Below are 57,671 nucleotides of genomic sequence, written 5' to 3'. Positions count from 1 at the left end.
CTCACGTCGTCTCGCTCCTCATTTGAAGTTGTATAGTGACGCCTTATTGTAGGCAAGAGACGCGAATAAACGCGCATTGCTGCCTAGTCCGAATTTTCCACCATCCCTATCAGGAGTATTCCATGTCCGGTATCCGCCGTATTGCCAGCCCACTGCCACTGCCCTTCTCGCGTGCCACCATGGCTGGCGGCTTTCTGTTCTTGTCCGGCCAGATTCCTTACGACGCCCAAGGTGAAGTGGTACGCGGTTCCATCCAGGACCAGACCCACGCTGTATTTGATCGCCTGATCGAAGGCCTGGCTCTGGCTGACGCCACTCTGGCCGATGTAGTCAAAGCCACTGTCTGGTTGTCCGACATGGCCTTGTTTGCCGACTTCAACAAAGTCTACGCCGAGCGCTTTGGCGACACCCTGCCTACCCGCTCACTGGTTGAAGCCAAGCTGGCCAAAAACGTAGACGTAGAAATCGAAGTGCAGGCCTGGCTGGGCGATCGCGCCTAAGCAGCCTTAAGGCCGACGGGCCGTCACACAAATTAACGCTGCCTGGCCCTGGCTATGGCACACTGAATTCCCCTAGTCCAAGGAGAATCCTGATGCGTTTTTTTGCTTCGGCCCGTCACATTTTGCTGGCTTGTTCTGCCTTAGGTCTTGGCGCCAGCAACCTCGCCTATGCCGCCAACACGGGCAAAACCGCAGAACCGACTGCGATCAAACGCTATCTGGGCGACTCGGACATGCCTTTTTCCCGCGCCGTGCAGGCCGGGGACTTTCTATTCCTGTCGGGACAAATCCCGCTGAATGAAAAAGGCGAAATCATACGCGGCAGCATTGAAGATCAAACCAATGCCACGCTGGACCGGATTGAAGAGACCCTGAAGCTGGCAGGTGCCGACTTCAGCCATGTCGTCAAAGCCACGGTCTATTTATCCGATATTGCCTTGTACGAGCAATTCAACAAAATCTATAAAGAACGCCTGGGCAGCAACTTCCCGGCCCGCTCTCTGGTACAAGCCAAACTGGCGGGTGGTGTGGATGTGGAAATCGAGGTTCAGGCCTGGATGGGTGCGCAAAACAGCCCCGCCAAGCATTGATGCAGGCCACTTACTATAGGTAATTCGATATAAGCAGCCCGCTTACAGCCTGGCTATCTTGTATGGCACACTAACACCCTTAGCCAGACCCTTTACCCACGCCAGGCTTGCCGCCTGGCGTTTTCGTGCCTTTACGGAAACTCTCATGATCTACGCGATTACTGCCCTTTTCGCCTTTCAGCTATTAGGCGAGATCCTGGTGCAGACCTTGTCCTTGCCATTGCCAGGCCCTTTGGCCGGCATGCTGCTTCTGACTGCCGCCTTGCTGATTCGAGGCGGCGTGCCCAGCTCTTTGGAGAGCACGGCCAGTGTCATGCTGCAGAACCTGATGCTGCTGTTCATCCCCGCTGTCACTGGCGTGATGTTGTATTTTGATCGGGTGGCCGAGGAATGGCAGCCCTTTTTGATCGCCACCCTGGGTGGCACCGTCATCACCATGGTGGTCACAGCCCTGGTGCTCAATCGTCTGCTTAAGAATCGTCAGGAAGAAGAATAATGACGGACGGACTTTTTCAAATCTGGGTCTTTTTATCCAGCTCGCCCCTGCTGTGGCTGACCTTGACCTGCTCGGTCTACGCAGGCTCGGTCTGGATGTACCGCCAGTCGGGCAGTAGCCCCTTTTTGTTGCCGATTCTGGTCTCGGTCGTTGTGATTGTGGCCCTGCTCTTGCTGACCCGCACGCCTTACCCCGTTTACTTTGAAGGGGCCAAGTTCATTCACTTCCTGATTGGACCGGCAACCGTCGCCCTGGCTGTACCGCTCTACAGTCAACTGCGTCAGCTGCGCAAGATCTGGAAGCCGCTGACCATTGCCCTGATCATTGGCTCGGTTACCGCTATTTTCAGCACGGTCCTGATTGCCTGGGCTTTGGGCGGATCAATTGAAACCATCATGTCGGTTGCCCCACGCTCGGCCACCATGCCGATTGCCATGGCCTTGGCAGAACAATTTGACGGTCAGCCTTCCTTGGCTGCTGTGGCGGTTGCCATTACCGGGATTGCGGGCACGATCATGGCGCGCCCGCTGTTGAACTTGCTGCGTATTGATCGCCCGGAGGCTCGGGGCTTTGCGGTGGGTGTAACGGCACATGCCATTGGTACGGCACGTGCCTTGCAGGTTCACGAAACGATTGGGGCATTTTCCGCCATTGGCCTGAGCCTGAACGGGATCATGACCGCCGTGCTGGTTCCTTTTGTTCCTATAGTCCTGCGCTGGTTAGGCGTGGCCTGACCCGGCAAGACAGGCTGGCTCTAGCGCCACTCGTCTCGATAGACGAAGCGGGGCATCTGCCAATTGCGGTGCAGAGCCAGCATACGGAAACTCAAGCCGATAATCATGGGACCCAGCAGGGTCACATACGGGTGCCAGTCCAGATGCTGGGCACCCAGATACAAAGCGCCGGTCAGCATGGATACGCTGGCATACATCTCCTTGCGTAGCAGCAAGGGGATGTCATTACACAAGATGTCGCGCAAGACGCCACCGGCACAACCGGTAATCATGCCGCTTAGCAGCACCACCGTAATGGGCAGCTTCATTTCCAGCGCGATCTGACAGCCAATCACGGTAAAGACCACCAGTCCCATGGCATCGAGCAGCAGGAACAGGCTGTGCAAACGCCGCATGATCGGAGCGATCAAAGCCGTAAGAATGGCCGCCCCTGCCGTGATCCAGAGGTACTCAGGATGCTGAACCCAGGTCAGCGGGTAATGCCCTAAAAGCACGTCCCGCACCGAGCCACCGCCCAGAGCGGTGACACAGGCGATGGTACAGACCCCCACCCAATCCATGTCACGACGGCCCGCGGCCAGCGCTGCGGTCATGGCCTCTGCGGTGATGGCGATAATGTAGAGAACAAGTAAGAGCATGATATTTTTTACGCATCAAGCTGTTGAATAAGACCCCGATAACAACGCAGCATCAGCAAGCCAGGCACAGCAATAAAGACGGTACAAATAAAAAAGCCTGGCCAACCCAGGGATTCGACCAGCACAGGCGTCAGAGGCCCGGCCAGATAGGTACGCCCCACTGCCGACAGGGCCGACAGCAGCGCAAATTGAGTGGCGGAATAGGTCCGATTACACAAAGCCATCAGCAAAGCAACAAAAGCCGCTGTGCCCAGGCCACCACACAGGTTTTCCAATCCGACCACAATCCCCATCAGCCACATGGATGGCGCGGTTTCAATCGCGATCAGCCAATAGCCCAGGTTGGAGACGGCCTGCAAGATACCAAAAATCATCAAGGCCCGGTATAGCCCCAGACGGGCCATGATCGCCCCACCCATCAAGGCTCCGACCACGGTAGCAGCCAAGCCAAACACCTTGTTGATGGTGCCGACCTCGGACAAGGTAAAGCCGGCTGCACGAATCAGAAAAGTGGTGGACAAGGCACCTGCAAAAGCATCACCCAGCTTGTAGAGCACAATCAGCGCCAGAACGCTCCAGGCACCTGGACGCGAGAAGAAATCTGCCAAAGGCGCGATCACAGCTTCTGACAAACTGCGCGGTGGACGGCTTTGTTCCTGTGGGTCGGGTGAAATCAGGGTCACCAGCGCGCACAGCGCCATGAAGGCACCCATCAGAAAATACGTGTTGGACCAGCCCAGCCAGCGGTCCGCCAGAATCAGGGCCAGGCCGCCGGACACAATCATGGCAATGCGATAGCCCATGACTTTGACCGCCGCCCCCGCCGCTCGCTCATGTGCTTGCAGCACGTCCGTGCAATAAGCATCGAAGGCTATGTCCTGCGTGGCCGACAAGAAGGCCACCCACACGGCCAACAAGGCCAGTGCGGTCAAATTCACCGAGGGAGAAAACAGGCCCATGGCCGCAATGGAGGCGGCCAGCAGCAGTTGAGTGACCAGGATCCAGCCGCGCCTGCGCCCCATGAACGGCGGCGCATAGCGATCAATCAGGGGAGCCCAGAGAAACTTCAGCGTGTAGGCCGAGCCGACCAGGGTCAGAAAACCAATCTCGGTCAGTGAAACATTTTCAACTGTTGCCCAGGCCTGCAAGGTGCCTGAAACCAGGGCCAGAGGCAGGCCGCTGGCAAACCCCAGAATCAGCAAAGGCAAGACTCGGGGACTGGTATAGACACGTGACACGTCAGGCCTTATTAGCGCTAAGCAGCAAGAAAATGGGGGGACTCGAAACGATACATGGCCAGGGTACTGCGCCAGCCCGGCAAGAAACGCACCGTGTCGCGACCATTGAAGGCAGCACGATCAAGAATACGTACGCCCACCGCCTGGGCCAGATCCTGAAAGTCTTTCATGGTGCACAAATGGATGTTGGGCGTGTTGTACCACTGGTAAGGCATTTCGCCCGTGACTGGCATGCGCCCGCGCAAAATGCTCCAGCCATGCGGCCAATAACCGAAGTTAGGAAACGAGACGATACCATACCGCGCCACCCGCGCCATCTCGCGCAGGATGTGCTCGGTATGGTGCATGGATTGCAGTGTCTTGGACAGGACAACGGTATCGAACTGCTGGTCGCTGAACAGCGCCAGGCCTTTTTCCAAGTCCTGCTGAATGACATTGACGCCACGGCGTACCGAAGCAATCACAAACTGGTCGTTCAGCTCCACCCCCGTTCCGACAACCTGGCGCGTGTCACGCAGATGCGCCAACAAGGTGCCATCGTTACAGCCCAGATCCAGCACACGCGAACCTGGCTCAATCCACTGCGCAATGCGCAGCAAGTCCGGTCTTAACATGGCGGCATCCACCTGAGTTTGCGGCTTAGTCATTCTGCCAGCACCCCTGTAGTACGGGTGCGCGCAGGCAAGCCCAAATTAGCGGCAATCTGGTCATAGTATCCCTGCACAACGGCATGATAACGAGGGTCCTCAAGCAGGAAAGCATCGTGTCCGTGCGGAGCATCAATTTCGGCGTAAGTGACCTCACGCTGGTTGCGCAACAAAGCCTGCACGATTTCGCGCGAGCGCTCGGGCGAGAAACGCCAATCCGTGGTGAAAGACACCAGCAGGAATTTGGCCTGCACCTTTTCAAGCGCCTTGACCAGGTCCCCCTGGTGCTGGCGCGAAGGATCAAAGTAATCCAGCGCACGGGTGATGATCAGATAGGTATTGGCGTCAAAGTAACGCGAGAACTTCTCGCCCTGATAACGCAGATAGGACTCGACCTCGAATTCCACGCCGTAGTTGTAGTGGTACTCACCGCCCTGGGCTGGGGCACGCTGGTTGCGGCCAAACTTCTCGGCCATGACGGTGTCGGACAGGTAGGTGATGTGGCCTACCATGCGAGCAACACCCAGGCCAGCCTTGGGCACCACCCCATGTTCGTAGTAATTACCACCGTGAAACTGCGGGTCGGACAAAATGGCGCTGCGGGCCACTTCGTTAAAAGCGATGTTCTGGGCCGACAGGCGCGGGGTACTGGCAATGACCACGCAATTTTCCACGCGCTCCGGGCAGCTGATGGCCCAGCTCAGGGCCTGCATGCCACCCAGGGAGCCACCCATAACGGCCGCAAACTTGCGAATGCCAAAGTAGTCGGCCAGACGGGCTTGGGCACGCACCCAGTCTTCTACCGTCAAAACGGGAAACTCGGAGCCCCAAGGTTTGCCAGTGGCCGGATTGATGCTGGACGGGCCGGTAGAGCCAAAGCAGGAGCCGATATTGTTGACCCCGATGACAAAAAAACGATCCGTATCAACGGCTTTGCCGGGGCCGACCATATTGTCCCACCAGCCAGTGCTTTTAGGATCGTCGTCGTAATAACCGGCAACGTGATGCGAGGCATTGAGTGCATGACACACCAATACCGCATTGTTGCGTTCTTCGTTCAGGGTACCGTAGGTTTCGACCGCCAGCTCGTAGCTGGGCAGCACTTGCCCGCTGCGCAGATGCAGGGGTTCGTCAAAGGCAATTAGTTCGGCATGTACAGGGCCCACAGAACCTTCGGGGATCAAACCGCAGGATGGGCTAAGGGCGCCAGTGTCGGCGCTAGGGACGGAATCAGTGGCCATCAGGACCTCTTTAGCTGGATTTATGGAGCGCCCGCAAGCGGATCAGGCAAATCGGCGCAAAACGTATAAGACAAAATTCTAGCATCGCTGCGGCGCGGCGTCCAAATCGACCAGCCAGGATCGATTCAGAACTCTGGGCAACGGTAACGTCATAGAAAAGACAATGCTTTGATTTACATCATTATTTTCATGCACATTTGTCTGCCGGCTAAGCTAAATTTGAGTACATTGGCCCGACGTCTACCACGAATGCATGAGGAATGGCTTTACCGTGACGCACTTAACTTCACGCGAGCAGTCCTGCCTGAACTGGGCTGCCCATGGCAAGACCAGCTGGGAAATCAGCATCATCCTGGGCATTACTGAACGCACGATCAACTTCCACTTCCAGAACGCCTACGCCAAGCTTGGAGTCTATAGCCGCCAAGCTGCCATTACCCTGGCCTTGCAGCAGCACCTGATCAGCGGCGACCCGGCTAGCGAGCTAAGCCGTCAAAGAAAACCTTTGCCTGAGCCGCGTCCGGGGCCTTCCCGGAATCCGTCATAACAAAGCCCTGCACCAGCCAGCCCGGCTCCATGCGTATCATCGCTTCCAGGCGCAAGGCCACACCGCCCACATCGCGCGTCATGAAGAAAATCTGTCCGGGTGGTGGCAACTGTATCTGGTTTTTCTCGCTGACTTGCCCATCGGGTATGAATTTCTCGCGCAGGGAATCGTGCAGTGCCTCGTACAAGCGTTGGCGAGCGGCCTGGTCCTGCTGCAGTTCCTTGGGCAAAATCACATGGCCCACGGTGTAGCTTTGCCCGCCCGCCGTGGCGGTAGTCAGGTAAAAATCCAGTTGATGCTGCTCGAAATCCAACAGTCGGTGACTGGTCGTGGGCTTGCCGGGCAGCATGGCCGACAGGCCCGTTTGTTCAAGCTGAACCTTGCGCCAGTTAAACTCTGGGCTGCAGGCTGCCAACATCAAGAAAGCCGCCAGTACCGCGGTAATGCGCCTGATCATCATGGTGCTAATCCCATATCCCGTTTCATGCTTTTCATCGGCTGGCTAAACAGCCGTCTTATACTCGCCCTGCCCGATACGCCTTTTGGCGCAACTTAACAAAGCAAGTCTGGTCGGACTACTATTTATAGACGGGGCCAGGCCCCCTTGAACAGTCCCGTATCTTGCACCCGATTTCGAAAGTGGGAAACACCACCATGAACACCAGCCACGAACGCCGCCTTGCCCTGCAACAGAATCCCGAGATTTTGACGGGAATCTTGCGCGGCATCGAAAAAGAAGGACTGCGCGTCGATGCGCTGGGCCAATTGGCAAACACCCCCCACCCGCAAGCCATTGGGTCGGCCCTGACCAACGGCCATATCACGACCGACTACGCCGAGGCCCTGCTGGAGCTGATTACCGAGCCGCAAGCCCGGGTCGAGGACGTGCTGCAGGAGCTGACCGACATCCACACCTTTGTGGCCGGCAAGCTGGACCAGGAGATTATCTGGAACCAGTCCATGCCCGCATTGCTGCCCGCCGAAAAAGACATTGCCATTGCCTGGTACGGCAAGTCCAACACGGGCATGCTCAAGCATGTATACCGCCGTGGCCTGGCCGAACGTTATGGCAAGCCCATGCAATGCATAGCCGGCGTGCATTACAACTTTTCCCTGCCTGATGGCATCTGGCCCTTGTTGAATGTCTGTGGCGACAATCTGCAAGATCAGCGCTCCAATGGGTATTTGGCGTTGATCCGCAACTTCACGCGCTATTCCTGGCTACTGATGTACTTGTTTGGTGCCTCGCCCGTGCTGGATGCGAACTTCCTGCAAGGTCGCCGCAACAATCTGGACAAGATCGACGAGGACACCTTGACCATGCCCTGGGCAACCAGCTTGCGCATGAGCGATCTGGGCTATCACAACAAGGAAGCCCAGGCCGAGCTCCAGCTTTGCTACAACGACCTGGACACCTTTGTGATGCGCATGTATCACGCTGCCGTAACTCCTTGGCCGGATTACGAAAAACTGGGTACCCACCGCGATGGCGAGTGGATTCAGCTCAACACCCATATTCTGCAGATTGAAAACGAGTACTACTCCAGCATTCGTCCCAAGCGCACCACCCAGCGCAGCGAGCGCCCGGCTACAGCCCTGGCCCAGCGCGGTGTGGAATACATCGAAGTTCGTTGTCTGGATATAGACCCTGAATCGCCTACTGGAATTTCCGAGCAAACCTGCCGCTTCCTGGATACGTTCCTGCTGTTCTGTGCCGTGCAAGACAGCCCCTTCTTCCCGGACGGCGGCTACTGTCAGGACAGCAAGAACAATTTTGCAACCGTCGTGCGCGAAGGCCGTCGCCCCGGCTTGATGCTGACCAATCAGCAAAAAGAGAGCGTCAGCCTGCAAGACTGGGGCCACGAAATTCTGGAATCGCTGCTGCCTTACGCGCAAATGCTGGATCAGGCCCTGGATACCCAAGGTCACACCGAAGCCGTGCAAGCCCAAATCCGCAAGCTGGAGAATCCGGAGCTGACTCCGTCGGCTCAACTGCTGAGCCGTTTGCGCGAAACCGGTTTGAGCTTTCACGACTACGCCTTGCAACGCAGCCGCGAGCATCACCAGACCTTGCTGGCCCATCCATTACCTGCCGACAAGCAAGCCGCTTTCGAGCAACAGGCCAAAGAGTCTCTGCAAGCCCAGATTGATATCGAAGCACAGGATCAGGAGTCCTTTGAGGACTACGTCCATCGCTACGAACGCAATCTGATTCCGCCTGAACTGGAAAACAGCTAACGTAGCTTAAGCAACCCGCTGTTCTGAGCCTCCCCAAACATCTGGATAAAATCCGGATTTTTGGGGCTTGTTCATTGGGCCTTTGTTATTTATGGATCCTGGCTTGGCATCCTGTACCAACACACAAGAACAGCCTGTTTGATCTGAACACCCCATTCCTGCCTCTGCTCTGTTGGGCTGTTACTGCTTTACTCTCTTGAGTTCCCGCTCAATCTCGATCAAACGCTGTTTACGCCACAGTCCGCCCCCATAGCCGGTCAAGGAACCATCAGCGCCGATCACACGATGGCACGGAATCATCAAGGCAATCTGATTCGCCCCATTCGCCCGCGCCACCGCACGCACAGCACTTGGCCGCCCTATCTGGCGAGCAATATCGGAATAGCTGCGTGTTTCTCCAGCCGGGATGCTTTGCAATATGCGCCAGACCTCTTGCGTAAAGGCACTGCCACTGGTCAAAGCCAGGGGCGTCTTAAAGCAATCCGATCGTGCGGCAAAATAATCCGCCAACTCGGCAGCCGCCTGCTCTGAAGGCGGCATCACGCCAATACCAATGCCATCCTTGATCGAAGCCTGCAAACGTTTGAGTTCAACGGGCAAGCCTTTTCGATCTACGAACTCCAGCAGATGCAAATGGCTTTGGCTACTGACCACAACCATGTCTCCCAAAGGCGTGGGTATCCAGCTAGCCCGAAGCAAGCCACCCGTCCGCAAGGCAGCAGGCGCACAGCCGAGCAAGCGGGCAAAGGCAGCCCGAAACGCACTGGCAGACTCAAAGCTGGCTTGATGCTGCGCGGCAATCACATTGCCACCCGTAGCCAAAGTCTCGAAACCCTCGCGCAGACGACGCTGCCTGGCCATTTCCAGAAAGGTCATGCCAAAGTGCCGTTTGAAGCTGCGGCGCACCGTAGACAGGTCATAACCCATACGCTCCAGATGTCCTTCCGACCATCTCAGGCCCGGCTTGGCGTCCAGCTCTCGCAGCAAAGCGGTGATTGTGGGGTCTTCCAAAGCCGCAGCTTGCAGCGGATGGCATCGCTTGCAAGGTCGAAAACCGGCCTGGATGCATTCGCCAATAGTGGCATGAAAGATGCAATTTTCGGCCTTGGGCTTTCTGGCCGGACAAGTCAGACGACAAAACACCCCCGTGGAAGACACGCAGACGAAGGCTTGACCGTCATAGCGTTCATCTCGGGTCAGCAAGGCTGTGTACAGGGTCTGGAAGTCGGGAAGATCAAATAGCATGTCGGTTTTTTACTCCGAAACACCAAAACAGACAGACGATTTTCAGGCGTCTATTTCAAGATTCTCAATTTTTTGATGGGCAGGCCGCTGTGCCAGCGTGGTCAAGACCCCTGGAGCTGACATAGTTTTTTTACTAAACCAGAAAATTATTGTTATGTTATAACATCTCGAAAATTAACAAACCGGAAGATGAGATGCGTTTCCAACCCCGCCCCCTGCCACTAGCCCTGGCGCTGCTTTTGTGCGCCTCTGCCCAAGCCAATGAAATTGAAGAAGCTGTCCCTGAACTGGCCCCTATCCGAATCTCTGCCAGCCCCCTGGCCTTGCGACAAACCGAGCTGGCCACCGCCAGCACGGTCCTGCAAGGCCCCAAACTGGATTTGCGCCGCAGCAGCACCTTGGGTGAATTGCTGGACGGTGAAGTCGGCATCCATGTAGACAGCTTTGGTAGCGGTGCCAGCCGCCCCGTCATTCGCGGCCAAACTGCACCCCGCGTCAAAGTTCTGAGCGATGGCGCAGAGGTCATGGACGCGTCGGCCATCTCGCCCGACCACACCATCACGGTCGATACCTGGCAAGCGGACCGCATCGAGGTGCTGCGCGGCCCATCGGCCCTGCTTTACGGAGGCGGTGCTATTGGTGGCGTGGTCAACGTGCTGGATCGCAAAATCCCCACAGCCATCCCCGAAAAAGGTTTTGAAGGCTCGGTACGTGCCCAGGGCTCCACGGCTGATCGTGGCAGAATCGGCGCAGTCGAGATGACAGCCGGCGAAGGCAATATCGCCTTGCACGTAGAAGGTGCCTCGCACCGTAGCCGCGACTATCGCGTCCCCAACTGGACCGATGGACGCGTCAAGGACTCCGACTCCAGCACGGACACAGGCAGCGTTGGCCTCTCCTTTATTGGGGACCGTGGCTATATAGGCGCGGCCTACTCCTACCGTGAAGGCAGCTACGGTCTGCCCGGTCACAGCCACGAATACGAGGACTGCCACCCGCACGGTGCCACTCTGCATTGCGGCGGCCACAGTCACGATCACGGCCATGACCACGATCATGGCCACAGCCACGAACATGATCACGAACACTCGGCCACCGCTCACCTGCGTACTCAGCGTTTCGATATCCGTGGCGAACTGCGTGACCCTCTGCCCGGCTTCAAACGGGCTCGCCTGCGCGCTGGTGCGACCAACTACCAGCACGTTGAAAAAGATGGCGATATTGATGGCACCCGCTTCACCAATCGCGGTTACGACACGCGCCTGGAGCTGGAACACAACCCTTGGGGGCCGTTTGAAGGGGTCATCGGCCTGCAAACCAGCCAGTCTGATTTTGCGTCCCGCGACGGTGCTGAAAACTTCATTCCGCCCACCCGTACTCGCAGCCAGGGCCTGTTCCTTCTGGAAAGCGTGAACTGGGACGACTGGCGTCTGGAACTGGGCGCACGTCAGGAATGGCAAACCGTCACGCCCGACTCGCAAACGCTGGAACGCCGCAAAGGCACGGCGACCTCCTTCTCTTTAGGTACGGTCTGGGACTTCGCACCCGAATACGCCGCCAGCCTGTCCGTGTCCCGCTCTCAGCGTCTGCCCACGGCTCAGGAACTGTTTGCCAAAGGCGTGCACTTTGCCACGCTGAGCTATGAGCGTGGCGATCCGAACCTGGATCGTGAGACCAGCCATACGGTGGACCTGGGGCTACAAAAACACCTGGGCGATCTGCGCTTTGATCTACGTACCTTCTACACCCGTAGCTCGAACTACATTTATGGCCGCAGCCTGGACCGTCACGAAGACTTTCAGCTGATCCAATACAGCCAGGACAAGGCTCAATTCTGGGGCCTGGAAGCAGAAGCCTCTTACCCCGTCACATCCTGGGCCTCGGTCAGCGTGTACGGCGATCTGGTGCGCGGTAAACTGCAAGATCCTGGCCGCAACCTGCCCCGCATGCCCGCTGCCCGCCTGGGTATTCGCACGGATCTGAACTGGCAGAACTGGTCCGGCTTTGTCGGCTACACCCACACCTTTGCCCAGGACCGACTGGCTGAACATGAAGAGCGTTCGCCGTCTTACGGTTTGCTCAGCATGGGTTTAAGCTACCGCCTGCATATGGATCAGAACACCTACACCCTGTACCTGAGAGGAAATAACTTGCTGAACAAGTTGGCTTACCGCCATACCTCCTTTATTGCCCGTCAGGCCCCGCTGATGGGACGCAACATCCTGGCCGGGATACAGGTGGAATTTTGAGCAAGACCGCCATACACACGGGTAGCCGCCTCTACCAGATCGTGGCCGACATGCAGGGCGAGCGCCCTTGGGGCAACTTTCTGGATGCGGGCACCGGCAAGGGTTCGCTGCGCTGGTTGCTGACGCTGGACACAGAACGCTGGACGGCCATTACCGCCTCTCCCAGCATGGCTGAACAAGTCACCCGTGAGCTGGGCGATCAAAAACGCCCCGAGGACCGTCTGCTGGTGGGCAACTGGAGTGACCCTGAATTTTTGCAGGGCGAGCGCTTTGATACGGTTCTGGCGGACTATCTACTAGGTGCCATAGACGGCTTTGCCCCCTACACCCAGGACCAGTTGTTCAGCCGCCTGCGGCCGCTTACCGGCCAGCGTCTCTACATTATTGGTCTGGAGCCCTACGTGCCCTATAGCAGCACGGACCCGGCGGGCAAATTGATTGTGGAAATAGGCCGTTTGCGCGATGCCTGCCTGCTGCTGGCAGGCGAGCGCCCGTATCGCGAGTACCCGATGGACTGGGTCCTGCGCCACCTGCGACAGTCCGGCTATCGCTGTGTGGATGCGCAGCGCTTTGGCATTCGTTACGGCGACAGCTTTATCCACGGTCAACTGGATATGTGTGACGGGCGCTTGCGCCGTCTGAAGGACCGCAACCTGGCCATGGCCTTGTCCGAGCATGTCCAAGCCTTGCGCAAGCAAGCTCTGGCCTTGAGCCAGACCTTGGGTGGTCTGCGTCATGGCCACGACTATGTGATTTGTGCCGAAGCTATTTAAAAACCAGAAAGCTGCTCAGGAAAAAGCAAAAGGGGCTTCGGCCCCTTTTGTCTTGCATAGACTGCGATGGCAGCACATCTGGTTGTAGCGACGGCCACAAGTTCAAGACTCCAGGCACTGCCTGTCCAGACATCGCCTATACGCCTGATCGTCGTCCCGACCAAACTCCCAAGCGCAAGCTCGCCTGTCAACGCAGGCAAATACGCAATTTCGTCCCAGGCCAAATGATCAGGATCAATAATTAGCCCACTTCACCTGAGCCGCGCATGAGGCCGTGTTTTGACAAACAACAGACACAAAAAAAGCAGCCTTTGGCTGCTTGCATCGCGACACTTTATAACTGGAAATTCAAACCAGATCTTGAAAAGCAGCCCTAAAGAGCCGTATAAACAAGAAGTTCTGGCGCGTCCGACAGGAATCGAACCTGTATCGAGGGCTTCGGAAACCCTAATTCTATCCATTGAACTACGGACGCCAAGCTCGCTATTGTAGCGCGAGTTTGGAGTTTTTTTCAGCATCTATCCGGCAATTATGAGTGCGCTAAATCAAGAGTCAGATACAAGAGCGACACACTCCGCTATAATCCATGGTTGCGCGATCTGGGTCGGTGGCTTGGTAGACACGTCCTTGCGCACACCCATTAGGTAGGCGCAAGCCTTTATTGGTGGCCTTTAAAGGCCCTCCCGTCATTTCTTGTACGAACTCGCAGGATCCGATAATGAGCAACACGGAACAAAAACCCGAAGAACACAACGAGGGTCACTCAGCCATGATCAAAACCCCTAAACAATTGCTTGTGACCGTGGCTCTGGCTTTCTTGGTGCCCATCGCGATTATTGTCATGCTGGTCAGCCTGGTTACCTCCACCATGGGTGCAGGTGCTGGCTCCGCCGCCCTTTCCCCTGAAGCCATTGCAGCCCGCATTCAGCCTGTTGCCGGTTTCAAACTGGTTGACGCCAATGCCGTCAAAGAGCTGAAGACTGGTCAGCAAGTTTACGAAACCACCTGTACCGCCTGTCACGGCGCCGGTGTAGCCGGTGCGCCTAAATTTGGTGACAAGGGCGCTTGGGGCGAGCTGATCAAGCTGGGTCAGGACGAGTTGGTCAAGAACGCTATTCACGGTATCCGCGCCATGCCTGCCAAGGGTGGTAACCCTTCGCTGGATGACATCGAAGTGGCTCGTGCCGTTGCTTACATGGCTAACGCCGCTGGCGCTGACTTCAAGGAACCCGACGCTCCCGCACCAGAAGGTGAAGAAGCTGACGCCAAGCCTGAAGCCACTGCGGCTGCCGATACCAAGCCTGCTGAAGAGGCTCCTGCTGCAGAAGCTCCCAAAGCAAGCCAAACCGCTGCTGCGGATGACAACAAGGTCGACCCGGCCGGTATCAAGCTGTACGACACCATCTGTTTTGCCTGTCACGCAGCCGGTGTTGCTGGCGCGCCCAAGTTTGGCGATCAAGCGGCCTGGAAGCCATATATCGAATCCGGTATGGACACTATGGTTCAAAAAGCCATTCACGGTGTAGGCGCCATGCCTCCACGCGGTGGCTCTCAAGCCTCCGACGACGAAATCCGTGCTGCCATCCAGCACATGGTTAACGCCGCCAAGTAAGACTGCGACAAGGCTCTGGCACCGTACAGAGCCTGCGAATACAAAAAGCCCGATGAATATTCATCGGGCTTTTTTATTGCCTGAAGCGGTTTGCTGATGACTGATGCAGAAGCTGCCCCCTACAATCTAGCCCTCGGATCACTGCACCCTGCAGCTATCAAACAGCTGCGGATACTTACCATGACACGTATTACTTCCGCTGCCCGTCTGACCTTTACGGGCATCCTGTCGGCCCTGGCTGTTTTGATCTTGCCTTCGGCCCAGGCCTTCGCCAATGAGTCGACAACGGCAGCCACACAGAGCACAGCGCAGGCTACCAGCATCCTGAATCGAGATAGCCTGGAGCAGGCTATGTACACGCTGCTGCAAGCCACCATGGCCAGAGACCTGGAAACAATTCTGCAATTTCAGTCGCCGCGCAAGATTCAGAAAATTTCAAAGGCAATGGGCAAGGACCATGCAGAGACCGTTGCCGAACTGATCCGGGTCGGCCGCTCTATGGATAAGCATCAGCCCGTACAGATTCTGTCTGGCCACTACGACGTGGATACTGCACAGTTCGGCAAAACCAGCACAGGCCGCGACTACGCCGTGCTGATCTACAACCGTACTTTCAAGAAAGACGGCAAGACCTTTGAGCTTAGCTATCCCACATTGGCCAGCGTAGATGGCAAGACGATTTTCATCATCCCGCTCAGCGAGGATGCGCTGCTGCCCGAACTGATCGAGCTGTATCCCGATCTGGCTTCGGTGAAAATACCCGCGACCAAAACACAGAAGTAATAGTCTGCTCTCCTGGAGCCCTGAGCCCGGCCTAAGCATCTGTTTATTGAGCACCTGGTTCAGGCTGCCAATAAAAAAGCCTGAGTCCGGTGTCATCCCGGACTCAGGCCGACTCATAAGCTTGTAGGCTGATCTACCTCTAGAACACGCTATAAAGCGTCCAAGAGAGTAATCTCAGGCCTTACTGCGCCTTGCACTGAGCCAATGCCGTCAAGGACATACCCAGTTGGACACGGCGTTGCAGCCAGGGGCTGGCGCGGTAGCGCATATCGCCCGTGACAGCTTGCAAGGTGTTCAATACATCCAGCAAATCACGCGAGCCGACGGCATCACCCATGGACAGCGGGCCATTGTGCGGATAACCCAGGCCCAGACGCACAGCGGCGTCGATATCTGATGGGGTCGCTATCTGCTGCTGAGCGATATCGCTGGCGATGTTCACGATGGTAGCCACCAAACGCTGGGCCACAAAACCGGCAGAGTCTTCGATCACGCTAACCGCCGTACCATCGCTGGCCAGCATGGCCCAGGCTTGATCGCGCCATTCTGGTGTGGTCGCAGCCGAGCACATCAGCACGCGGCGGCGGCCTTTCTCCAAGCCGAACAAGGTATCCAGCGCGACGGTGCGAGCTGGGTCCAGGCCATGCAAGGACACCAAAGTCGCCACGTCTTCACCGTACGGCGTCAACAGAATCAGCGCATCAGCCGGTGGCTGGTCGCCTTCCACCACTTTCACGCCCAGTTCGCTCAGCAATTGCAGCGCGCGCGCCTGACCTTGCTCATGGTAAGGCGAGACCCACACAGGAGCAAAGGTCGTGACAGCGGGAACAGCAGGCTCTTGAGGAACCTGTTTCTTGCCATCTTCATACTTGTAGAAACCTTCGCCGTTCTTGCGACCAAACAATTTACCGGCGTGACGCACGGCAGTAATGGGCGAAGGACGGAAGCGCGGCTCGTCGTAGAACTGACGGTAAATGGATTCCATGACCGGATGGGACACATCCAGCGCGGTCAGATCCAGCAGTTCAAAGGGCCCCATGCGGAAACCGGCCTGCTCGCGCATGATGGCGTCGATCTGGTAGAAAGGCGCCACGCATTCCTGGGCGATTTTCAGGCCCTCGATGTTCATGCCACGACCGGCGTGGTTCACGATAAAGCCGGGCATATCCTTGGCGCGCACAGGCGTGTGGCCCATGTCACGCGATACCTGCATCAAGGCATCGCCCACTTCCGGAGAGGTGCGCAGACCGTCGATAACCTCGACCACTTTCATCAGCGGCACGGGGTTGAAGAAGTGATAGCCAGCCACACGCTCGGGGTGACGGCAGGCTTGGGCAATGGCAGTAATGGACAGCGAAGAGGTATTGGAGGCCAGCACACAGTCGGCCGACACAATCTCTTCCAGCTGTTGCAGCAAGCCTTGTTTAACGTCCAGGCGCTCCACAATGGCTTCCACAACCAGATCGGCAGGGGCAAGAGCTTGCAGATCGCTGGCGGTTTGCAGACACGCTTTGGCCGCGTCCACCTGTTCCGCCGTCATGCGGCCTTTTTCTTGCAAACGACTCCAGACGGCGTGTACATCCGCCAAAGCAGCCTTGACCGAGTCCGCATTCAGGTCATACAGCAAGACCTGCTTGCCAGCCTGGGCAGCAATCTGGGCAATGCCCCTTCCCATAGCACCTGCGCCAACAATAGCGATGGTTTGTATCTGTTTCATGATTCACAACCTGATCGAAAAGCAATAAAAATTAAGCCTGTGCAGCGGAGCCGGACACCAAGGCCTCGACCTTGTCGGGCGATAGCTCCAGCACTCGCGCCAGGACCGCGCGGGTGTGTTCTCCCAGACGCGGGGGCGCACTGCGATACTGCACCGGCGTGGCCGACAAACGTAAAGGACTGGCTACCGAAGGCACGCTGCTACCCTGCCCGGTCGGCAAGTCCAGGCGCAAGCCGCGCGCCAGCACCTGCGGGTCCTGATAAACCTGTTCCATCGTATTGATGGGCCCGGCTGGAATACCCACAGCTTCCAGCGTCTGCAACCAGCTATCGCGCCTGCGGCTTCGCATGATCTGCGCCAGCATGGGCACCAGCTCGTCCCTGTGCATGACTCGTCCGGCATTGCGCGCAAAACGAGGATCATCCGCCCACTCGGGGTGACCCAGTTCCTGCGCAAAACTGCGAAACTGGGCATCGTTGCCCACCGCCACAATCAAATGCCCGTCACTGGCCTCAAAGACCTGATAGGGCACCAAATTCTGATGTGCATTGCCGGGGCGCTGTGGCGCCTGTCCGGTACACAAGTAATTCATGTTCTGGTTAGCCATCATGGCCACCTGACAATCCAGCAGAGCAATATCCAGATGCTGACCCAAGCCACTACGGTGGCGCTCCACCACGGCTGCCAGCACAGCCACGGTGGCGTACATGCCTGTCATGACATCGGCCACAGCCACACCCGCTTTTTGCGGTTCACCACCTGGCTCACCTGTCAGGGACATCAAACCACCCAGCCCCTGGATCATGAAGTCATATCCTGGACGACTTGCATAGGGGCCAGTCTGCCCAAATCCGGTAATCGAACAATAAATCAGGGCCGGGTTGATGGCTTGCAGGCTTTCATAGTCCAGTCCGTACTTTTTCAGGCCACCGACCTTGAAGTTTTCCACCAGAATATCGCAGCGACTGACCAGCTGACGCACCACCTCAGCACCTTGTGCAGTGCCTATATCCAGGATGATGGACTCTTTATTACGGTTGGCAGCCCCAAAATAGGCTGCATCTTCCGTGTCCGCCCTGTGACCATCCTGCAGATACGGCGGCCCCCAGCCTCGGGTGTCGTCCCCGGCACCGGGACGTTCGACCTTGATGACTTCCGCACCCAGATCAGCCAGGTTTTGAGTACACCAGGGCCCGGCCAGCACGCGCGTCAAGTCCAGAACACGCAATCCCGCCAAGGGCGCTTTTCGTTCAGTCGTGGTCATAGCAAACAAAAATCCTTCAAGTCGCTTATTGTGCACTACGTCTTCTTAGTCCGGCCTACGGACAGAAAAAAGTGCTCAAACCATGGTCATTTTCGAGGCCGGAGGAATTTGTGCAGCGCACCAAGCCGGGCGACGATAAACCGTCCTAGAATAGGTGACGATAGATTATCAGCGGCAGATCTTCCTTGCAGGACCCCGCCCCTTCAAGAGGCAGGGCACTTCTTTCGATAACAGGAGACCGACCTTATGCCATCGGCATTAACGCAGCAGCTTTATCAATCTATGACCCTGCCTGTAATGGCAGCGCCCATGTTCATTGTTTCGAACCCCGCTCTGGTGATTGCACAATGCGCCAGCGGCATCATCGGTTCCGTCCCCGCCTTGAACGCCCGCCCCCAGGAAAAGCTCAAGGATTGGCTGGACGAAATCGACGACACCCTGGCCGAACTACGCGAGCGCCATCCCGAGCGCCGCATCGCCCCCTACGCCATCAACCACATCATCCACCAATCCAACGACCGCCTGGAGCAGGATTTACGTGTGTGCGCCGACCACAAGGTGCCACTGGTGATTACCAGCCTGCGCGCCCCGCAAGACATCGTGCCGCATGTGCACGCCTGGGGTGGCAAAGTCTTCCACGACGTGACCACCTTGCGTCATGCTGAAAAAGCGCTGGAAGCGGGTGTGGATGGCCTGATCGTGGTGGCTGCAGGTGCTGGCGGCCACGCCGGTACCTTGAGCCCCTTTGTGCTGGTTAACGAAATCCGTCAGATTTTTGATGGCCCGATTGCCCTGTCCGGCGCCATGAGCCGGGGTCGCGACATTCTGGCGGCCCAAGCCATGGGGGCCGACATGGCCTACATCGGCACGCGCTTCATTGCCAGTACCGAAGCCAATGCCTCGGACGATTACAAGAACATGATCGTCAAGGGTCGTGCCGCCGATATCGTCTACACCCCGCTGTTTACCGGCATCCCCGGCAACTACCTGAAGGACAGCATCCGCGCTGCAGGCCTGGACCCGGACAAGCTGGACAGCGAAAAAAATGCCGACACCGCCTTCGGTTCGGGCATGAGCAAAGCCTGGCGCGACATCTGGGGCGCTGGTCAAGGCATTGGTGGCATTGACTCGGTGAAATCTACTGCCGACATCGTGGCCCGTTTGCATCGCGAATACCAGGAAGCCAGGGCAGCACTGCTGGCCTCCCCCTTCGCCTGAACAGGAGCACGCCATGATACGGACTCATGACGCAGGCCATTGGCTGGAAGTCATTCTGGACCGCCCGGAACGACGCAATGCCTTGACTGGCCCCATGTACGAAGAGCTGGCCGACATCATCGACCAGGCCAATCAGAACCAGAAATATCGTGCCCTGATTCTGACCGGCGCGGGCGAGCATTTCTGTGCTGGCAACGACATCTCGGAGCTGTCCAATGTGCGCAATAGCGACATGCCGCCACCGATCAAATTCCTGCGCAGTCTGGTCCAGGCCGACATCCCACTGATCGTGGCCGTAGAAGGTCACGCGGTGGGTATTGGCGTAACCTTGCTGCTGCATGCGGACTTTGTGTACGCGGCCCGTGACGCGCGTTTGCGCATGCCCTTCACCGCACTGGGCCTGTGCCCGGAAGGCGCCTCCAGCCACCTGCTGGCGCAGTACGTGGGGCCACGCCGTGCCAACGAATGGCTGCTGCTGTCACAAGCCTTCAGTGCCGAGCAAGCCATGGAAGACGGCCTGCTCACTGAACTGACCGACCACGGCAATAGCCTGGAAGCCGCCCGTGCCTGCGCTCACGCATTGTCCGAGCAGCCTCCCATTGCCTTACGCACCAGCAAGCGTCTGCTACGAGAACCCCAGCGCGAAGTTTTGCTGGAGGTTCTGGAACGCGAGCGCAAGCTATTTTCCAAACTGCTGGAAGGCGAAGAAGCTCTGCAGATTCTGGGGCAAATGAGCCAGAACCGCAGCGGCAAATAGCGCTTGTGTGGACCTGATTTCTGCGCAAACCCGCATGTGCAGCGATCTTGCCACACTGCACCCGGTTCAGACGGGTGATAAGGGGCCTGTGAGAGCAGGTCCCTAATTTTTTTTACCGTATTCGCAAAAAAATCTTGCGTGCAAAAAAAAAATCGCTGTATTTTATTTTTTGCGCTGCAACAAATGCACCGCTTTAACACGTTCTTTGCGGATACGCCCATGACACACTCCTGTCCCCCCCAAGCCCAAGGCTTGTACCTTCCCGCTAACGAACACGACGCCTGCGGCGTCGGATTTATCGCACACATCAAAGGCCAGGCGAGCCACGCCATCATCACCCAAGGCCTTAAAATCCTGGAAAACCTTGATCACCGCGGCGCTGTAGGCGCAGATCCCTTGATGGGCGACGGTGCAGGCATTCTGATCCAGATCCCCGACCAGCTTTACCGCGAAGAAATGGCCGCTCAGGGCGTGACCCTGCCGCCCCCCGGCGAGTACGGCGTAGCCATGGTGTTCCTGCCCAAGGAAACCGCTTCCCGCCTGGCCTGTGAACAGGAGCTGGAACGTGCGGTACGTGCCGAAGGCCAGCACATGCTGGGCTGGCGCGATGTGCCGGTGGACAGCACCATGCCCATGTCGCCCACCGTCAAGGCCAACGAACCGGTGATTCGCCAGCTGTTCATTGGCCGCGGCCCGGATGTGATGGTGCCCGATGCGCTGGAGCGCAAGCTGTACGTGATCCGCAAGACCGCCAGCCACGCCATTTACCGCATGGCATTGGCCCACGGCCAGGAATACTTTGTGACCTCGGCCTCGGTGCGTACCATCGTCTACAAAGGCCTGCTGCTGGCTGACCAGGTTGGCCGCTACTACCGCGATCTGGCCGACCCTCGCGCCTGTTCCGCCCTGGCCCTGGTGCACCAGCGCTTTTCCACCAACACCTTCCCCGCCTGGCCTCTGGCCCACCCCTACCGCCTGATCGCCCACAACGGCGAGATCAACACGGTACAGGGCAACTTCAACTGGCTGCGTGCCCGTGAAGGCGCCATGGAATCGGCCGTGCTGGGTTCGGATCTGCAAAAGCTTTACCCCATCGTGTACGAAGGCCAGTCCGACACGGCCACTTTCGACAACTGCCTGGAACTGCTGGTGATGGCCGGCTACTCGCTGCCGCACGCCATGATGATCATGATGCCGGAGGCCTGGGAGCAACACGCCGAGATGGACGAAAGCCGTCGCGCTTTCTACGAGTACTACGCCGCCCAGATGGAACCATGGGATGGTCCTGCTGCCATCGCCTTTACTGATGGCCTGCAAATTGGTGCGCTGCTGGACCGTAACGGCCTGCGTCCGGCCCGCTACGTCATTACCGACGACGACATGATTGTGCTGGCCTCTGAAGCCGGTACCCTGCCTATTCCTGAGCACCGCATCGTCAAGAAATGGCGTCTGCAACCGGGCAAGATGCTGCTGATCGATCTGGAACAGGGCCGCATCATTGACGATGCCGAGATCAAGTCCCAACTGGCCAACACCCACCCCTACAAGCAGTGGATTGAACGCCTGCGCTTGCGCCTGGACTCCCTGCCCAGCGTGCCCGGCGTGCGCCCCCAATTGGCCACCCGCGAACTGCTGGATCAGCAACAAGCTTTTGGCTGGACTCAGGAAGACATCAAAGTCGTCCTGCAGCCCATGGCCAGCAAGGGCGAAGAAGCCACCGGATCCATGGGTAACGACGCACCGTTGGCCGTGCTGTCCGACAAGTCCAAGCCCTTCTACAACTACTTCCGCCAGCTGTTTGCTCAGGTTACCAACCCGCCTATCGACCCGATTCGCGAACAGATGGTGATGTCGCTGGTGTCCTTTATTGGCCCCAAGCCCAATCTGCTGGACATCAACAACGTCAACCCACCGCTGCGTCTGGAAGTGTCCCAGCCCGTGCTGAGCCCGGCTGACATGAACCAGATCCGGCGCATTGAAGCGGCCAGCAATGGCAAGTTCCGCAGCCAGGAACTGGACATCGTCTACCCCAGCGCCTGGGGACCGGAAGGCATAGAGGCCAGCGTGGCCGCCCTGTGCGCCCGTGCGGCAGATGCCGTGCGCGATGGCTACAACATCCTGATCCTGACAGATCGCCGATGTGACGCCGAGCATGTGGCCATCCCCGCCCTGCTGGCAACCTCGGCCATTCACCAGCACCTGATCCGCATCGGTCTGCGTACCCGCACGGGTCTGGTCGTGGAAACTGGCTCGGCCCGTGAAGTGCATCACTTCGCCCTGCTGGGTGCGTATGGTGCCGAAGCCATGCACCCCTGGCTGGCTTTTGAAAGCCTGCAACATCTGGCCCAGGACCCGATCAACCAGATCGACGCCTCCCAGGCCGAGGGCTACTACATCAAGGCCATCAACAAGGGCTTGTACAAGGTGATGTCCAAAATGGGCATCTCCACCTACATGTCCTACACCGGCGCGCAGATTTTCGAGACCATCGGCCTGTCGCGCTCGCTGGTGGACAAATATTTTGTGGGTACTTCCTGCCCGGTGGAAGGGATTGATATCTTCACCGTGGCCGAAGAAGCGCTGCGTCAGCATCGCGCCGCCTACAGCAAAGATCCTGTACTGGAAAACCATCTGGAAGCCGGTGGCGAGTACGCCGTACGTGTTCGTGGTGAGGCCCATATGTGGACCGCCGACTCCATCGCCAAACTGCAGCACGCCACCCGCAGCCAGAACTACAGCACCTACAAGGAATACGCCCAGCTCATCAACGAGCAAAGCCGCCGTCACATGACACTGCGTGGTTTGTTCGAACTGCGTCTGGACCCAGCTCAAGCGATTCCTTTGGAAGAGGTGGAACCGGCTAGCGAGATCGTCAAACGCTTTGCAACCGGCGCCATGTCGCTGGGTTCGATTTCAACCGAAGCCCACGCCGTACTGGCCGTGGCCATGAACCGGATTGGCGGCAAGTCCAATACTGGTGAAGGTGGCGAGGACGAGCTGCGCTACCAGCATGAAATGCAGCACGGTAAAAGCGGCATTCGCCAGGGTGACACCTTGGCCAGCGTCCTGGGACAGGATCGCGTATTTGCCGACATTGAGCTGCAAGAGAACGATTCGCTGCGCTCGCGCATCAAGCAGGTTGCGTCCGGCCGCTTTGGCGTATCCGCCCAATACCTGTGCAGTGCAGATCAAATTCAGATCAAGATGGCACAAGGAGCCAAACCCGGTGAAGGCGGCCAGTTGCCCGGCCATAAAGTGTCCGAGTACATCGCCAAACTGCGTTACTCCGTTCCCGGTGTGGGCCTGATTTCTCCTCCCCCCCATCACGACATTTACTCCATCGAAGATTTGGCCCAGCTGATTCACGATTTAAAGAACGTGAACCCGCAAGCGGATATCTCCGTGAAGCTGGTGTCCAAAGTAGGTGTGGGCACCGTGGCCGCTGGCGTTGCCAAGGCCAAGGCCGATCACATTGTGATTGCCGGTCATGACGGCGGTACGGGTGCTTCGCCCCTATCCTCCATCAAGCATGCCGGTACCCCCTGGGAACTGGGTCTGGCTGAAACCCAGCAAACCCTGTTGCTGAACCGCTTGCGCAGCCGTATTCGCGTGCAGGCCGACGGCCAGATGAAAACCGGCCGCGATGTGGTGATCGGTGCCTTGCTGGGTGCGGATGAGTTTGGCTTTGCCACCGCTCCGCTGGTCGTGGAAGGCTGCATCATGATGCGCAAATGCCATCTGAACACCTGTCCCGTTGGTGTTGCCACCCAGGACCCCGTGCTGCGCCGCAAGTTCAAGGGCAAGCCCGAGCACGTGGTGAACTACTTCTTCTTCGTTGCAGAAGAAGTGCGTGAACTGATGGCCAAGCTGGGTGTACGCCACTTTGACGATCTGATCGGTCGCAGCGACTGGCTGGATATGCGCAGCGGTATCGAACACTGGAAAGCCCAGGGCCTGGACTTCTCCCGCCTGCTGCACAAAGTGGACAATGAAGAGTCCCCACGTCAGATCGCTACCCAGGATCATGACCTGGAACACACGCTGGATCGCCAACTGATCGAGCGCAGCGCCGTGACCTTGAATCAGGGCACGCCGTTGTCTTTCATCACTCCCGTACGTAACCGCAACCGCAGCGTCGGTGCCATGCTCTCGGGCGTATTCACCAAGAAATACGGCCATCAAGGTCTGCCTGACGACAGCCTGCACATTCAGTGCAAAGGTACAGCGGGTCAGAGCTTTGGCGCTTTCCTGGCGCAGGGCATCACCCTGGATCTGGTGGGTGAAGCCAATGACTACGTAGGTAAAGGCTTGTCCGGCGGCCGCATTATCGTGCGCTCGCCCAACGACTTCCGTGGCTACGGCCCGGACCACATCATCGTGGGCAATACCGTGCTTTACGGCGCCCTGTCCGGTGCGGCTTACTTCAACGGCGTGGCCGGTGAACGCTTTGCCGTGCGTAACTCCGGTGCCAGCGCGGTTGTGGAAGGCGTAGGCGATCATGGTTGCGAATACATGACGGGCGGTACCGTGGTTGTTCTGGGCGAAGTGGGCCGCAACTTTGCAGCCGGCATGTCCGGTGGCGTGGCCTACGTGTGGGACCCGCAACGTCGCCTGCAACTGCGCTGCAACCCCGGCATGGTGGATCTGGAGCCTGTGCTGAGCAAGGCCGAGCAAGAGATGAACAGCAGCATGGCGCAATGGCACAGCCGTAGCGCCCAGGGTGAACGTCAGACCGACGATGCCATCTTGCAAACCCTGGTTCAGGAACATTTCAAGGCCACAGGCAGCTTCCAGGCCCGCGAGCTCTTGAAAGACTGGGATAGCGCCCGCGCACAATTCGTCAAAGTCATTCCACGCGAGTACCGCCGTGCATTGAGCGAATTGTGGCAAGCCCCGCAAGCCAGCAAAGCCGCGCCCAAAAGCAGTAAAACCCGCCGTTCGGCTTCGGCCTGAACCCTTCCCATCACCATCAGGAAACGACACATCATGGGAAAGACGACTGGATTTCTTGAGTTTCAACGTCTGCAAGAAGCCGTAGAAGCTCCTTTAAAGCGGGTCAAGCACTGGAAAGAGTTTGTCCAGGTATTGAACGACGAGCAGGCAGGTCAGCAGGCCGCCCGCTGCATGGATTGCGGCATCCCTTTCTGCCACAACGGCTGCCCGGTCAATAACATCATTCCTGACTGGAATGATCTGGTTTACCGTCAGCAGTGGAAAGAAGCGCTGGACGTGCTGCACTCCACCAATAACTTTCCGGAAATTACTGGCCGCATCTGCCCCGCTCCTTGCGAGGCAGCCTGTACCCTGAACATCGACCGTGCGCCCGTGGGCATCAAATCCATCGAGCACGCCATCATCGACAAAGGCTGGGCAGAGGGCTGGGTTGTGCCACAAGTGCCTACCCACAAAACCGGCAAACGCGTGGCCGTCATCGGCTCCGGCCCTGCCGGCTTGGCCAGTGCCCAGCAATTGGCACGCGTCGGCCACGAGGTCACCGTGTACGAGAAAAGCGACCGCATTGGTGGCCTGATGCGCTACGGCATCCCCGACTTCAAGCTGGACAAACACTTGCTGGATCGTCGCATCGCCCAAATGCAGGCCGAGGGTGTGCAGTTTTGCCCTTCTACCTATATTGGTCAGGCACAAGATCAAGCCGCCCAGGAACCGGGGCTGACCGTGCTGTCCCCTACCGAGCTGGAACAACAGTTCGACGCCATCATCCTGGCAGGCGGCTCCGAAACCCCCCGCCTGCTGGAGGCCCCCGGTAGCCAGCTGCAAGGCGTACATCCCGCCATGGACTTCCTGCGCATCCAGAACCAGCAAGTTGCCGGCTCACGTGGCACCCCCGCCATCAGCGCCCAAGGCAAGCATGTCGTGGTGATTGGTGGTGGTGATACCGGCTCGGACTGCGTGGGCACCAGCACACGCCAAGGCGCAAAATCGGTCACCCAGTTCGAACTGATGCCCCGCCCGCCCGAGCAGGAAAACACGGAGCTGACCTGGCCTTACTGGCCCATGAAACTGCGCACCTCGTCCTCGCACGAAGAAGGCTGCGAGCGTGACTGGGCGATCAACACCGTAGAGCTGGAAGGCAAGAACGGCCAAGTCAAAGAACTGCGCGCCGTGCGCGTGGAATGGAAAACCGATCCAGCAACAGGCCGCATGAGCATGACCCCCATCGCCGGCTCCGAAATGACCTTCCCAGCCGACCTGGTCCTGCTGGCCATGGGCTTCACCGCCCCCGTACGCCAAGTGCTGGACGCCTTTGCCGTAGAAGCCGACCAGCGCGGCAACGTCGCCGCCAACACGGATGACTACCAAACCAGCCGAGCCAAAGTCTTCGCCGCCGGAGACATGCGACGCGGCCAGTCCCTGATCGTCTGGGCCATCCGCGAAGGCCGCCAGTGCGCCCGTTCCGTAGACGAATTCCTGATGGGGAGTTCGACACTTCCCCGCTAAGCCTTCTTGGTAGTACCAGTACACAAACAGCCAGCCGCGATAAACGGCTGGCTGTTTGTCTTCAAGCGAACGAGATCACTTCCAGGCCCCCTGACTTCGCGGGTTCTTATTTGTTGTTTGCGGCTCGCTGCCTGCTGCCTGCTGCCTGCTGCCTGCTGCCTGCTGCCTGCTGCCTGCTGCCTGCTGCCTGCTGCCTGCTGCCTGCTGCCTGCTGCCTGCTGCCTGCTGCCTGCAACTAGCCTACGAGCCTGTCATCCATATCTGCCAGCTTTATTTGCCTGGCAACGGATTGCAGCAAGAAGCAGCCAGAGCGATTAGTTGTGGGTTGTCGGCTGTTGGCTGTTGGCTGTTGGCTGTTGGCTGTTGGTTGCCACCATTCTGAAGCCCTTGCTGGCTTGAGGCTGGGTTGGAGCATTCAGGGGGCTTGCCGCCGTCTGGGGCTGTTGTAGGGATGCAAGCACCTTGCTGTTTGAGTTCAACGCTTGTGGTTTGTCCGGGGGACAAACCACTGAACGAGTTCAAGGTGCGCCCTACAACAGCCCCAGACAAGGGCACCGGTGCGCAGCACCGGCAAGCTTCCGCTCCGACCCAGCCTCAAGCCAGCAAGGGCTGCCGCAAGGACCCCACTCCCCACCTAAAACCCGCAAAACCCTACAAACCCCACCCCCATAAGCCTTTGATTTAATTTCCCTTTCCAAAGAACCCTAGGGTTTTCCCCTAAAAACCACAGGCTAATCCAATTCCTAGGGTTTACCCTTGCTTTTAGACTAGGGAAAACCCTATAATGGGGACTCGTAACTTAGACCTTCACCTTAAAGGGAAAGCAAATGTCTACCATGACCACTTACTCGCACTACATTCACTGGAGTGATGCTGTTGAGCGTGGGGTAATGCAGCATGCCCTGGAAAATGGTGAATCCGTGTCTTTAACTGCACTGACCAAAGCAGCGGCCAAACAAGTTTCCAAAGCCGCAAACGTGGTGTTCAAGTACATGGTCGAACTGACCCGTGCCTTGAACGAAGCCCGCATCCGCGATTCCCGCATGTCGGCCAGCTACTGGTAAGCCACGCATCACCGTCGTAACGCTCAAGCAAAACACCGCTTGATGTTGAAAAGCCTGCTGATTTAGCAGGCTTTTGTTTTTTCTGCGTTTGCCAATGCCGCCTTTCCAAGGGCACACCTTCATGCATCGCAGAACCTTGGCTCATTGGGCGCAAGCACCTCACAAGGCGTCTCCCCAGCCCCAAGATCAAGACAAGCCAGGCACGGAGAGCGTTTCTTCCCGCGCCGCAGAACATGAAAAAGGCCAGCAAAAGCTGGCCTGCAGAACTACGACACCTCACAAAACATAGGCCCAGCACTAAATCGTCCTTGATCAAAAAGCACTGCTCAAGACTTGTTCAACAAGTTCTTCAACATATCCAGTCGCTGCTTGGGACTTAAAGCCGCCTGCGCCGGATCTTCCTGGGCACCAGGGTCTTCGATCTTCATCTCATCAATAAAGCGTGAGCGCTCACGCACCAGATTCTCACGTGCGCGTCTGCGCTTCTTGCACCAGCTCAAGCGCAAGCTGCGCTGCGCACGCGTAATACCCACGTACATCAGACGCCGCTCTTCCTGAATGCGCTGGGCCAGAATATCGGCTTCTTTATCCGGGTCTATATCTTCGTCATCGCGCCCAATGTGCGGCAGCAACCCTTCTTCCACCCCCACCAGGAACACATGCGGATACTCCAGCCCCTTGGAAGCATGAAGCGTGGACAATTTGACCGCATCCGGGTCTTCATCCTCACCGCGTTCCAACATGGTGATCAGGGCAACTCGCTGCACCAAGTCATTCAAACTCAGCTGATCGTCTGCCGCTTTGGACTTCAACCACGTAATCAATTCCAGCACATTTTCCCAACGAGTCTGCGCGGGGCGCTCGTCGAACATATCGTAGAGATAGCGCTCGTAATCAATCGCCCGCAGGAGCTCGTCCAGCAATTCGCTAACGGCCGTCTCGTGTCCTTCCTGATCGCTCTCTACCCGGTCCGCTCTTTGCTGGATACGGCCAATAAACTGCGCAAAGACACTTAAAGGCTCCAACTGCCTTTCCGGTAAGCGATCCGTCAGAGCGATTTGCGAGACGGCGGAATATAAAGACAGCTTTTGTTCCGCCGCAAACTGACCCAGCACCTGCAAGGTAGCCTGCCCAATCCCGCGTCTGGGTGTCGTCGCTGCGCGGATGAAGGCTGGATCATCATCGTCGTTCGCAACGACTCGCAAGTAAGACAGGATGTCGCGAATCTCGGCCTTGTCAAAGAAACTCTGCCCACCCGAGATGGTGTAGGGAATGCGCAAATTACGCAGCGCCTGCTCAAAGATACGGGCCTGATGGTTGCCACGGTACAGCACCGCAAAATCTCGCCACTCGGCCTGACGCTCGAAACGCTCTGCCGAGATACGCATGGCAACTGAATCGGCCTCGTTCTGCTCGTCGTCCGTCACGTGGACCTGGATAGGCTCACCAAAGCCCAGGTCAGACCAGAGCTTTTTACCGAACACGACGGGATTATTGCCAATAACATTATTGGCAGCCTGCAAGATGCGCTGCACCGAACGATAGTTCTGCTCCAGCTTCACGACTTTCAGGTCCGGGTAATCCTTGGGAAGCTGCGCCAGATTCTCCACGGTAGCGCCACGCCAGGCGTAAATAGCCTGATCGTCGTCCCCCACCACGGTAAACATATTGCGCTGACCCGTCAGAGAGCGCACCAGCCGATACTGACAGAGGTTAGTGTCCTGATACTCGTCCACCAGCAGATACTGCACCCGACGCTGCCAGCGCTCGCGTACTTCCTGATTGTCTTCCATCAACTGCGCAGGCAAGCGGATCAGATCATCAAAGTCCACCGACTGATAGGCAATCAAGGTGGCGGCGTAGTCGCGGTAAATACGAGCCGCCTCGATCTGGCTTGGCGAGTTTGCGGCACGCTCCGCATCGTCCGGCCCCATCAAGGCGTTTTTCCATAAGGAGATTTCCTGCTGAACGGACTTCAGGCGGCCTTTATCCGTGGTAGCCAGCAGTTCCTGAATAATTGCCAGCGCATCGTTGGAATCCAGAATGGAAAAGCGCGGCTTCAAGCCCACATGCTGTGCTTCCTCACGCAACATGCGCAAGCCCAGAGAGTGAAAGGTGCTGACGGTCAGCCCTCGCAACAGCTTGGGATCTACCAGGGCGCGAATCCGCTCATTCATTTCACGCGCCGCTTTATTGGTGAAGGTCAGCGCGACCACTTGCCGGCCCGTGTACCCACACTCACGCAGCAGATAAGCGATTTTCTGCGTGATCACCCGTGTCTTGCCACTGCCCGCTCCGGCCAGCACCAGGCAAGGCCCATCCATATACAACACAGCCTGACGCTGCATGGCGTTCAGGTCGGTGGGGACGGTATGGCCTGGTGTAGTGACGGAGGTGGACATGGTGAAATCAGTGAATACTAGGCAAGAAAACGAAGTTCAAAGCCAAACAGCGTGCAAAACTAAAAGTGGAATCCCGGCCAAGCCGAGTATGGTTTGATGACAAGCGAAAGGCCAACACAGAGATACAGCGGAAACGAGGTACAAGAGCATGACAGTGGCAGGGCAACAACATCGCGCCACAGCCTCATCGCTTCCTGCCTCTTGGCTCATAGCTGCATAGCGGTCAAGGATACACCCTGCTGTACCCGAGATGCTCCTACTGTTTCCGTCCGCACATGAGCCTGGAGAATATTAAATTTCGAGAGGATCGACTTCAATCGTAATGCGCACTTTATGCTGCTTGGCCAACTGCGCAACCTGTGGCCCCCAATAGCGCACAAAGGCCTGCAAGGCCGGGCGATGAGCACTTTCCAGCAGCAACTGAGCACGCTCCACTTTGGCGACGCGCAAAACGCGTAAAGGCACAGGATCGTACAGGAAAACCTGATCCGCACCCGGAAATTCGTTCGGATATTCTTCGGGCAAACGCCGTGCCTGCGTCAGCAAGCGAATCGCGTCGGCCAGTTGCGGCGCTTCGGCCGACAAGAGCACTTGATAGGCAAACGGCGGCAAGCCCACCGATTCGCGCTCGTTCAAAGCGCTCTGGGCAAAACCGATGTAATCGTGCTTGATCAGGCTTTGATAAACCGCCTGCTCCGGATAGCCCGTCTGGATGATGACATCCGCCCCTTCGGTATGACGACCTGCGCGGCCTGCTACCTGCATCAGCTGAGCAAACAGGCGCTCGGGTGCACGGAAATCATGGGCGAACAAGGTGGCATCAGCATTGAGCACACCGACGACGCTCAGGCGCGTGAAGTCATGACCTTTGGCCACCATCTGGGTGCCCACCATGATATCTACTTCGCCCGCATGAACCTGCTCGAACAATTGCTGCGCACTGCCCTTCAAGCGAGTGCTGTCCGCGTCGATACGCACCAGGCGGGCATTCGGAAAACGCTCACCCAGAAACTCTTCAATACGCTGGGTACCCCGGCCCATCGGCTGCAAGTCCTGATCGCCACAATCCGGGCAAGCGCGCGGCACGGGGGCCTGATAGCCGCAGTGGTGGCACTGCAGATTGTGCTTGAAGCCGTTTTGCCTATGCAGCACGGTGTACACCGTACAACGCGGGCATTGGGACAACCAGCCGCAAGAGGCACAATGCAACACAGGCGCATAGCCACGCCGGTTGATAAACACCAGCGACTGCTCGCCACGGTCCAGACACGCTTCCAGCGCATCCAGCAGTTGGGGAGAAAAGCCCGACTCCAGGCGCAAATGGCGGGTATCGACCAGACGCACTCGGGGCAAGGAAACCTCTCGCGCACGCTTGGGCAGGCTCAACAGGCTATAGCGCCCTTGTCGAGCATGATTCCAGCTTTCCAGCGAAGGGGTGGCTGAACCCAGCACCACCGGCACTTTCAGATCGTAGCCACGCCACACAGCCAGATCCCGAGCGGAGTAACGCAAGCCATCTTGCTGCTTGTAAGAAGCGTCGTGCTCCTCGTCCACAATAATCAGGCCCAGCTCGGGCATGGGCGTGAAGATGGACAGCCGTGTTCCCAACAAAATGCGCGCCTGACCACTGTTGACGCGCAACCAGGAGCGCAGCCGTTCACCTTCGGACAGACCACTATGCAAGACAGCCAGCACATCGCCGGGCAAGACGCGCGCCAAACGAGCACGCAAGACCTGCTCGAACTGAGGTGTCAGATTGATTTCGGGCACCATGAACAAGACTTGCCGACCGGCGGCCAGCACCTGTTCCAGCACCCGCATATAGACTTCGGTTTTCCCGCTACCCGTTACGCCATGCAGCAATAGGCAGCTACCGGGTTTGGCCGCCACAATGCCATCTACCGCAGCCTGCTGTTCGGCATTGAGCACGGGCAGGACGTCGCTGTCCACCGGCTCCACCTTCTTTTCCTTGCGCTTGGCCATGCGCAATACCGGGCCACCAGCGGAACGCTTGCCCAGATAGGCAGAGGGTTTACGCAAAGGCCCTGGCAAGGACGGCATCATGACCTCGCCCAGCGGACGGTGGTAATAGGTAGACGCAAAGCGCGCCATCCGCAACCAGTCCTGCGGGAAAGGCGGCAAGTCATCCAGCAGCTGATCAATCGCTTTGACCTGCTCGGGCGGGTAGGAAGGTTGCTCCGGCAAGGCCACCACCACGCCTATCATCTGCCGCCGCCCAAAATGCACAATGACCCGCTGTCCGATCAGGACGGGTTCGTGGTGTTGATAATCAAACACCCCATCCAGGGGAACGTCCAAAGCCACATGCAGCCAGAAAGGTCCGGTGCTTGCCGATGCAGAAATAGCGTCAGGAGTGGCGGTCATGGATGGTGGTTCAAAAAAGGGCTGGCCTGGCTGAAAGCCTGATAAGTCAAGAGCTTAGCGACCTGTGGATAACTTTGGGGAAAATGACATGAACAAAAAACACAAAGAAGCAAGCACAGATACAATTTAATTTTCAATATCTCTGAAATAAGGATAAAACGCAGAGAAATCAACTAATTAAAACTGGGTATTGAAATTAAACCTTAAATATAAAGACCTCAAACCCAGCTCTGTCTGTGTGCATAACTTTGCGCACAAGCTGCGACAGCCCGTGCGCAAAGACTATCAAACGCTGTGGTGTCGACGGCTGTAGGAATGCACTTCGTCGACCAGAATGCCCACGGCTTCCGGATCGGTGAAACGCGAAATACCGTGGCCGAAGTTGAACACGTGACCGCCCTGCCCCACAGGGCCAAAGTCATCAATAACACGACGGGCTTCACGACGGATGGCTTCTTCGCCACCGAACATGGTCATGGGGTCCAGATTGCCTTGCAAGGCCAGTTTGTCACCAATACGAGCGCGCGCACGGGAAAGGTTCACCGTCCAGTCCACACCCATGGCATCAGCGCCACAGCCAGCAATATCTTCCAGCCACATGCCGCCGCCCTTGGTAAAGACGATGACAGGGACGCGCTTGCCGTCATGCTCGCGAATCAGGCCATCCACCACTTTACGGGTGTAGGCCAGGGAGAATTCCTGGAACAGGGAGTCGGACAATACACCACCCCAGCTATCGAACAGCATCACAGCCTGTGCGCCGGCACGGATCTGATTGTTCAGGTAGTCGCAGGTGGTTTGGGCATTGATTTCCAGCATGCGGTGCATCAGGTCCGGACGCTGATACATCATGCTTTTCACCAGACGGTAGTCGTCCGAGCCCTGGCCTTCCACCATGTAGCAGGCAATGGTCCAGGGGCTGCCGGCAAAGCCGATCAGCGGTACTTTGCCGTCCAGTTCCTTGCGGATCAGCGAGACAGCATCAAACACGTATTGCAGCTTGGACATATCAGGCGCTTCCAGCGCCATGACGTCGGCTTCGTTGCGTACAGGACGGGCAAAACGCGGGCCTTCACCAGCGACGAAATCCAGACCCAGGCCCATGGCGTGTGGCACGGTCAGGATGTCCGAGAACAGAATGGCGGCATCCAGATCGAAACGACGCAGGGGCTGCAAGGTTACTTCGCACGCAAATTCGGGATTCTGAGCCAACTGCATGAAGGAGCCAGCCTGGGCACGGGTGGCGTTGTATTCAGGCAAATAACGCCCGGCCTGACGCATCAGCCAGATGGGGGTGTACGGCACAGGTTCGCGCAACAGCGAGCGCAGGAAAACATCGTTTTTTAATTGAGGTAAAGACACGGCAATCCCTATTGAAAAATGCCTGTTAATTTTAACCATCGTGTTCGTCGTCTGGGTTTGACGCGGATCGAAAGCGTGCTGCATCGATATGGTGTTTGCGCATCAGTGCCCAGAAAGCACGCCGGTGCTTTTGCGCGGAGCGGGCCGCCATGGCGATATTGCCGCTATGGCGATCAAGGGCGGCGTGGATATAAGCCTGCTCAAAGCGGGCCACTATCCGTCCCTTGGCAACTTTGAAAGATTCCTGGCTGCTGGCGTAGCGCGAGGCTACCGCAGCGGCATAGGCTTCCAGCGTTGTCCCCTCCTGTTGCAAGATCGTTTGCGACAGGCGCTGCTCCGTTGGGCCGGGGTGCAGGACCAGATCCTGGTTTTCCTGCACCCTATAGTGTATCCGACCCGACAGCCCCGGTTCATTCAAAGCGTGGGAAGTGGTCTGTAAACGCTGACGATTGATGCGGGCGCGCAAATCGTCCAGGCATAAAGGCTCGCGCACGTAGTCTGCCAGACCCAGTTCCAGCAGGTCTGTCAGGGCCGCGGCCTTGATAGCACCCAGCAGCAAACCAAAGACCGGCACTGGCAAATGACCTTGAGCCGCCGACAAGGCTCGGCGCACGTGAATCAGGGTGGCCGCTTCGATGGGAATCAGACAGGCATCAAAACGCAGCAGCAAGGCCGATGCGCTGCGCAAAAACAAATACTCCTGATCGGGATGGGGCGGTGGTGGCGCCTGCAGAACATGCAGCTGCAAACGCTCGCAAGGCGGGATGATGGCCAGTAAATTCTGAGCCCACGATGGCTGGGTGTGCAGCAACGCACAATCGAGGTGTAGACGCATAAGACTGTCCTTGAGAAGCCGGGCGAACCACACCGGCCGCCCCATAATCATGAGCCTCTAGGATAGAAATCCGACCCGTCTGCGATAAGTCGGAGTTGCGTCTACGTAGCTGTACTTAATCGCCGCAAATACGGCTGCGACGCCATTCGCTGGGCGATACGCCATAGCGTCGCCGGAAGGCGTGGCTGAACACGGCCGCGTCGGAAAAGCCCATTTGCCAGGCCAACTCACTGATCTGCCGACCGGGTTTGCCGTCCACCAACAATTGACAGGCGCGCTCCAGACGGGCGGCCATGATGTAGTCGGCAGGCGCTTGCCCGCACAGCTCGAACAGCTTGTAGAGATAACGGCGTGAAATGCGAAATTGCAGCGCCAGGGACTGGGCATTCAAACCGGTATCACCCAGATGATCCTGCACGTATTGCTGAATTTGCAGCAGCTGCCCGCGCCGCACTTCGTCCAGGGCGGACTCGGTCGTCACCGGGCGACCATCGGCCAGGCTCAGAGCCATCATGCGAATCACGGTCTGGGACAGTTCGCTCAAGGCCGAGGGCGACAAGTGCCCGCGCTCCTGCAAACCCAAACGCAGCATATCCATGGCAATTCGGGCCGGACCTGTCGTGGCGGAGAACGAGCGGGCCACCGCATCGCTTAGCCAGGGCAACCAAGGCAGCAAACGCTCTTCCTCGAACTGCAAGACCAGAAAATGGGATTGATCCTGTACGGCCACTTCGTAAGGGCGGGTGGTGTCATAAATGCCCCACTCCCCGGCGTGCAAGATGCCACTGCGATTATCCTGCTGAATCTGACTGCTGCCACTGATCTGCAAGGTGACCTTGTACAGCGCCTGCTCGGATCGGCTGGCCAAGGCCTGGGTACGACGCACGCGCTGCGCGCTGGTACACAGTTCCATGACATCGACCGAACCCATGCGATCGGTGGCCGCCCGGTTGGAGAAACCACGGCGAGAATCCGGCTGAACTTCCAAGGGCACAAAGTACGCGCACACCACTTCCTGCCAAGCAGCCAGGCTCTTGAAAGAAGCAGAGGGAGTGCGCAATAACATAGACATTGCCTGAGTGCCCTTTCGGCCAACGCAATTGATCGGGGTAAGGGGCAGAATATGCCCCCTTTCTTATAGCCCTAAAAAATTCAAGCGTCTACGGTCGTTAACCCGCTGTATCAGCGATCCATGGAGCCGTACAGGTAGGGCGCAGGCTCCAGACCCATACTGTTCATCTTGACGGTTAGCTCCGTACGCGCCTTGAGTACATCATCAAAACGATGCCGGCGCGATGCCCCTACCTCGGCCGAGGTAAAGGGTCGGTAATCGGGTGTCATTTCTTCCGGGCTGAACTTGGCCACAATCCAGTTCAGCACACGAGCCAGATCGGCATTATCCAGTTGCGACTGCGAGGCACCGGGCACTCGGATCATATAGTCCCGTCCAGCTGGCAGGCGTGTAAACAAGCCAATGGACTGGTTGAAATTGGGGATGCCCCGATGCGTCAGGCCCTGGCCATCGTAGCGATGGCAACCTGCGCATTGCAGCATATAGTCTTTGAAAGCCTGCGAACTTTGCAGGTAATCGCCCGTTCCGGCCATCTCTTCTTGGGCATGGGCCCAAGGCGTAAACGCCAGGAGTACGGCGCCCAAACAGGCCAGGCGCAAAGATGTCCACACAGTGATGCCTCCTTAAGTGACCGAACGCCATCCTGGCCGCCCGGCACCTTGTTCAAACCCTAGGGCTGCCTATGCAGGAAAGAACTGGCGTCCCAAGGACCGTTCTTCCCGCATGACTGGCAGCCCGACGGGCCTTTTTTAGTTTTTAGCCAAGCCAACCAGTACCGATGTCGTGCAATGGAAGGTGCTGTTCTCGTTCGCCATGCACCAGTTCACGTCATTGTGCAGGAAGAACTCGTAACCAGGACGCTCGCGGGTCTGCGTGTTGCACTGGCAGCGGCCGCAAGCGGTCTTGCCGCAGCAGTCGTGGTAGCTGATCAGGTAGTCCTTGCCATCATGCGGGTTGTGGCAAGTGCCAATCCACGAGATGGGCGAAGGCGTCGAGCCCGGAGGGCAGGTGGTGGTCGTGCCACCGCAGCAAGAGCACAGGAACCCGTCCACCGCACAATGACGCCAGTAGTCGCAGGAGTTCACTTCGTCTTCATTCGCCAGATCGGGATTCAGACTGATGTGATCGGCACCACTGCTGCTGCCACCACCACCGGCAGCACGAGCCACCGGCAATACGGGCAACACAAAGGCCGAACCGACCATTAATTTGCCCACCGAGCGCAGCACGCTGCGACGCGAAGTCTTGTGGGCCACCGAACGGGAGAGGCTCTCCCCAAATTTATCCAGCCAACGCATTGACGTTCTCCTTTCGTGATACCTGCACTTGCTTCATGCCCGAGTCACCGGCCAAGTATTCTTGCGCCGAGGCCACGCCCAGGTCTTTGGCGGTAAACAGGCTTTCCAGCTGTTCACGCGAATTGACCAGACCCTTGCCGCGCACCACACCGTTCTCGTCGATCAGGACGGCGTAAGGCAGTTTGCTGATCTGAAAGCCCATGCCCAGCTGTGTGGACAAGACGTAAGGGAAGGCGTCCAGTTGTGCTTTCTGGTAGAAAGCCAGATGCTCGGGCATCTCGCCATCACTGGCCAGCACAATATCTACCCACTGACCTTCCGAGCCCTGAATGGACTTCAGAATGGGCAAGAGCTTCTTGCACACCGGGCAGGTAGGCGACATGAAGAAAATCAACTGGCTACGCGGGCCAGCCACGCCCACGGTAACGGCACGACCGCGCAGGTCCTGCAATTCCATGACGGGAGCGGCATCACCCACCTGCGGGCCTTTATCCATAGTCAGGGCGCCCATGGGGGCTACCCGTTCGTACAACACGCCAATCTGGCGCGACAGGGCAAGTACAACCAGCACCAGGGCCAGTACGATTACCCATAAAATGACGTTGGAAATCATTAAAGCGGTCATTTAGGTCTCCTAAGAATTCTGCATTTTCTGGAATTTCAGATGGGATTCGATCAGCTGATTGGCCGCATAGTACAGGCCCAGCAAGGCCAAGGTGGCACCAAAGAAGGTCAAACCGTCCACCCAGACCAGTTCACGGGCGCTGCTGATGGCCCAGTCACCGCTGGCCACGGCCAGCGCAGCCAGCAAGGCATTGCGAGCCACCAGCCACCAGGACAGACCACCGGAGGATTCCCCCAGCCCGGAGCAGCCGCAATCCACATCGCGGCGGCCACGCAGCAGGTTCATCACAATGCCACTGGTGGCGACCAGCAGGACGCACAGGGCCAGAACCGCCCCCAGCGAACGGCTGGCTGGCCACAGCAGCAAAGGCGCACTCAAGGCCTCGGCAGCGACAAACAGCACACTGAACGGTCGTAACAACACTTCCGGCAACAATCGATAACCGCCAACGGCTGCCTCGAACAGGCTGAAGTGACGCAGTTTATCCAGCGCCCCCAGTCCCATCAGCACGGCCAAGCAAGCCAGGCTGGCATAGGTCAGGACCGGGTCCATATCAGACACCCCCAACTGGGTGGAACTGAACTTGCAAGGAGGCTTCTGCGGCACCTTCAATCGTGCGCAACAACTTGGGTTCAGGCTGGCTGATGTCGTAGACGTTCACATTGCCACCATCCAGGGTCAGCATCAGATTGCGTTGCTGATCAATGGTCATGGACAAGGCATCACGCCCTGGAATGCGGGCGACACGCTGCTTGGTCTTGGTGTCCATGACCCAGATCTCGGCCGCGGGGAACTTGTGAGTGCCCTCTTTGCCATCGGGATGCATGAACACATACATGCGACCGCTGGCGCGATGCAGACCCACCAGGTTGTAGCCACCGGGCACCCAGTTCTTGGCCTTGTCCTCGTCGTTCAGCAGGGACCAGGGGCCATCTACCTTGACCTCGTCACCGCTGAAATCCGCACTGTAGACATTGCCGTAGTAGGACACGAAGTGAGCCTTGTCCTTGTCCAGAGCGGGAGCGATAAAGATCGGATCGTCCTTCACGGAGAACATCTGCTTGCTGCGCGACTGGCTGGCGACCTTACCGTCTTCGCCCAGATTGATAGTCAACAGGCCACCATCGCCACAAATAGTCATGAAGCTGCGTGGGCGGTTGGGCTGGGGGATTACGCTCCAGCAACCGGCGGCAGCTGTGACGTCTTCCACATAATCACCCTTGGCCACGTCCACGATCCCGATCGAGGTCGCTGGCGAGGCGTTTTGCAGCACGATGAACTTGCCGTCCGTCGTCTGACGGAACAGACCGTCATAGTTCAGACCTTGCACACGCTTGGGTGGCAGGGAAATTTCCTTCTCGAAGGTCAGCTTGTCGGCATCCCACACTTCCACCACATCCGAGCGCTTTCCACGCGTAATGCGCTCGTGATAGGTGGTCATGGTGTAGATTTTCTTGCCGTCGTTGGACACCTGCACATGGCCGTTGAAGGCGGTGGGTACCATGCCCAGGAACTTGCCGTTGGTGTAGTCATAAACATGCACACGGCTTTCGGTCAGGTGCATGAACACCGAGTCCATGACATAGATACGGTTTTCCTGCGGGGCAGACACACTGTGACCACCTGTCAGGACTTCGCGCGGCTTGTCCTGGGCCTGCGCGCCACCGGCCAGTACCATCAGCCCCAACATGGCGGCGGCGGTCGTTAATTTAAATTTAGACTTCATTGGATGTCTCTCCTCATGGGCGTCCACGCTGTCAGAACGCATAGGCATAACGGAATTGCAGGCCGCGCATGCGCGGGCCATTCTCGACTTTCAAATCATGGATGTACTGCAATTGCACCTGGTGAGCGTCGGTCAACTGGTGGGTGATCTCGGCGGCCAACTGGTGGTTACGTGCACGCGTCGCCGTGGTCTGGCCATTGACCCGCTCACGGCCACCTGTCTCGTAGCGGTAGCGCATACCCACATACGTCTTTTCAGTCAGGTTGGTTGAAACCAGGGCCATCAGGCGGATTGCCGTGTCTTTTTTCAGGGTCTGGCCGTAGTAGTTCTTGTTGTTGCCAAAGAACTCGAATTCCGCCACACCTTCAATAAAGGAAGACTCCCCAAAGCCTTTCACAATCGCAAAGTCCTGGATCGTGCTCCAGCGGTTCTTGCCGGAAGACACATCGGCCTGCGAGCCGTGGTAACGACCTGTAGGAGCCGTAATGAAAGGCTCCCACGCGAACCAGAAACGGTTCTCCGGATCGTTGTGCAGCCACACGGCCGCACCGGCAGTCACATCACCAATCCCGGTCATGCGATCCCGGTCTTGCCCTGGAACATCCAGCGTGTTGCGAAAACCGGGCACGATCAGCTCGTACTGCACCGTCTTGCCGGCCAGTTCGCGAAAGTGCATCTGACGATAAATCATGCCTTGCACATTCAACTTGGGGCTGTCGCCAATTCGTGAACCCTGATCATAAAAACCGTGCGACTTCAGCCCCATCATGTAGACGGCCAGGATATTGGTCCCTACCGGAGCAGGAATCCAGTCCCGCGCACTGGGGTCGCCCGCAAGGGCGGCACCGGCACTGACGCCGCTCAAGGCCAAGGCCAGAGCGGTCCGCTGCAAAATTGCATACATTATTGTTGTCTCCTCAAAGAGGCGCGAACGGTATCGTTATTGTGTTCGCGCCTTTATCCCTAGCTAGGCTGCCGGGTAAGCCATGCAGACCGATTTGGTCTCCAGGTAAGCCTCTACCGCAGCGCGCCCGTGCTCCCGACCCAGGCCGGACTGCTTGTAGCCACCAAAGGGCATGCTGGGGTCCAGCATGTTGTGGGTGTTGACCCACACAGTTCCGGCCTTGATACCAGCGGTCAAACGCTGGACGCGGGCCAGATCCTGACTCCAGACGCTGGCACCCAGGCCAAAGTCTGTATCGTTGGCCAACTGCAATGCCTGCGCCTCGGTGTCAAACGGGGTCGCGACCACCACGGGACCAAAGATTTCTTCACGCATGATGCGAGCATCAGGAGCCACATCGGCAAACACGGTGGGGCGTACAAAGTAGCCCTGCTCGGGGCGAGCACCCTCACCTGCCAACATGCGACCGCCTTGCTGGCGACCCACATCGATATAGTTCTGCACGCGCTGCTGATGACGGGCGGAAATCAGCGGAGCAATCTGGGTGGACTGCTCAAAGCCCGAGCCCAGAGTCATGGAAGAAGCCAGATCGGCTACGCCCTGCACCACGCGCTCGTAAATGCCTTTTTGCACGAACAGACGCGAGCCGGCAGTACATACCTGGCCCTGGTTAAAGAAGATGGCGTTGGCCGCACCTTGAATGGCCATGTCCACATCGCAATCGTCCATGATGACTACGGGGGATTTGCCGCCCAGCTCCAGAGACATGCGCTTCATGTCATTGACGGCCTGATGACCGATCAACTTGCCCACTTCCGTGGAGCCGGTAAAGGAGATCTTGTTCACGCCAGGGTGAGCCGTCAAAGCCGCACCGGTGCTTTCGCCACGACCCGTGATCACGTTGATCACACCGGCGGGGAAACCGGCTTCCAGAGCCAGTTCGGCCAGACGAATGGCGGTCAGTGGAGTTTCTTCAGCAGGCTTCAGAACCACGGTACAACCGGCGGCCATGGCAGGCGCAATCTTCCACACCGCCATCAGCAGCGGGAAGTTCCAGGGCACGATGGCGCCCACCACACCAACCGGTTCCTGGCGGGTGTAAGCGTGGTATTTCACGCCGGGAGGAAAGCCGATGGAAGGCGAGAGCAATTCGCCATTCATCTTGGTGGCCCAGCCAGCCATGTAGCGCAGCCATTGTGCGCTGGCCGCCACTTCCAGGCCGTAGGAGAAGAACAGCAGCTTGCCGTTGTTCAGAGTTTCCAGACGAGCCAGCTCGTCCGCGTGAGATTCAATCAAATCAGCCAAACGCAACAAGAGGCGCTCGCGCTGAGCGGGCAACATCTGAGCCCATTCGCCCTGCTCCAGAGCCTGGCGCGCAGCACGCACGGCCAGATCCACGCCTTGAGCACCGGCCTCGGGCTGGTGCGCAATCACTTGTCCCGTTGCGGGATCGTAGACGGGAATCGTGGGCCCTTGAGATTCAGTGACGGGTTTGCCGTCAATAATCATGTGTTCGCGAATCGCCTTGCGCTCGGCTTGTACGTCCTGCCCCATAGTCTGTCTCCACACGGAATAGTTGATTCTTAACGAATCCAGTATAGGGACGAGGACAAGCCCGGACTTGTGATTCTGTGCACGGAGGCTTGTTGATTTGGGTACGGAGTGAGCCCTGTCCTGCTTTAGAACAAATCCAGCTGGGCGGGCATGCTGGCCTGGATGTCGCCCGTGCCAGTCAAATGCACGCGGCGTTCAAAGTCCAGCAGGCTGGCTTTGCGATGCAAGCCGGAGCTAAAGCCGGTCAACATGCCATTGGCGCCTTGCACGCGGTGACACGGCACGATAATGCTGATGGGATTGAGGCCGCAGGCCTGGCCCACAGCCCGGACCGCCTTGGGACGGCCCAGATGTTCGGCCATCTGGCCATAGGTCCAGGTCTGACCATAGGGAATAGTCAGCAAGGCCTGCCAGACCTGTTGCTGAAACTCTGTCCCTTGCAGGCTGAAAGGCAGATCAAACTGCTGCAGCTTGCCGGCAAAATACGCGTCCAGTTGAGTCTGCACGGGCTCGGCCAAAGCAGGCTCCGGGATCAGCCCGGCCAGTTGCTCGGGTGTCAGACCATGTACGGTCTCTTCCTCGAAGTCCAGACGCAGCAAGGCTCCTTGAGCGTCCACCAGCAGACGCATTGCCCCTAAAGGCGTATCAAAGCAGGCAGTACGCAGCCCGACATAGGCAAACATGGCAATCCCGATCCAAGGGCAGAATGTCTGATCATACTGCGCGGCTCCAGCCACTTCAAAAACTCTGGCAACACCCATGCAGGCTAGAGGCCAACTCCTGATCAAAGGCTTTTCAACCCAAAGCCGCCTGGCCGCAGCACCTCTCGTCCTTGTACCAACTCCTTATGCGCCTATAAAAGCGCCTGAGTGAGCAAGAAAACCTAAAAGAACAAGAGACTGAGACAACAACAATCACCGTGACAAGCGCATTGGCTCTGGCGTCAAAGACGCATGACAAGCTCCCGATTACGCACAACATTTTGTTGAGCTGGATATCCTGAGCAAGGTTCATGCTCCCATGAAGTGCCTGGCTCTCAATAGTTAGTGCTTGGCTCCTATTTTTGCGTCCCCCCACACCCACCGCTAACTATTGAGAGCGACGACCAACACGCAAACCTCGCTCCCTCAAGTTCCTCACGCCGCTACAGCAGCCCAGAGGGCTACATACCGCCAGGCCCAAAAAGGACGAAAGTCTCATATTGATAGTCATTGTGAGCCGGTCTGGGCCGGGGGCCGTCCTCTGGGCGATTCAGGCTTCTTGCCGCAGGCAGGCTTGCTATTCGGGGTACAAGCGCCCTGCTGTTTGAGCGAAATGCTTGTGCCTTGTCCGGGGGACAAGGCACTTTCGCGAGTTCAGGGCGCGCCCGAATAGCAAGCCTGACCAGGGCACCGGTGCGCAGCACCGGCAAGGAGCCAAGCCCGGAGGACGGCCCCCGGCCCAGACCGGCGTTTTCACGAGACACGATCTAAACATGCAGCCTCGTTTACGCTTCTTATTTCCTTATCTCGCCAGCCTCCTGCTTCGGACACAGCTCCGCTCTACAAGGGCCAAAGAAGAAGAAGAAGAAGAAGAAGAAGAAGAAGAAGAAGAAGCGCAAGCAAAAAAACCGGGTAAATAACGCCGGGGCCCCCCAGACGTTATTTACCCGGCAAATCCAACAAATGCAGCAGTTACTCAAGAACAGCAAGGTTTAAACGGTTTGCACACCCTTGGCGGACAAGTCCAGACCCACACGGCGCACCACAGCCTCAAACTCGTCCCGGCTGATATGGTCCAGAGCCGTCGCCGGATCACGCGTCGCATCGCAGGCGATGATGCCACGGCGCATATAGGAATACTTGCGCAAGGCCAGCGCCACCAAAGGCTGAAACTCGTAACGGATCAGCGAACAATAACGGTCGAACACACGGGCGGCTTCCTCCTGCTCGCCCTGACGATGCAAGGCATAGACCTTGAGCAGAATCTCCGGGAAGGAGAAGCCGGTAACCACACCATCCGCGCCCCGTTGCAACTCCTCCAGAAAGTGCATGCCACCCAGGCCACTCAAGATCGGCAAGGCATCACCCGACAGACCCCGCACAGCGGTAATCTTCTGTCCAACGGGAGGGTCTTCGGAATTCAGAATGGACACACCCGCCTCTGCCTTCAAACGCACAGCCAAGGCCGGACTGATGCGGGCGGCGAACAGTTCCGGGAAGTCGTGAATGACCACCGGCAAACGAATAGCCTGCACAATCTGGCGGTAAAAGGACACCTGCATATCGTCATCCGCCCCCGCCAAGGGAGCGACAAAAATCGCATCGGCCCCCAGATCTTCAGCGCTGCGAGCTTGCTCCACCGCCGCTGCCGTTCCCATGGCCCGCACCCCACCCAGACCGGCACCGCACCGCGCACTGCCGCCACGACGGTTTCAATGACACGCCGACGCTCAAAGGTACTGAGCTTGTGCAGTTCACCCATCACCCCCAAAACCGCCAAGCCGTGAATACCGGCTTCCAGCTGGAAATTCACCAGACTGACCAGGCTTTGCAAATCCAGCTCACCACCCGGTTTGAAGGGAGTGGGGCAAATGGAAAAGACACCTTTATTTTTCATAGTTACGCTTAGGCTCAACGTGGAATAACAAATGGCTTTTGCATACGCGAAATCATGCGTACCAAGGGCCAGAGAAGAATGAAGTAAATCAGCGCAGCGGCCACCAGCGGTGTCTGGCTATAGGTCTCGCCCTGCACGATCTGGGCCGAACGCAGAAGCTCGGGCAAGGCCACAGCGGACGCAATTGAGGTCTGCTTGATGGCTTCCAGCGTGTTGCTGGCCAGGTCAGGAATCACATTGCGTACCCCCTGAGGCACGACCACATAGGCCATGGCCTGGCGGGCGTTCAAACCCGTGGAGCGCGCCGCCTCGTTCTGGCCCGGTGATACCGACTCCAGCCCGGCACGGAAAATCTCTGCAAAATAACCGCTGCTGTTCAGCACCAAGGCCAGCACCGTGGCGGAAAACTCATTCAGAGGCAGACCCAAAAAAGGCAAGCCGTAGTAAATGAAGATCAGCAGCACCAAGGGTGGGAAAGCACGGAAGAAATCCACGTACAGCAGGATCACGCGGTTCAGCCAGCGATACTGCTGGTAATGCAGGCAGGCAATGATCAGGCCCAGCAAGGCCGCCAGCGGCACGATGATGAGGGAGAGCTTGACCGTCAGCCACAGACCCTGCATCAGCAGCGGCCAGCTGGCGGCAATAATCTTCGGGTTCAGAAAAGTATCGATCAGTTCCATAGCGCGTCACTCCTACGACTTGATCGCATAGCGCCGTTCCAGCACCCTCGTCAGATGAACGAAGGGGAAGAAAATCAGGCAGAACAAAATGGCCCCGGCCGTAAAGGCGGTGGGGTTGGCAATGTTGGACTGGATATTGCTGGACACATTAAGCAGCTCAGGCACGGCAATCACCGAACCCAAGGTGGTGCCTTTGGTAATCCCGATAGCGCGATTGGTCAGTGGTGGAATCGCCAGGCGCACGGCTTGCGGCAGGATGATGGCAAACAGCGTCTGACTGAAACCCATGCCGGTGGAGCGGCCCGCTTCCCACTGACCCGTGGGCACCGCAGCAATGCCAGACCAGAAGATTTCTTCAGCAAAGGCAGACAGCACCAGGCTCAAGGCCAGAACGGTGGCGGGAACGGGTTCAATCACAATCCCCAGAGACGGCAAAGCGAAGAACACCAGCACAATAATGACCAGCTGCGGAATCGCACGGAACACGTCCACATACAAGGTCATCAAGATATTGACGGGACGCCAGCCGTAGCAACGCAACACGGCCAGACCCAGGCCCAGGACAGTGCCCAGAACCACGGTCATCACGGCCATTTGCAGCGTGACCCAAAAGCCCTGCATGATCTCGGGCAAATAGGGGCTGATCAGCGTCCAGTTAAAGAAGTAATAAATTATCTGATCCATGGCCGGCCTCAGTTCATGCGGCTCAGAAAATCCTGAATACGCTTGTGACGCGGCTTACACAGAATTTCATCGGGACTGCCCTGGTCCAGAATCACGCCCTGGTCCATGAACACAATGCGGTCCCCTACTTCGCGGGCAAACTGCATTTCGTGCGTAACAATCACCATGGTCATGCCCGCATCGCGGGTGCGTTTCATCACGTTCAGCACTTCACCGACCAGCTCCGGGTCCAGACCCGAGGTAGGCTCGTCAAACAGCATGACTTTGGGCTCCAGCGCCAGCGCGCGGGCAATGCCCACCCGCTGCTGCTGGCCGCCGGACAACTGGCTGGGATAGTGTTCGATACGCTGGGCCAGACCCACCTGTTCCAGATGATGGCGGGCCTGCTCTTCGGCCTGCGCCTTGGGCACTTTTTTCACCTTGCGCAGCGCCAGCATCACATTGCCTAGCGCCGTCATATGCGGGTACAGGTGTATGCCCTGAAACACCATGCCTATGTTCTGGCGCACCTGGTTCAGGTCGGTGCGCGGACAGGTCACATCACTGCCAGCCACCACAATCGTGCCGCTGGTCGGGGTTTCCAGACGGTTGATGCAGCGCAGACAGGTACTTTTGCCCGAGCCCGAGCCGCCAATCATCACGACAACTTCGCCGGTGTTGACGCTCAGGTCTATGCCTTTAAGAATTTCGGCCTGCCCAAACGATTTGCGCAAGCCCTGGATGCGGACAATTTCACTCATGGTCGCTCCTTGACCGCCTGCCAGTCGGGCAGGCGGGGACCGGCCCCTGCAGGGCCATATAGCTAGAGAAACAGCGCGAAGGCGCTTTTAAGGACGGGAGCAGTCGGGGGTGTGCTCGGTGGGCTCGTAGCCAGGGAAGTCGGGCACGCCATAGCCGGGGAAAATCACCGTCATGGCCGTACCAGCATTGGGTTCCGTACCAAACCACTTCACATGCAGCTTGGACAGGGAGCCGTCCTGCTTCATGCATTCCAGGACTTCATCCACGCGATTACGCAGGGCCGTGTCGTCCTTGCGGAAGGCAAAGGCGTAGTTAGCCTCGGTGGTCATGTCGTAGACCGGGGCCAGTGCGGGGGTCTGGGTGGCGATATAGCGTGCCAAAGGAGTCTCGGACATATTGGCAAAGGCGCGACCAATAGCTACGGCCTGCACAGCATCCGTGTTCTTGTTGAAGCGCTGGATCTTGTAGCCGTATTTTTCCTGATTGTCCTGCAACCAACGGTCCGAGAAGCTGCCGTTATTGACGGCAATGGTCTTGCCTTTCAGGTCTTCCAGCGCATTGACGGTCGCGCCCTTTTTAGCCAGAAAGCTCAGGCCACCCGCCATATACGGCTCGGCAAACAGCATTTGCTCCGCACGTTCACGTGTGGTGTTGGTGGGAGCCGCCACCATGTCGTAGCGACTGGAAAACAAGCCCGCAAAAATAGCGGAAAACGGGGTGTCGATGACCTCCGCCCCCTCGTAACCCATGCGTCGGGCCACTTCCTGGGTCAGATCATTGGAAAAGCCATCCAGCTTGCCATCGGTGCCGCGCATGAAAAACGGAACCAGGCCCACGTCTGCAGCCACCTTGAACATCTTGCCCTGATTGGGGTTGACCGCATGAGCGGGCAGGCTCAAGGCCACGCCGGCAGCCAATGTGGCCAGCATCAAGCCAGCTTTGCTGCTGACACGTCCCCAGCGGGACAGGGTGTTTTTGCGGGATACAGCCGCAGCCAACGGGGCGATTGTGTATACGCCTTGCATAAGGTCTCCTTGCCATCCATTTTCTGTTTGTAGTGCTTTAATTCTAGGATTGGCAAAACCTTGATGTCATATGCTTTTTTATTAACCCTTCATAACACAGGGTTAAGCAAATACCCGTACCCCTTATACGCGGCGCAATACGCGAACACGCACATTTCCCGACAGTCGTCCTTGATAAGGGTAAGTCCCCCCCTGGAGAGGCCGCCAAGCAAAAGCGCAGCGTGGGGGGATGGTTTATTTATGGATGAATCACTCAGGCCCAGCCTGCCCGCATGCCTCGGGAGGCTGTGGAAATCACCACTTCCATGAAGTCGTGCGCCAATTGCGACACCGGTACCACATTGGAATGCAGCATGTGCAAAGGCATGGTGGTGCGCGGATTAATGGGGCGTACCACCACATCCGGCCAGACCCGGCCTGCCACGGCCAGCTCGTCCACAATTGCAATCCCGGCTCCAGCCTGCACCATGGCACAGGCAATGTGCGTCAAACGCACTTCTACCGCCAGTTGCGGCACACCCGGACGGTTACCAAATAACTGCTGCACCATCTGGCCATAAGGTGTGTCATTGCCATAACCAATCAGGTCCAGTCCTTCCAGATCGCTGGCGTCCAGCTCCTGCTTGTCGGCCAGCGGATGGCTGGCTGGCAACACCGCCACCAGATGGTTTTCATAAATGGATTGGGCATGCAAGCTGGGATGTGTCAGCGGCACGATAGCCACACCGACCTCGGCCTGCTGGGTGACCAAAGCCTGTACCAGATCACTGGAAATCAGCGTGCGCACATACACCTTCACGTCCGGGAATGCCTGGCGAAAACGCGTCACCGCCATGGGGATCAAGGTCTGGCCCAGACTGGGGCTGACGGCAATGTGCAAGCTGCCGTGGCGCTTTTCGATCAGGTCGGTGGCCACCTCGTTTACCCGCTGCACACTGTTATGAACCTGCTCCACCTCCTGATAGAGCCGACGCGCCTCGGGCGTGGGGTACAGACGCCCCTTGATGCGCTCGAACAGCACCAGACCAATACGCGATTCGGTATAGGACAGCAGGCGGCTGATGGCCGGTTGCGACACGTTCAACAATTGCGCCGCCTTGCTGATGGAACCGGTCAGCATGATCGCGCGAAAAACCTCGATTTGACGAAGATTGAGCAGCATCCCTTAACGTAGCCTTATGTTTCGAGCACAAATAAGCATAAGACATTTTGATTTGCCTATGTTTCAATTTTTTCAAGCTGCCATCCCGGCGCGCCTTGATCGCAACGGGCTTACAGAGCGGCTTCATAACTACGACACGGAGACAAAATCATGCAAACCCTGCTTGCTCGCACCCTGGCGGTGCTGGGCTTGGGACTGGCCGCCGCTGCGCCCACCGCCCACGCCGCTGACAACGTTCATCTCATGCTGGACTTCATCCCCACCGGCGACTATGCCCCGTATTACTCGGGCATTGCCAACGGGATTTACGAGAAACACGGCATCAACCTGAAGATTACCCGTGGCACCGGTTCGGGTGACACAGTTCTGAAAGTGGCTGGCGGCGCGGCCGATATTGGCTTGGCCGATATTTCCGCCATTCTGACCTCGCGTCAGAACAGCCAGACTCCCATCAAGGCCATTGCTTCCACCTTCTCGCACTCGGCCCATTCCCTATTTGTGCGCAAAGACTCGGGTATTACCGATTTCTCCGGCCTGGAAGGCAAGAAAATTGCCGTCTCGCCCGGTAACAGCCACAAGCTTTACTTCCCCATGGTGGCACGCAAAGCCAATACCGATCCCGACAAGATTCAGTGGGTGACGGTAGACGGTTCCTCCATGGCTCCCTTGCTGATCAACGGCAAAGTGGACGCCGCTCCTTTCCTGGCCACCAACTACTACTACCAGAACAAGCAGGCCAAGCGTTTTGGCAAGGAAATCGTGGTGCTGCCCTTTAGCGATCAGGGTTTCAACATCTACGCCCTGTCCGTTTTCACTACTGACAAGACGCTGGCCGAACGCCCACAGATGGTGCAGAACTTTCTGAACGCCACCATCGAAGCCTGGGACGCCGCCCGCAAGGACCCGGACACGGCTTGCCAGGCCCACGTCAAGGCCAATCCGGAAATCGATCTGGATGACTGCATGGGCAATCTGAATGCGGTGCTGGGCTACATCTACACCGATTTCAGCGCCGAGCATGGGGTGGGCAGCCTGGAAGAAGGCCGCATGAAAACCACCTACGAGGCGGTTGCAGAAGCGCAGAGCCTGGACCCTGCCTGGGACTATCACCAAGCCTACGACACCCAGTTCATCGTCAAGGCCAACGGCACAGCCAAGCCCTAAGTTGAGTTGATTTTTGCGCGCGCACTGGCTTGGCCCAGGCGGGTCAGCGCGCGCCTAGGAGCGCATTGTGATACGCATTCAAGACGTGAACCTGATCTACGGTCGTAATACCGAGCGCGAGACTCAGGCACTGAAACAAATCAATCTGGACATTCAGGACAACGAAATCATTGCCATCGTCGGCGCGTCGGGCTGTGGGAAATCCACCCTGCTGCGCCTGATTGCAGGCTTGCTGATGCCCACAAGCGGCACTGTCAGCATTGATGATGAAATCGTTGCCCACCCTCGCCAGGACACCGGCATTGTGTTCCAGGCCCCGACCCTGGTGCCCTGGGCCAATATTCTGGACAACACCCTCTTGCCCTCCAGCATCATGGGTCGTCTGGACGATCAGGCCCGCAGCCGCGCCACGCGTCTGCTGACCACCGCCGGTCTGGGCAATTTCCTGCACCACCACCCCAAGCAATTGTCGGGCGGCATGCAACAACGCGTGGCCATTTGCCGCGCACTGGTTCACAACCCCAAAGTGGTGCTGATGGATGAGCCGTTCGGCGCCCTGGACGCGCTGACCCGCGAAACCATGACGCTGGAACTGCTGCGGCTTTGGTACGAAGACCCCAAAACCATTGTGTTTGTGACGCACTCGATTTCCGAAGCCGTCATGCTGGGTCACCGCATTGTGGTGATGTCGCCGCGCCCCGGCCAGATTACCGAAATTCTGGATGTAAACCTGCCCCGCGAACGCGACTTTTCCCTGGTGGGCACGCCGGAATTTACGCGCTGTGCCGCCGCCGTCCGTGAACTTATTTTCCAACACGAGGTGGCTTGATGAGCGAGCAAACTCAAACCCTGGCCGCCGCGCCCGTGCGCAAGCGACGATTGCGCCTGCGCGATTTCAATGAAATTACCATCCCGGCCATCACCCTGATTGCCGTGGTCATTCTGTGGGAACTGGCCAGTCGCCTGTTTGATATCCCTGAATACCTGGTGCCCGCCCCCTCGCGCATCTGGGCCGATTCCATGCAAATGAAAGAGGCCATGCTGATGCACACGCTGGTGTCCACGCGCACCATCATGCTGGGCTTTTTGCTGTCCATCGTGATCAGCTTTCCGCTGGCCGTGCTGATTACCTACTCGCGCTTTTTCGAGCAGGCCATCTACCCCTTGCTGATTCTGACTCAGTCCATTCCCAAGGTGGCCCTGGCTCCGATTCTTGTCATTATCTTTGGACCTACCGAGCTGCCACGCGTCGTCGTCACCTTTCTGGTCGCGTTTTTCCCGCTAGTCATCTCCATGACCGCTGGCCTGCTGGCTGCTCCACCCGAGTTGATCGAGCTGGTCCGCGCCTGCCGTGCCACCCGTTTGCAAGAGTTCTTCCGTATCCGCCTGCCCTTTGCCGTGCCCTTTATTTTCTCGGGCCTGAAAGTGGCTATCACCTTGTCCGTCGTTGGCGCAGTGGTCGGTGAGTTTGTGGCGGCCGACCAAGGTCTGGGCTACCTGATCACCACCTCTACGGCCTTCTTCAAGACACCGGTTGCCTTTGGCGCCATGGCGATCTTGTCCGTGCTGGGCATTGTGTTCTTCCAAGTGATTTCTGCCGCCGAACGCATCCTGTTCCCTTGGGCAATCAAGGACAATCGGAGCTGATCATGACATCAAGTTATACCGTCATCCGTGGGGGCCTGGTGCTGGCCCACGCCCAAGCCAAGGCCGAACCTCTGGACATTCTGATCAAGAATGGCGAGATCGAAGCCATGGGCCCGCCCGGCCTGCCCGCGCCGTCTGAAGCCACGGTGGTGCAAGCGGATGACCAACTGCTGCACCCCGGCCTGATCAACGCCCACACCCACGGCCACGGCACCTACGCCAAAGCCATGGGGGATCGCTGGTCACTGGAATTGTTATTGACGGCCGGCCCCTGGATCAACGGCGACCGCCATCTGGAAGACAAATACCTGAGCACTCAGCTGAACGCGGCAGAAATGCTGCTGAAAGGCTGTACCGCCAGCTACGACCTGTACTCCGAAGTCCCGGTACCCACGGCGGAAGGCATGAATGCCGTCGCCCAGGCCTATGTGGATGCTGGCATGCGGGCCACGGTAGCGCCCATGATGGCGGACCTGTCCTTTTACCAGTCTGTCCCCGGCCTGATCGAAGCCCTGCCGGAAGAGCTGCAAAAGTTCGTGGCCCAACTGGCCCCCCAGTCGTTCCGGGCTACGCTCTCGGGCCTGACGGACTTTCTGGATCAGCAGCGCAACCCCGACCGCATTCGCGTGGCCTTGGCCCCGACCATTCCCATGCTGTGCTCGGACGAGTTCCTGCAAACCTGCGGTGAAATCAGCGCGGAGCGCAATATCGGCCTGCACAGCCACGTTGGCGAGTCCTATGTGCAAGCCCTGACCGGCATGAAACGCTATGGCACCACCATTGTTCAGCATCTGGACAAGCTGGGCCTGATCTCGCCCCGTTTCACCCTGGCACACGCCATCTGGCTGGACGAGCGCGACCTGGCCATTCTGGCCGAACGCGGTGCCATGGTGGCCCACAACCCCGGCAGCAATATGCGTTTAGGTAATGGGATTGCCGATGTGAACTCCATGCTGGAACGCGGCATTACCGTGGGCCTGGGCACGGACGGCTCCAATAGTGGCGATAACCAGAATATGTACGAGGCCATGCGTCTGGCCTCCTTCTCGTCCAAGGTGCGCGGCCCGGATACAGAACGCTGGGTCACAACCGAACAAGCGCTGTACGCCGCCACCGAAGGCAGCGCCCGCTGCCTGGGCATGGGCGAGCAGTTGGGACGTCTGGAACCGGGTCGCAAGGCCGACATCGTGTTTCTGGATCTGGCCCATATCAACTGGATTCCGCATAACAACACAGTCAATCAGCTGGTGCATCTGGAAGACGGGCTGGCGCTGCGCCATGTGATGGTCGACGGCCAGTTTGCCGTGCGCGACCGACAGTTAACACAAGTGAATATGCCTCGCCTGCGCCAACAAGTGGAGCAGGCTCAGGAACGCATCACACGCAATACCTACGACAAGCGCCACATCACGGAAAAACTGGCCAAAGCCGTAGGTTCGTTCTGCCTGTGCCTGGGCCACGACCGCTATCACGTGCAGCGCTGGGCGCACTCCAAGCAAGACTTAACATGACGTTATGTTTTACAGATAAATAGGCATACGACATTCATGACTGGATTTGCTTCAATCATGGAAACGAACACGATTGCGGGCAAGCGAGATGCGCGGGCCCGAGCCATCCAAGGAGGAAGATAATGAGCGACTTTGATCTGGTAGTACGAGGAAATATTGTTGAACGCGACCGCATCATCACAGACGGCTGGGTGGCCGTGCGTGAAGGCCGAGTAGCAGCCCGCGGTGTCGGCGCGGCTCCTTCGGCCCGTGAACATGTGGATGCGCGTGGCATGTGGGTCATGCCCGGCGTGCTGGACGGTCAGGTGCACTCTGGTAGCCAGGCCAATCAGGAAGGTCTGGGTTGGGCCTCGCGTGCGGCGGCCGCCGGTGGCGTGACCACCATGGTGGAAATGCCATACGACGATCCCGAGCCCGTTGCCTCCCGCCCGCAGCTGGAAGACAAGATTGCCCGCATTGAAAGCGATTGCCACGTGGACGTGGCCTGCTACGGCACCCTGAACGACCAGCATGGTCTGGAAGCAGCCGCTGGCCTGATTGAAGGCGGCGTTTGCGGTTTCAAATTCTCTACCTTTGAAGCCAGCCCCAACCGTTTCCCGCGCGTGGAAGAAGACATTCTGATGGAAGCCTTCCGCCTGATCGCCCCCTCCGGTCTGGCTTGCGGTGTCCACAATCAGGACCAGGAACTGACGCGCAAGAACATCAAGCGCATGGTCGAAGCCGGTGATACGGGTTGGGACGCCTTCTTGCGCGCTCACACCCCTCTGATCGAAAACCTGGCCACCAGTGCCATTTATGAAATCGGTGCCCAGACCGGTGCCCGCGCCCACGCCGTGCACGTATCTCTGTCGCGCGGATTTGAAATCTGCAATATGTACCGTCAGGCAGGCCACAAGGCCTCAATTGAAACCTGCGTGCAGTACCTGATGCTGAACCACGAAGAACACACCCGCCGCTTCGGTGCCAAGACCAAGCACTACCCTCCCATTCGCCCCAAGGCGGAAATGGATCTGCTCTGGACCCACATTGCCAACGACGAATGTACCTTCGTGTCCTCCGACCACGTCAGCTGGGGCCTGGAGCGCAAGCAGTTTGACAATGTGTTCCAGAACTCCTCTGGTGGTCCTGGTCTGGAAACGCTGCTGCCTGCCTTCTGGACCGGCTGCGCCGAACACGGCATTTCCCCCACTATGGTCGTCAAGCAATTGTGCTGGGGCCCTGCCCAACACTTCCTGCTGGAACACCGCAAGGGTTCGCTGAATGTGGGCGCAGACGCCGACATCGTGATCGTCAAACCCGAAACTTACCGCTTTGACCCGTCCACCAGCCTGTCCGCCGTGACCTGGAGCTCCTTTGAGGACCGTGAATTCCAGGTACGTGTGGAAGCCACCTATGTGCGCGGCCAACTGGCCTGGGACGGCAAAACCGTGCGTAACGCGGCGGGCGACGGTCAGTTCATCCGTCCGCACAAAGCAGGCGAACTGTCATGAGTCTGGCCATGCCCTTGTTGAATCAGGAACGCCTGTGGCGCAGCACCCAGGAGCTGGCCGCGTTCACGCTGCCTGACCAGCCCTGGACACGCCGCGCCTTCTCCGATCTGTTTCTGCAATCGCGTCAGTGGTTGCTGCAACAGTTCGAGGAAGCGGGCCTGACCGTACGCATGGACGCCGCAGGCAATCTGATCGGACGCCGCGAAGGGCGCAAGCCCGGCCTGGCACCGATTACCACCGGCTCCCACTGCGACACCGTGATGTATGGCGGACGCTACGACGGCATCATCGGCGTGCTGGCCGGGCTGGAAGTGGCCCGTTGCCTGAACGAGCAGAACATCCAGCTGGACCATCCTTTTGAAGTAGTAGATTTTCTGTCTGAGGAGCCCAGCGACTATGGCGTATCCTGCGTAGGCAGTCGCGCCATGGGCGGGGTCTTGTCCGAAGCCATGCTGGCCGAACGCAATCCTCAGGGCGAAACGCTGGCGCAAGGCATTGCTCGCATCGGTGGCCGCCCCCAGGAGCTGGCCCAGGCCCGTCGTGCGCCCGGTGATACCGCCGCCTTTGTCGAGTTGCATATCGAACAAGGCCCAGTACTGGAATCGCGCAATCTGCCTATTGGCGTGGTGAGCAATATCGTGGGCATTTGCCGCCACCGCATCATCATCACAGGTCGCCCGGACCATGCAGGCACCACACCCATGGACATACGCCGTGATGCTCTGGTCGGTGCCAGCCTGATCATCAGTGAAGTGGACCGCAAGGCCCGCCTTGCGCTGGGTGGGCCAGACTATCTGGTCGCCACCATTGGCAACCTGAACCTGACACCCAACGCTTCCAATGCTGTACCCGGAAGGGTGGAGATGATGGTGGAGGTACGCAGCGACCGCCAGGAGCTGATGCAGAACTTCACCGAGGAACTGTTGGCCCAGTTGCGCCCGAAAATCGAGGCCATGGGCCTGGGTCTGGACGCCGCGCAAGTCAGCCTGGCCAAACCCACGGACTGCACGCCCGAGGTGATGAGCATCATCGAGCAGGCTGCCAGCGCTTTGGGATACCCGAGCATGGTCATGCCTAGCGGCGCCGGCCATGATGCGGTTTACATGGCACCCAGCGGCCCCATGGGCATGATCTTCATTCCCTGCCTGAATGGTCGCAGCCATTGCCCTGAAGAATCCATTACGTCCGAGCAGCTTCTGGACGGTACGCGGGTTCTGTATCAGACCGTTGTCATGTTGGACCAGAGCCTGGAGAGCTGACATGGACTGGTCCTGTGATCAGCTTGGCGAACGCGAACGCTACCGCTTGTTGGTCAACACTGTGTTGCCGCGCCCCATCGCCCTGGTCACAACCTGTGACCAGCAGGGGCGCGTGAACACGGCCCCGTTCAGTTTTTTCAATGTAATGGGCTCGGAGCCTGCCGTACTGGCACTGGGCCTGGAAAACGATGCGCACTCTGCCGATGGTCTGAAAGACACCACCCGCAATATCCTGGCCACCGGCCAGTTTGTGGTGAACCTGATCAGCGCCAAGATGGCACGCGCCATGAACATCTGCGGCATTGCTTACCCGACCGGTCAGGCCGAGCACCTGCAGGCGGGCCTGGATCTGGCCCCCAGCGTGCAAGTGCAGCCGCCCCGTATCGCCCAATGCCCAGTGCAGTTTGAATGCCGCTTGCACACCGCGCTGGACCTGGGCCCGCTACGCCATATCGTCATTGGCGAAATCCTGCATTTGCACTGCGACGACGCCATCCTGACGCCTAAAGGGCGCATTGATATAGACGCTTACGACCCAATCGGACGCATGCATGGTTCTGACTGGTATGTCGGCCTGCAAGGCCGCTTTCAGTCAGAAAAACTAAGCCACCAAAACGGGCTACCGCCCACCCAAACATAAAAACATCATGAACCGTCGCCCTCATATCTACGTTCTGAACCCCAATTCCAGCCAGATCGTAACGGATGGCCTGGACCGTGCTGTCCAGCCTCTGCGTCTGGCCGATGGCCCGGCCATCTCCTGCCTGCGCCTGCCCCAAGGCCCGGCGGGTGTACAAAGCCAGACCGATATTGACACCCTGATCCCTCACTTGCGCGCCCAGGCCCTGAGCGTCAAAGAAGACGCCGCTGCTTATGTGGTGGCCTGCTTTAGCGACCCCGGCCTGTACACCTTGCGCGAAGCAGTGGATGTGCCTGTATTGGGCATTGCCGAAACCGGCGTGCTGACTGCCTTGTCACTGGGCCAGCGTTTTGGGGTGCTGTCCATTTTGCAGGCCTCTATCCCGCGTCACCTGCGCTACTTTGGTGCAATGGGGGTGACTGATCGCCTGGCCGCCGACCTGGCTATCAATATGGGCGTGTCGGAGCTGGCTGACGAGAAAAAAGCCCTGCAACGTCTGACAGAAGTCGGCCAGCGCCTGCGCGATGAGCACGGTTCTGATGTGGTGGTGCTGGGTTGCGCTGGCATGGCCAATCAGCGCGAGGCGCTGGAACAGGCTTTGGGCATTGCCGTCGTGGAGCCCACGCAGGCCACCGTTGCGGTGGCCTTGGGCCGTTGCTTATTAGGCTGGTAAGCCTTGATGAGCACCACACTGCAAACCGACTGCCTGGCGACGGCACAACGTCTGCTCCAGGCCCGCCAAGAACACCGTCCCATCGAAGACTGGCCCGACGCGCTGCGACCTGTGTCTTTTGATCAGGCCTATCGCGTCCAGGCCGTGCAAATGAAAACCCTAGGCCCCATAGGAGGCTGGAAAGTCGGCGCGGCCAATAGCGTGGCCCCGCCCACCTGCGC

General features: G+C 58.1%; 51 protein-coding genes, 1 tRNA gene, 2 pseudogenes and 1 riboswitch (1 of these 55 running past the window's edge). Of the genes and pseudogenes, 25 read left to right on the top strand and 29 right to left on the bottom strand.

Annotated elements, in window-relative coordinates:
- A protein-coding gene (locus KOE80_RS16210; RefSeq protein WP_226349510.1) for an ATP adenylyltransferase family protein crosses the window boundary here: on the bottom strand, positions 1 to 5 show its start. The gene continues 871 nt to the left of window position 1, outside the view; 5 of the gene's 876 nt are visible here — the first part of the coding sequence; its start codon is at positions 3 to 5; its stop codon lies beyond the left edge, outside the window.
- 117 nt (positions 6 to 122) lie between these two features.
- Between KOE80_RS16210 and KOE80_RS16205 the strand changes: the two genes are divergently transcribed.
- The 4 genes from KOE80_RS16205 (at position 123) to KOE80_RS16190 (ending at position 2,320) form a co-directional block, all read left to right on the top strand.
- A complete protein-coding gene (locus tag KOE80_RS16205) occupies positions 123 to 500 on the top strand; it encodes a RidA family protein (RefSeq protein WP_009462650.1) in 378 nt (125 codons plus the stop codon).
- 92 nt (positions 501 to 592) lie between these two features.
- Positions 593 to 1,090 carry a RidA family protein gene (locus tag KOE80_RS16200; RefSeq protein ID WP_115635281.1) on the top strand — a complete coding sequence of 166 codons (498 nt, stop codon included), beginning with the start codon at positions 593 to 595 and terminating at the stop codon, positions 1,088 to 1,090.
- 145 nt (positions 1,091 to 1,235) lie between these two features.
- Positions 1,236 to 1,586 (top strand): CidA/LrgA family protein, encoded by a 351-nt coding sequence (locus KOE80_RS16195; RefSeq protein WP_009462654.1) that lies wholly within the window; start codon positions 1,236 to 1,238, stop codon positions 1,584 to 1,586.
- On the top strand, positions 1,586 to 2,320 hold the full coding sequence (locus KOE80_RS16190; RefSeq protein WP_021447054.1) for an LrgB family protein: 735 nt from the start codon (positions 1,586 to 1,588) through the stop codon (positions 2,318 to 2,320). Before KOE80_RS16195 ends, KOE80_RS16190 begins: the two co-directional genes overlap by 1 nt.
- A gap of 20 nt (positions 2,321 to 2,340) precedes the next feature.
- On the opposite strand, the gene KOE80_RS16185 is transcribed toward KOE80_RS16190, so the two are convergent.
- From KOE80_RS16185 to metX, 4 genes are all read right to left on the bottom strand, one after another.
- Complete coding sequence (locus KOE80_RS16185) at positions 2,341 to 2,958, bottom strand: trimeric intracellular cation channel family protein (protein WP_009462658.1); 618 nt, start codon at positions 2,956 to 2,958, stop codon at positions 2,341 to 2,343.
- A gap of 8 nt (positions 2,959 to 2,966) precedes the next feature.
- Positions 2,967 to 4,196 carry a muropeptide transporter gene (locus tag KOE80_RS16180; RefSeq protein ID WP_080655531.1) on the bottom strand — a complete coding sequence of 410 codons (1,230 nt, stop codon included), beginning with the start codon at positions 4,194 to 4,196 and terminating at the stop codon, positions 2,967 to 2,969.
- 17 nt (positions 4,197 to 4,213) lie between these two features.
- Positions 4,214 to 4,843 carry a methionine biosynthesis protein MetW gene (gene metW / locus KOE80_RS16175; protein ID WP_009462662.1) on the bottom strand — a complete coding sequence of 210 codons (630 nt, stop codon included), beginning with the start codon at positions 4,841 to 4,843 and terminating at the stop codon, positions 4,214 to 4,216.
- Positions 4,840 to 6,084: a homoserine O-succinyltransferase MetX gene (gene metX / locus KOE80_RS16170; protein WP_035269235.1), complete on the bottom strand. Its 1,245-nt coding sequence runs from the start codon at positions 6,082 to 6,084 to the stop codon at positions 4,840 to 4,842. The genes metW and metX overlap by 4 nt, the downstream gene beginning before the upstream one ends.
- A riboswitch (SAM riboswitch) is annotated at positions 6,074 to 6,152 on the bottom strand. (Overlaps the previous gene by 11 nt.)
- Positions 6,153 to 6,355: 203 nt before the next feature.
- Here metX and KOE80_RS20380 point away from each other — a divergent pair.
- On the top strand, positions 6,356 to 6,631 hold the full coding sequence (locus KOE80_RS20380) for a response regulator transcription factor (RefSeq protein WP_009462666.1): 276 nt from the start codon (positions 6,356 to 6,358) through the stop codon (positions 6,629 to 6,631).
- On the opposite strand, the gene KOE80_RS16160 is transcribed toward KOE80_RS20380, so the two are convergent.
- On the bottom strand, positions 6,561 to 7,091 hold the full coding sequence (locus tag KOE80_RS16160; RefSeq protein WP_009462668.1) for a hypothetical protein: 531 nt from the start codon (positions 7,089 to 7,091) through the stop codon (positions 6,561 to 6,563). The genes KOE80_RS20380 and KOE80_RS16160 overlap by 71 nt on opposite strands.
- 194 nt (positions 7,092 to 7,285) lie before the next feature.
- Here KOE80_RS16160 and gshA point away from each other — a divergent pair, with 194 nt between their 5' ends.
- Positions 7,286 to 8,869, top strand: coding sequence for a glutamate--cysteine ligase (gshA, locus tag KOE80_RS16155; protein ID WP_226349509.1), 1,584 nt, complete (start codon positions 7,286 to 7,288; stop codon positions 8,867 to 8,869).
- A gap of 180 nt (positions 8,870 to 9,049) precedes the next feature.
- Here gshA and KOE80_RS20480 read toward each other — a convergent pair whose 3' ends face one another.
- The gene (locus KOE80_RS20480; RefSeq protein WP_083054285.1) at positions 9,050 to 10,114 is read right to left on the bottom strand and encodes a bifunctional transcriptional activator/DNA repair enzyme AdaA; all 1,065 of its coding nucleotides are present in this window, start codon (positions 10,112 to 10,114) and stop codon (positions 9,050 to 9,052) included.
- A 194-nt stretch (positions 10,115 to 10,308) separates the two neighbouring features.
- Between KOE80_RS20480 and KOE80_RS16140 the strand changes: the two genes are divergently transcribed.
- Positions 10,309 to 12,363 (top strand): TonB-dependent receptor domain-containing protein, encoded by a 2,055-nt coding sequence (locus KOE80_RS16140; RefSeq protein ID WP_115635283.1) that lies wholly within the window; start codon positions 10,309 to 10,311, stop codon positions 12,361 to 12,363.
- Positions 12,360 to 13,136, top strand: coding sequence for a class I SAM-dependent methyltransferase (locus KOE80_RS16135; RefSeq protein WP_137430799.1), 777 nt, complete (start codon positions 12,360 to 12,362; stop codon positions 13,134 to 13,136). The genes KOE80_RS16140 and KOE80_RS16135 overlap by 4 nt, the downstream gene beginning before the upstream one ends.
- A 400-nt stretch (positions 13,137 to 13,536) precedes the next feature.
- Here KOE80_RS16135 and KOE80_RS16130 read toward each other — a convergent pair.
- Positions 13,537 to 13,611 (bottom strand) — tRNA-Arg (locus KOE80_RS16130).
- A 243-nt stretch (positions 13,612 to 13,854) separates the two neighbouring features.
- Here KOE80_RS16130 and KOE80_RS16125 point away from each other — a divergent pair.
- The gene (locus tag KOE80_RS16125) at positions 13,855 to 14,748 is read left to right on the top strand and encodes a c-type cytochrome (RefSeq protein WP_203145166.1); all 894 of its coding nucleotides are present in this window, start codon (positions 13,855 to 13,857) and stop codon (positions 14,746 to 14,748) included.
- Between the two features lie 180 nt (positions 14,749 to 14,928).
- Positions 14,929 to 15,531 (top strand): hypothetical protein, encoded by a 603-nt coding sequence (locus KOE80_RS16120; protein WP_226349508.1) that lies wholly within the window; start codon positions 14,929 to 14,931, stop codon positions 15,529 to 15,531.
- A gap of 181 nt (positions 15,532 to 15,712) precedes the next feature.
- Here the strand turns inward: KOE80_RS16120 and KOE80_RS16115 are convergent, their stop codons facing one another.
- Together KOE80_RS16115 and KOE80_RS16110 are read right to left on the bottom strand one after the other, a co-directional pair.
- Entirely contained in the window at positions 15,713 to 17,248 is a 1,536-nt protein-coding gene (locus KOE80_RS16115; protein ID WP_226349507.1) for a 3-hydroxyacyl-CoA dehydrogenase, read from the bottom strand.
- A 31-nt stretch (positions 17,249 to 17,279) separates the two neighbouring features.
- A complete protein-coding gene (locus KOE80_RS16110) occupies positions 17,280 to 18,512 on the bottom strand; it encodes a CaiB/BaiF CoA transferase family protein (protein ID WP_226349506.1) in 1,233 nt (410 codons plus the stop codon).
- 246 nt (positions 18,513 to 18,758) lie between these two features.
- Between KOE80_RS16110 and KOE80_RS16105 the strand changes: the two genes are divergently transcribed.
- The 5 genes from KOE80_RS16105 (at position 18,759) to KOE80_RS16085 (ending at position 28,010) form a co-directional block, all read left to right on the top strand.
- A complete protein-coding gene (locus KOE80_RS16105; protein ID WP_226349505.1) occupies positions 18,759 to 19,730 on the top strand; it encodes an NAD(P)H-dependent flavin oxidoreductase in 972 nt (323 codons plus the stop codon).
- A 13-nt stretch (positions 19,731 to 19,743) separates the two neighbouring features.
- Positions 19,744 to 20,487, top strand: a complete 744-nt coding sequence (locus KOE80_RS16100) for an enoyl-CoA hydratase/isomerase family protein (protein ID WP_083054302.1) — start codon at positions 19,744 to 19,746, stop codon at positions 20,485 to 20,487.
- A gap of 219 nt (positions 20,488 to 20,706) precedes the next feature.
- Positions 20,707 to 25,440, top strand: coding sequence for a glutamate synthase-related protein (locus KOE80_RS16095; RefSeq protein WP_226349504.1), 4,734 nt, complete (start codon positions 20,707 to 20,709; stop codon positions 25,438 to 25,440).
- A 33-nt stretch (positions 25,441 to 25,473) separates the two neighbouring features.
- Complete coding sequence (locus tag KOE80_RS16090) at positions 25,474 to 26,946, top strand: glutamate synthase subunit beta (protein WP_060186151.1); 1,473 nt, start codon at positions 25,474 to 25,476, stop codon at positions 26,944 to 26,946.
- Between the two features lie 827 nt (positions 26,947 to 27,773).
- Entirely contained in the window at positions 27,774 to 28,010 is a 237-nt protein-coding gene (locus KOE80_RS16085) for a hypothetical protein (protein WP_022983381.1), read from the top strand.
- Between the two features lie 326 nt (positions 28,011 to 28,336).
- Here the strand turns inward: KOE80_RS16085 and KOE80_RS16080 are convergent, their stop codons facing one another.
- The 13 genes from KOE80_RS16080 to KOE80_RS16020 all read right to left on the bottom strand — a co-directional run bounded on the left by KOE80_RS16080 (position 28,337) and on the right by KOE80_RS16020 (position 42,856).
- The gene (locus KOE80_RS16080; protein WP_009462695.1) at positions 28,337 to 30,412 is read right to left on the bottom strand and encodes a UvrD-helicase domain-containing protein; all 2,076 of its coding nucleotides are present in this window, start codon (positions 30,410 to 30,412) and stop codon (positions 28,337 to 28,339) included.
- Between the two features lie 291 nt (positions 30,413 to 30,703).
- Complete coding sequence (locus tag KOE80_RS16075) at positions 30,704 to 32,797, bottom strand: primosomal protein N' (RefSeq protein ID WP_226349503.1); 2,094 nt, start codon at positions 32,795 to 32,797, stop codon at positions 30,704 to 30,706.
- A gap of 285 nt (positions 32,798 to 33,082) precedes the next feature.
- Positions 33,083 to 34,159 carry a uroporphyrinogen decarboxylase gene (gene hemE, locus KOE80_RS16070; protein WP_026484067.1) on the bottom strand — a complete coding sequence of 359 codons (1,077 nt, stop codon included), beginning with the start codon at positions 34,157 to 34,159 and terminating at the stop codon, positions 33,083 to 33,085.
- 31 nt (positions 34,160 to 34,190) lie between these two features.
- On the bottom strand, positions 34,191 to 34,994 hold the full coding sequence (locus KOE80_RS16065) for a hypothetical protein (RefSeq protein ID WP_226349502.1): 804 nt from the start codon (positions 34,992 to 34,994) through the stop codon (positions 34,191 to 34,193).
- A gap of 115 nt (positions 34,995 to 35,109) precedes the next feature.
- Positions 35,110 to 36,060 (bottom strand): helix-turn-helix domain-containing protein, encoded by a 951-nt coding sequence (locus KOE80_RS16060; protein ID WP_009462703.1) that lies wholly within the window; start codon positions 36,058 to 36,060, stop codon positions 35,110 to 35,112.
- Positions 36,061 to 36,176: 116 nt separating this feature from the next.
- A complete protein-coding gene (locus tag KOE80_RS16055; protein ID WP_021447058.1) occupies positions 36,177 to 36,677 on the bottom strand; it encodes a hypothetical protein in 501 nt (166 codons plus the stop codon).
- Between the two features lie 138 nt (positions 36,678 to 36,815).
- On the bottom strand, positions 36,816 to 37,364 hold the full coding sequence (locus tag KOE80_RS16050; protein WP_021447059.1) for an aralkylamine dehydrogenase light chain: 549 nt from the start codon (positions 37,362 to 37,364) through the stop codon (positions 36,816 to 36,818).
- The gene (mauD, locus tag KOE80_RS16045) at positions 37,348 to 37,989 is read right to left on the bottom strand and encodes a methylamine dehydrogenase accessory protein MauD (protein ID WP_009462707.1); all 642 of its coding nucleotides are present in this window, start codon (positions 37,987 to 37,989) and stop codon (positions 37,348 to 37,350) included. The genes KOE80_RS16050 and mauD overlap by 17 nt, the downstream gene beginning before the upstream one ends.
- 9 nt (positions 37,990 to 37,998) lie before the next feature.
- On the bottom strand, positions 37,999 to 38,541 hold the full coding sequence (locus KOE80_RS16040) for a MauE/DoxX family redox-associated membrane protein (RefSeq protein WP_009462709.1): 543 nt from the start codon (positions 38,539 to 38,541) through the stop codon (positions 37,999 to 38,001).
- 1 nt (position 38,542) lies between these two features.
- Complete coding sequence (locus tag KOE80_RS16035; RefSeq protein ID WP_009462712.1) at positions 38,543 to 39,715, bottom strand: aralkylamine dehydrogenase heavy chain; 1,173 nt, start codon at positions 39,713 to 39,715, stop codon at positions 38,543 to 38,545.
- Between the two features lie 31 nt (positions 39,716 to 39,746).
- The gene (locus KOE80_RS16030; RefSeq protein WP_051316325.1) at positions 39,747 to 40,619 is read right to left on the bottom strand and encodes a transporter; all 873 of its coding nucleotides are present in this window, start codon (positions 40,617 to 40,619) and stop codon (positions 39,747 to 39,749) included.
- Between the two features lie 63 nt (positions 40,620 to 40,682).
- Positions 40,683 to 42,173, bottom strand: coding sequence for an aldehyde dehydrogenase family protein (locus KOE80_RS16025; protein WP_021447061.1), 1,491 nt, complete (start codon positions 42,171 to 42,173; stop codon positions 40,683 to 40,685).
- Positions 42,174 to 42,298: 125 nt separating this feature from the next.
- On the bottom strand, positions 42,299 to 42,856 hold the full coding sequence (locus KOE80_RS16020; protein ID WP_009462720.1) for a methylated-DNA--[protein]-cysteine S-methyltransferase: 558 nt from the start codon (positions 42,854 to 42,856) through the stop codon (positions 42,299 to 42,301).
- Positions 42,857 to 43,647: 791 nt separating this feature from the next.
- Between KOE80_RS16020 and KOE80_RS16015 the strand changes: the two genes are divergently transcribed.
- Positions 43,648 to 43,794 (top strand): hypothetical protein, encoded by a 147-nt coding sequence (locus KOE80_RS16015; RefSeq protein ID WP_226349501.1) that lies wholly within the window; start codon positions 43,648 to 43,650, stop codon positions 43,792 to 43,794.
- A gap of 72 nt (positions 43,795 to 43,866) precedes the next feature.
- Here the strand turns inward: KOE80_RS16015 and KOE80_RS16010 are convergent.
- The 6 genes and pseudogenes from KOE80_RS16010 to KOE80_RS15985 all read right to left on the bottom strand — a co-directional run bounded on the left by KOE80_RS16010 (position 43,867) and on the right by KOE80_RS15985 (position 49,066).
- Positions 43,867 to 44,771 (bottom strand): annotated as a pseudogene (locus KOE80_RS16010) (dihydrodipicolinate synthase family protein).
- A gap of 14 nt (positions 44,772 to 44,785) precedes the next feature.
- Positions 44,786 to 45,454 carry an amino acid ABC transporter permease gene (locus tag KOE80_RS16005; protein ID WP_226349500.1) on the bottom strand — a complete coding sequence of 223 codons (669 nt, stop codon included), beginning with the start codon at positions 45,452 to 45,454 and terminating at the stop codon, positions 44,786 to 44,788.
- A 12-nt stretch (positions 45,455 to 45,466) separates the two neighbouring features.
- On the bottom strand, positions 45,467 to 46,138 hold the full coding sequence (locus KOE80_RS16000; RefSeq protein WP_060186146.1) for an amino acid ABC transporter permease: 672 nt from the start codon (positions 46,136 to 46,138) through the stop codon (positions 45,467 to 45,469).
- Between the two features lie 8 nt (positions 46,139 to 46,146).
- Positions 46,147 to 46,878 (bottom strand): amino acid ABC transporter ATP-binding protein, encoded by a 732-nt coding sequence (locus tag KOE80_RS15995; protein WP_009462730.1) that lies wholly within the window; start codon positions 46,876 to 46,878, stop codon positions 46,147 to 46,149.
- A gap of 87 nt (positions 46,879 to 46,965) precedes the next feature.
- Positions 46,966 to 47,904, bottom strand: a complete 939-nt coding sequence (locus KOE80_RS15990; protein WP_026484057.1) for a substrate-binding periplasmic protein — start codon at positions 47,902 to 47,904, stop codon at positions 46,966 to 46,968.
- Positions 47,905 to 48,157: 253 nt separating this feature from the next.
- Positions 48,158 to 49,066, bottom strand: a complete 909-nt coding sequence (locus KOE80_RS15985) for a LysR substrate-binding domain-containing protein (RefSeq protein WP_009462734.1) — start codon at positions 49,064 to 49,066, stop codon at positions 48,158 to 48,160.
- Positions 49,067 to 49,216: 150 nt separating this feature from the next.
- On the opposite strand from KOE80_RS15985, the gene KOE80_RS15980 reads away from it, so the two are divergent.
- From KOE80_RS15980 to KOE80_RS15940, 9 genes and pseudogenes are all read left to right on the top strand, one after another.
- Positions 49,217 to 50,230, top strand: coding sequence for an ABC transporter substrate-binding protein (locus KOE80_RS15980; protein WP_226349499.1), 1,014 nt, complete (start codon positions 49,217 to 49,219; stop codon positions 50,228 to 50,230).
- Positions 50,231 to 50,297: 67 nt separating this feature from the next.
- On the top strand, positions 50,298 to 51,059 hold the full coding sequence (locus KOE80_RS15975) for an ABC transporter ATP-binding protein (protein ID WP_045930687.1): 762 nt from the start codon (positions 50,298 to 50,300) through the stop codon (positions 51,057 to 51,059).
- Positions 51,059 to 51,877 carry an ABC transporter permease gene (locus tag KOE80_RS15970; RefSeq protein WP_052363029.1) on the top strand — a complete coding sequence of 273 codons (819 nt, stop codon included), beginning with the start codon at positions 51,059 to 51,061 and terminating at the stop codon, positions 51,875 to 51,877. Before KOE80_RS15975 ends, KOE80_RS15970 begins: the two co-directional genes overlap by 1 nt.
- Positions 51,878 to 51,879: 2 nt before the next feature.
- Positions 51,880 to 53,388: an amidohydrolase family protein gene (locus tag KOE80_RS15965; protein ID WP_226349498.1), complete on the top strand. Its 1,509-nt coding sequence runs from the start codon at positions 51,880 to 51,882 to the stop codon at positions 53,386 to 53,388.
- 122 nt (positions 53,389 to 53,510) lie between these two features.
- The gene (locus tag KOE80_RS15960; RefSeq protein ID WP_009462747.1) at positions 53,511 to 54,878 is read left to right on the top strand and encodes a dihydroorotase; all 1,368 of its coding nucleotides are present in this window, start codon (positions 53,511 to 53,513) and stop codon (positions 54,876 to 54,878) included.
- Complete coding sequence (locus tag KOE80_RS15955; RefSeq protein WP_226349497.1) at positions 54,875 to 56,137, top strand: Zn-dependent hydrolase; 1,263 nt, start codon at positions 54,875 to 54,877, stop codon at positions 56,135 to 56,137. The genes KOE80_RS15960 and KOE80_RS15955 overlap by 4 nt, the downstream gene beginning before the upstream one ends.
- A gap of 1 nt (position 56,138) precedes the next feature.
- A complete protein-coding gene (locus KOE80_RS15950; RefSeq protein ID WP_226349496.1) occupies positions 56,139 to 56,777 on the top strand; it encodes a flavin reductase family protein in 639 nt (212 codons plus the stop codon).
- Between the two features lie 7 nt (positions 56,778 to 56,784).
- Positions 56,785 to 57,450, top strand: a complete 666-nt coding sequence (locus KOE80_RS15945; RefSeq protein ID WP_115635294.1) for an aspartate/glutamate racemase family protein — start codon at positions 56,785 to 56,787, stop codon at positions 57,448 to 57,450.
- A 6-nt stretch (positions 57,451 to 57,456) separates the two neighbouring features.
- Positions 57,457 to 57,671: pseudogene (locus tag KOE80_RS15940) on the top strand (2-oxopent-4-enoate hydratase); the annotation flags it as partial.

Source organism: Alcaligenes sp. 13f, from assembly GCF_020496585.1.
GTDB lineage: Bacteria > Pseudomonadota > Gammaproteobacteria > Burkholderiales > Burkholderiaceae_B > Alcaligenes > Alcaligenes phenolicus.
The sequence above is the reverse complement of the archived record's forward strand: the minus strand, read 5'-3'. Positions and strand labels throughout refer to the sequence as shown.

Bases quoted from the DNA above. Each gene is read 5' to 3' on its own strand.
- KOE80_RS15985 (WP_009462734.1), bottom strand. From the start codon at position 49,066: ATGCTGCTCAATCTTCGTCAAATCGAGGTTTTTCGCGCGATCATGCTG.
- KOE80_RS15955 (WP_226349497.1), top strand. From the start codon at position 54,875: ATGAGTCTGGCCATGCCCTTGTTGAATCAGGAACGCCTGTGGCGCAGC.
- mauD (WP_009462707.1), bottom strand. From the start codon at position 37,989: ATGACCGCTTTAATGATTTCCAACGTCATTTTATGGGTAATCGTACTG.
- KOE80_RS16095 (WP_226349504.1), top strand. From the start codon at position 20,707: ATGACACACTCCTGTCCCCCCCAAGCCCAAGGCTTGTACCTTCCCGCT.
- KOE80_RS16190 (WP_021447054.1), top strand. From the start codon at position 1,586: ATGACGGACGGACTTTTTCAAATCTGGGTCTTTTTATCCAGCTCGCCC.
- KOE80_RS16140 (WP_115635283.1), top strand. From the start codon at position 10,309: ATGCGTTTCCAACCCCGCCCCCTGCCACTAGCCCTGGCGCTGCTTTTG.
- KOE80_RS16075 (WP_226349503.1), bottom strand. From the start codon at position 32,797: ATGACCGCCACTCCTGACGCTATTTCTGCATCGGCAAGCACCGGACCT.
- KOE80_RS16205 (WP_009462650.1), top strand. From the start codon at position 123: ATGTCCGGTATCCGCCGTATTGCCAGCCCACTGCCACTGCCCTTCTCG.
- KOE80_RS16105 (WP_226349505.1), top strand. From the start codon at position 18,759: ATGCCATCGGCATTAACGCAGCAGCTTTATCAATCTATGACCCTGCCT.
- KOE80_RS16090 (WP_060186151.1), top strand. From the start codon at position 25,474: ATGGGAAAGACGACTGGATTTCTTGAGTTTCAACGTCTGCAAGAAGCC.
- KOE80_RS16185 (WP_009462658.1), bottom strand. From the start codon at position 2,958: ATGCTCTTACTTGTTCTCTACATTATCGCCATCACCGCAGAGGCCATG.
- KOE80_RS16085 (WP_022983381.1), top strand. From the start codon at position 27,774: ATGTCTACCATGACCACTTACTCGCACTACATTCACTGGAGTGATGCT.
- metW (WP_009462662.1), bottom strand. From the start codon at position 4,843: ATGACTAAGCCGCAAACTCAGGTGGATGCCGCCATGTTAAGACCGGAC.
- gshA (WP_226349509.1), top strand. From the start codon at position 7,286: ATGAACACCAGCCACGAACGCCGCCTTGCCCTGCAACAGAATCCCGAG.
- KOE80_RS15945 (WP_115635294.1), top strand. From the start codon at position 56,785: ATGAACCGTCGCCCTCATATCTACGTTCTGAACCCCAATTCCAGCCAG.
- KOE80_RS16065 (WP_226349502.1), bottom strand. From the start codon at position 34,994: ATGCGTCTACACCTCGATTGTGCGTTGCTGCACACCCAGCCATCGTGG.
- KOE80_RS16015 (WP_226349501.1), top strand. From the start codon at position 43,648: ATGCAGCCTCGTTTACGCTTCTTATTTCCTTATCTCGCCAGCCTCCTG.
- KOE80_RS16050 (WP_021447059.1), bottom strand. From the start codon at position 37,364: ATGCGTTGGCTGGATAAATTTGGGGAGAGCCTCTCCCGTTCGGTGGCC.
- KOE80_RS16040 (WP_009462709.1), bottom strand. From the start codon at position 38,541: ATGGACCCGGTCCTGACCTATGCCAGCCTGGCTTGCTTGGCCGTGCTG.
- KOE80_RS16060 (WP_009462703.1), bottom strand. From the start codon at position 36,060: ATGTTATTGCGCACTCCCTCTGCTTCTTTCAAGAGCCTGGCTGCTTGG.
- KOE80_RS16125 (WP_203145166.1), top strand. From the start codon at position 13,855: ATGAGCAACACGGAACAAAAACCCGAAGAACACAACGAGGGTCACTCA.
- KOE80_RS20480 (WP_083054285.1), bottom strand. From the start codon at position 10,114: ATGCTATTTGATCTTCCCGACTTCCAGACCCTGTACACAGCCTTGCTG.
- KOE80_RS16035 (WP_009462712.1), bottom strand. From the start codon at position 39,715: ATGAAGTCTAAATTTAAATTAACGACCGCCGCCGCCATGTTGGGGCTG.
- KOE80_RS16020 (WP_009462720.1), bottom strand. From the start codon at position 42,856: ATGTTTGCCTATGTCGGGCTGCGTACTGCCTGCTTTGATACGCCTTTA.
- KOE80_RS16030 (WP_051316325.1), bottom strand. From the start codon at position 40,619: ATGTATGCAATTTTGCAGCGGACCGCTCTGGCCTTGGCCTTGAGCGGC.
- KOE80_RS16025 (WP_021447061.1), bottom strand. From the start codon at position 42,173: ATGGGGCAGGACGTACAAGCCGAGCGCAAGGCGATTCGCGAACACATG.
- KOE80_RS16000 (WP_060186146.1), bottom strand. From the start codon at position 46,138: ATGGATCAGATAATTTATTACTTCTTTAACTGGACGCTGATCAGCCCC.
- KOE80_RS15970 (WP_052363029.1), top strand. From the start codon at position 51,059: ATGAGCGAGCAAACTCAAACCCTGGCCGCCGCGCCCGTGCGCAAGCGA.
- KOE80_RS16110 (WP_226349506.1), bottom strand. From the start codon at position 18,512: ATGACCACGACTGAACGAAAAGCGCCCTTGGCGGGATTGCGTGTTCTG.
- KOE80_RS15960 (WP_009462747.1), top strand. From the start codon at position 53,511: ATGAGCGACTTTGATCTGGTAGTACGAGGAAATATTGTTGAACGCGAC.
- KOE80_RS16120 (WP_226349508.1), top strand. From the start codon at position 14,929: ATGACACGTATTACTTCCGCTGCCCGTCTGACCTTTACGGGCATCCTG.
- KOE80_RS16080 (WP_009462695.1), bottom strand. From the start codon at position 30,412: ATGTCCACCTCCGTCACTACACCAGGCCATACCGTCCCCACCGACCTG.
- KOE80_RS16005 (WP_226349500.1), bottom strand. From the start codon at position 45,454: ATGGAACTGATCGATACTTTTCTGAACCCGAAGATTATTGCCGCCAGC.
- KOE80_RS16200 (WP_115635281.1), top strand. From the start codon at position 593: ATGCGTTTTTTTGCTTCGGCCCGTCACATTTTGCTGGCTTGTTCTGCC.
- metX (WP_035269235.1), bottom strand. From the start codon at position 6,084: ATGGCCACTGATTCCGTCCCTAGCGCCGACACTGGCGCCCTTAGCCCA.
- KOE80_RS15980 (WP_226349499.1), top strand. From the start codon at position 49,217: ATGCAAACCCTGCTTGCTCGCACCCTGGCGGTGCTGGGCTTGGGACTG.
- KOE80_RS15990 (WP_026484057.1), bottom strand. From the start codon at position 47,904: ATGCAAGGCGTATACACAATCGCCCCGTTGGCTGCGGCTGTATCCCGC.
- KOE80_RS15995 (WP_009462730.1), bottom strand. From the start codon at position 46,878: ATGAGTGAAATTGTCCGCATCCAGGGCTTGCGCAAATCGTTTGGGCAG.
- KOE80_RS15950 (WP_226349496.1), top strand. From the start codon at position 56,139: ATGGACTGGTCCTGTGATCAGCTTGGCGAACGCGAACGCTACCGCTTG.
- KOE80_RS16195 (WP_009462654.1), top strand. From the start codon at position 1,236: ATGATCTACGCGATTACTGCCCTTTTCGCCTTTCAGCTATTAGGCGAG.
- KOE80_RS16115 (WP_226349507.1), bottom strand. From the start codon at position 17,248: ATGAAACAGATACAAACCATCGCTATTGTTGGCGCAGGTGCTATGGGA.
- KOE80_RS16100 (WP_083054302.1), top strand. From the start codon at position 19,744: ATGATACGGACTCATGACGCAGGCCATTGGCTGGAAGTCATTCTGGAC.
- KOE80_RS16160 (WP_009462668.1), bottom strand. From the start codon at position 7,091: ATGATGATCAGGCGCATTACCGCGGTACTGGCGGCTTTCTTGATGTTG.
- KOE80_RS15965 (WP_226349498.1), top strand. From the start codon at position 51,880: ATGACATCAAGTTATACCGTCATCCGTGGGGGCCTGGTGCTGGCCCAC.